General features: G+C 55.6%; 54 protein-coding genes and 2 pseudogenes (1 of these 56 only partly in view). 36 read left to right on the top strand and 20 right to left on the bottom strand.

The window, feature by feature from the left end:
* The 6 genes from yhdP to ACUTQ5_RS16290 form a co-directional block, all read left to right on the top strand.
* Positions 1-1,929 carry the 3' portion of an AsmA2 domain-containing protein YhdP gene (gene yhdP / locus ACUTQ5_RS16315; protein ID WP_445652107.1) on the top strand. 1,887 nt of this gene lie to the left of the window's left edge, so the window shows 1,929 of its 3,816 coding nt (coding positions 1,888-3,816); the start codon falls outside the window, past its left edge; the stop codon is at positions 1,927-1,929.
* On the top strand, positions 1,926-2,786 hold the full coding sequence (gene nit1 / locus ACUTQ5_RS16310) for a deaminated glutathione amidase (RefSeq protein ID WP_445652106.1): 861 nt from the start codon (positions 1,926-1,928) through the stop codon (positions 2,784-2,786). Before yhdP ends, nit1 begins: the two co-directional genes overlap by 4 nt.
* A 7-nt stretch (positions 2,787-2,793) precedes the next feature.
* Positions 2,794-4,239, top strand: a complete 1,446-nt coding sequence (gene tldD / locus ACUTQ5_RS16305; RefSeq protein ID WP_445652105.1) for a metalloprotease TldD — start codon at positions 2,794-2,796, stop codon at positions 4,237-4,239.
* A gap of 292 nt (positions 4,240-4,531) precedes the next feature.
* A complete protein-coding gene (locus tag ACUTQ5_RS16300; RefSeq protein ID WP_445652104.1) occupies positions 4,532-6,202 on the top strand; it encodes a ShlB/FhaC/HecB family hemolysin secretion/activation protein in 1,671 nt (556 codons plus the stop codon).
* Positions 6,203-6,228: 26 nt separating this feature from the next.
* Positions 6,229-15,672 carry a hemagglutinin repeat-containing protein gene (locus ACUTQ5_RS16295; RefSeq protein ID WP_445652103.1) on the top strand — a complete coding sequence of 3,148 codons (9,444 nt, stop codon included), beginning with the start codon at positions 6,229-6,231 and terminating at the stop codon, positions 15,670-15,672.
* Complete coding sequence (locus ACUTQ5_RS16290; protein ID WP_445652102.1) at positions 15,673-16,056, top strand: hypothetical protein; 384 nt, start codon at positions 15,673-15,675, stop codon at positions 16,054-16,056.
* 49 nt (positions 16,057-16,105) lie between these two features.
* Here ACUTQ5_RS16290 and ACUTQ5_RS16285 read toward each other — a convergent pair whose 3' ends face one another.
* Complete coding sequence (locus tag ACUTQ5_RS16285) at positions 16,106-16,459, bottom strand: hypothetical protein (protein ID WP_445652101.1); 354 nt, start codon at positions 16,457-16,459, stop codon at positions 16,106-16,108.
* Positions 16,456-16,602, bottom strand: a complete 147-nt coding sequence (locus ACUTQ5_RS16280; RefSeq protein ID WP_445652100.1) for a SymE family type I addiction module toxin — start codon at positions 16,600-16,602, stop codon at positions 16,456-16,458. The genes ACUTQ5_RS16285 and ACUTQ5_RS16280 overlap by 4 nt, the downstream gene beginning before the upstream one ends.
* Before the next feature lie 203 nt (positions 16,603-16,805).
* On the opposite strand from ACUTQ5_RS16280, the pseudogene ACUTQ5_RS16275 reads away from it, so the two are divergent.
* From ACUTQ5_RS16275 to ACUTQ5_RS16265, 3 genes and pseudogenes are all read left to right on the top strand, one after another.
* Positions 16,806-17,366 (top strand): annotated as a pseudogene (locus ACUTQ5_RS16275) (hemagglutinin repeat-containing protein); the annotation flags it as partial.
* A gap of 3 nt (positions 17,367-17,369) precedes the next feature.
* Positions 17,370-18,083 (top strand): annotated as a pseudogene (locus tag ACUTQ5_RS16270) (IS3 family transposase); the annotation flags it as partial.
* Between the two features lie 144 nt (positions 18,084-18,227).
* Positions 18,228-18,905, top strand: coding sequence for a hypothetical protein (locus ACUTQ5_RS16265; protein WP_445652099.1), 678 nt, complete (start codon positions 18,228-18,230; stop codon positions 18,903-18,905).
* A 90-nt stretch (positions 18,906-18,995) separates the two neighbouring features.
* Here ACUTQ5_RS16265 and uriH read toward each other — a convergent pair whose 3' ends face one another.
* Positions 18,996-19,940, bottom strand: a complete 945-nt coding sequence (gene uriH, locus ACUTQ5_RS16260) for a uridine-preferring nucleoside hydrolase UriH (RefSeq protein ID WP_445652098.1) — start codon at positions 19,938-19,940, stop codon at positions 18,996-18,998.
* Between the two features lie 211 nt (positions 19,941-20,151).
* Between uriH and ACUTQ5_RS16255 the strand changes: the two genes are divergently transcribed.
* Positions 20,152-20,445, top strand: coding sequence for a zinc ribbon domain-containing protein (locus tag ACUTQ5_RS16255; RefSeq protein WP_445652097.1), 294 nt, complete (start codon positions 20,152-20,154; stop codon positions 20,443-20,445).
* Complete coding sequence (locus ACUTQ5_RS16250; protein ID WP_445652096.1) at positions 20,442-20,819, top strand: hypothetical protein; 378 nt, start codon at positions 20,442-20,444, stop codon at positions 20,817-20,819. The genes ACUTQ5_RS16255 and ACUTQ5_RS16250 overlap by 4 nt, the downstream gene beginning before the upstream one ends.
* Here the strand turns inward: ACUTQ5_RS16250 and aaeR are convergent.
* Positions 20,782-21,693, bottom strand: coding sequence for an HTH-type transcriptional activator AaeR (gene aaeR, locus ACUTQ5_RS16245; RefSeq protein ID WP_445652095.1), 912 nt, complete (start codon positions 21,691-21,693; stop codon positions 20,782-20,784). The two genes, ACUTQ5_RS16250 and aaeR, sit on opposite strands and share 38 nt — an antisense overlap.
* A gap of 308 nt (positions 21,694-22,001) precedes the next feature.
* Here aaeR and aaeX point away from each other — a divergent pair, with 308 nt between their 5' ends.
* The 5 genes from aaeX (at position 22,002) to ACUTQ5_RS16220 (ending at position 26,113) form a co-directional block, all read left to right on the top strand.
* Positions 22,002-22,205, top strand: a complete 204-nt coding sequence (aaeX, locus tag ACUTQ5_RS16240; RefSeq protein WP_012147087.1) for a p-hydroxybenzoic acid efflux pump operon protein AaeX — start codon at positions 22,002-22,004, stop codon at positions 22,203-22,205.
* A gap of 7 nt (positions 22,206-22,212) precedes the next feature.
* Positions 22,213-23,148 (top strand): p-hydroxybenzoic acid efflux pump subunit AaeA, encoded by a 936-nt coding sequence (gene aaeA, locus ACUTQ5_RS16235; RefSeq protein ID WP_445652094.1) that lies wholly within the window; start codon positions 22,213-22,215, stop codon positions 23,146-23,148.
* Positions 23,148-25,115: a p-hydroxybenzoic acid efflux pump subunit AaeB gene (gene aaeB, locus ACUTQ5_RS16230; protein WP_445652093.1), complete on the top strand. Its 1,968-nt coding sequence runs from the start codon at positions 23,148-23,150 to the stop codon at positions 25,113-25,115. Before aaeA ends, aaeB begins: the two co-directional genes overlap by 1 nt.
* Positions 25,116-25,358: 243 nt before the next feature.
* Positions 25,359-25,808: a ribonuclease gene (locus ACUTQ5_RS16225; RefSeq protein ID WP_445652092.1), complete on the top strand. Its 450-nt coding sequence runs from the start codon at positions 25,359-25,361 to the stop codon at positions 25,806-25,808.
* A gap of 5 nt (positions 25,809-25,813) precedes the next feature.
* Positions 25,814-26,113, top strand: coding sequence for a barstar family protein (locus ACUTQ5_RS16220; RefSeq protein ID WP_445652091.1), 300 nt, complete (start codon positions 25,814-25,816; stop codon positions 26,111-26,113).
* Between the two features lie 30 nt (positions 26,114-26,143).
* Here ACUTQ5_RS16220 and yjgA read toward each other — a convergent pair whose 3' ends face one another.
* Entirely contained in the window at positions 26,144-26,692 is a 549-nt protein-coding gene (gene yjgA, locus ACUTQ5_RS16215) for a ribosome biogenesis factor YjgA (RefSeq protein ID WP_012147082.1), read from the bottom strand.
* Between the two features lie 177 nt (positions 26,693-26,869).
* Here yjgA and pmbA point away from each other — a divergent pair, with 177 nt between their 5' ends.
* Both pmbA and cybC read left to right on the top strand, forming a co-directional pair.
* Positions 26,870-28,210 carry a metalloprotease PmbA gene (gene pmbA / locus ACUTQ5_RS16210; protein WP_445652090.1) on the top strand — a complete coding sequence of 447 codons (1,341 nt, stop codon included), beginning with the start codon at positions 26,870-26,872 and terminating at the stop codon, positions 28,208-28,210.
* 146 nt (positions 28,211-28,356) lie between these two features.
* Entirely contained in the window at positions 28,357-28,743 is a 387-nt protein-coding gene (gene cybC / locus ACUTQ5_RS16205) for a cytochrome b562 (protein WP_445652089.1), read from the top strand.
* Positions 28,744-28,800: 57 nt separating this feature from the next.
* Here cybC and rnk read toward each other — a convergent pair whose 3' ends face one another.
* Entirely contained in the window at positions 28,801-29,211 is a 411-nt protein-coding gene (rnk, locus tag ACUTQ5_RS16200) for a nucleoside diphosphate kinase regulator (protein ID WP_261092743.1), read from the bottom strand.
* A gap of 422 nt (positions 29,212-29,633) precedes the next feature.
* Here rnk and ACUTQ5_RS16195 point away from each other — a divergent pair, with 422 nt between their 5' ends.
* From ACUTQ5_RS16195 to ACUTQ5_RS16150, 10 genes are all read left to right on the top strand, one after another.
* Positions 29,634-29,981 carry a glycine dehydrogenase gene (locus ACUTQ5_RS16195; RefSeq protein ID WP_261096135.1) on the top strand — a complete coding sequence of 116 codons (348 nt, stop codon included), beginning with the start codon at positions 29,634-29,636 and terminating at the stop codon, positions 29,979-29,981.
* A gap of 34 nt (positions 29,982-30,015) precedes the next feature.
* Positions 30,016-30,381 carry an SFCGS family glycine-rich protein gene (locus ACUTQ5_RS16190; RefSeq protein ID WP_445652088.1) on the top strand — a complete coding sequence of 122 codons (366 nt, stop codon included), beginning with the start codon at positions 30,016-30,018 and terminating at the stop codon, positions 30,379-30,381.
* Positions 30,381-30,677 carry a DUF4312 family protein gene (locus tag ACUTQ5_RS16185; RefSeq protein ID WP_445652087.1) on the top strand — a complete coding sequence of 99 codons (297 nt, stop codon included), beginning with the start codon at positions 30,381-30,383 and terminating at the stop codon, positions 30,675-30,677. The genes ACUTQ5_RS16190 and ACUTQ5_RS16185 overlap by 1 nt, the downstream gene beginning before the upstream one ends.
* 30 nt (positions 30,678-30,707) lie before the next feature.
* Entirely contained in the window at positions 30,708-31,484 is a 777-nt protein-coding gene (locus ACUTQ5_RS16180; RefSeq protein ID WP_234586484.1) for a DUF4311 domain-containing protein, read from the top strand.
* An 11-nt stretch (positions 31,485-31,495) separates the two neighbouring features.
* Positions 31,496-32,146 (top strand): DUF4310 family protein, encoded by a 651-nt coding sequence (locus ACUTQ5_RS16175; protein WP_445652152.1) that lies wholly within the window; start codon positions 31,496-31,498, stop codon positions 32,144-32,146.
* A gap of 62 nt (positions 32,147-32,208) precedes the next feature.
* Positions 32,209-33,348 (top strand): amidohydrolase/deacetylase family metallohydrolase, encoded by a 1,140-nt coding sequence (locus ACUTQ5_RS16170; protein ID WP_445652086.1) that lies wholly within the window; start codon positions 32,209-32,211, stop codon positions 33,346-33,348.
* Positions 33,332-34,450: a DgaE family pyridoxal phosphate-dependent ammonia lyase gene (locus tag ACUTQ5_RS16165; RefSeq protein ID WP_445652085.1), complete on the top strand. Its 1,119-nt coding sequence runs from the start codon at positions 33,332-33,334 to the stop codon at positions 34,448-34,450. Before ACUTQ5_RS16170 ends, ACUTQ5_RS16165 begins: the two co-directional genes overlap by 17 nt.
* The gene (dagF, locus tag ACUTQ5_RS16160) at positions 34,447-35,187 is read left to right on the top strand and encodes a 2-dehydro-3-deoxy-phosphogluconate aldolase (protein ID WP_130382137.1); all 741 of its coding nucleotides are present in this window, start codon (positions 34,447-34,449) and stop codon (positions 35,185-35,187) included. Before ACUTQ5_RS16165 ends, dagF begins: the two co-directional genes overlap by 4 nt.
* A gap of 92 nt (positions 35,188-35,279) precedes the next feature.
* On the top strand, positions 35,280-36,494 hold the full coding sequence (locus ACUTQ5_RS16155) for a lactonase family protein (protein WP_445652084.1): 1,215 nt from the start codon (positions 35,280-35,282) through the stop codon (positions 36,492-36,494).
* Positions 36,495-36,545: 51 nt separating this feature from the next.
* Positions 36,546-38,462 carry a BglG family transcription antiterminator gene (locus ACUTQ5_RS16150; RefSeq protein WP_445652083.1) on the top strand — a complete coding sequence of 639 codons (1,917 nt, stop codon included), beginning with the start codon at positions 36,546-36,548 and terminating at the stop codon, positions 38,460-38,462.
* 55 nt (positions 38,463-38,517) lie between these two features.
* On the opposite strand, the gene npr is transcribed toward ACUTQ5_RS16150, so the two are convergent.
* From npr to ACUTQ5_RS16095, 11 genes are all read right to left on the bottom strand, one after another.
* On the bottom strand, positions 38,518-38,790 hold the full coding sequence (gene npr, locus ACUTQ5_RS16145; RefSeq protein WP_012147066.1) for a PTS phosphocarrier protein NPr: 273 nt from the start codon (positions 38,788-38,790) through the stop codon (positions 38,518-38,520).
* The gene (rapZ, locus tag ACUTQ5_RS16140; RefSeq protein WP_012147065.1) at positions 38,787-39,641 is read right to left on the bottom strand and encodes an RNase adapter RapZ; all 855 of its coding nucleotides are present in this window, start codon (positions 39,639-39,641) and stop codon (positions 38,787-38,789) included. Before rapZ ends, npr begins: the two co-directional genes overlap by 4 nt.
* A 131-nt stretch (positions 39,642-39,772) precedes the next feature.
* A complete protein-coding gene (gene ptsN / locus ACUTQ5_RS16135) occupies positions 39,773-40,234 on the bottom strand; it encodes a PTS IIA-like nitrogen regulatory protein PtsN (protein ID WP_012147064.1) in 462 nt (153 codons plus the stop codon).
* A gap of 163 nt (positions 40,235-40,397) precedes the next feature.
* Positions 40,398-40,685, bottom strand: coding sequence for a ribosome hibernation promoting factor (gene hpf / locus ACUTQ5_RS16130; protein ID WP_445652082.1), 288 nt, complete (start codon positions 40,683-40,685; stop codon positions 40,398-40,400).
* A gap of 23 nt (positions 40,686-40,708) precedes the next feature.
* The gene (gene rpoN / locus ACUTQ5_RS16125; protein WP_445652081.1) at positions 40,709-42,142 is read right to left on the bottom strand and encodes an RNA polymerase factor sigma-54; all 1,434 of its coding nucleotides are present in this window, start codon (positions 42,140-42,142) and stop codon (positions 40,709-40,711) included.
* A 50-nt stretch (positions 42,143-42,192) separates the two neighbouring features.
* Entirely contained in the window at positions 42,193-42,918 is a 726-nt protein-coding gene (gene lptB, locus ACUTQ5_RS16120) for an LPS export ABC transporter ATP-binding protein (RefSeq protein ID WP_445652080.1), read from the bottom strand.
* Between the two features lie 6 nt (positions 42,919-42,924).
* Entirely contained in the window at positions 42,925-43,464 is a 540-nt protein-coding gene (gene lptA / locus ACUTQ5_RS16115) for a lipopolysaccharide ABC transporter substrate-binding protein LptA (protein WP_445652079.1), read from the bottom strand.
* Positions 43,433-44,011, bottom strand: a complete 579-nt coding sequence (lptC, locus tag ACUTQ5_RS16110) for an LPS export ABC transporter periplasmic protein LptC (protein WP_135318174.1) — start codon at positions 44,009-44,011, stop codon at positions 43,433-43,435. Before lptC ends, lptA begins: the two co-directional genes overlap by 32 nt.
* Positions 44,008-44,562 carry a 3-deoxy-manno-octulosonate-8-phosphatase KdsC gene (gene kdsC, locus ACUTQ5_RS16105; protein ID WP_017894144.1) on the bottom strand — a complete coding sequence of 185 codons (555 nt, stop codon included), beginning with the start codon at positions 44,560-44,562 and terminating at the stop codon, positions 44,008-44,010. Before kdsC ends, lptC begins: the two co-directional genes overlap by 4 nt.
* A 148-nt stretch (positions 44,563-44,710) precedes the next feature.
* Positions 44,711-45,697, bottom strand: coding sequence for an arabinose-5-phosphate isomerase KdsD (kdsD, locus tag ACUTQ5_RS16100; protein ID WP_445652078.1), 987 nt, complete (start codon positions 45,695-45,697; stop codon positions 44,711-44,713).
* A 20-nt stretch (positions 45,698-45,717) separates the two neighbouring features.
* Positions 45,718-46,695, bottom strand: a complete 978-nt coding sequence (locus ACUTQ5_RS16095) for a calcium/sodium antiporter (RefSeq protein WP_445652077.1) — start codon at positions 46,693-46,695, stop codon at positions 45,718-45,720.
* 567 nt (positions 46,696-47,262) lie between these two features.
* Between ACUTQ5_RS16095 and mlaF the strand changes: the two genes are divergently transcribed.
* The 7 genes from mlaF to murA all read left to right on the top strand — a co-directional run bounded on the left by mlaF (position 47,263) and on the right by murA (position 52,074).
* Positions 47,263-48,078 carry a phospholipid ABC transporter ATP-binding protein MlaF gene (mlaF, locus tag ACUTQ5_RS16090; RefSeq protein WP_135318170.1) on the top strand — a complete coding sequence of 272 codons (816 nt, stop codon included), beginning with the start codon at positions 47,263-47,265 and terminating at the stop codon, positions 48,076-48,078.
* 4 nt (positions 48,079-48,082) lie between these two features.
* Positions 48,083-48,865, top strand: coding sequence for a lipid asymmetry maintenance ABC transporter permease subunit MlaE (gene mlaE / locus ACUTQ5_RS16085; protein WP_445652076.1), 783 nt, complete (start codon positions 48,083-48,085; stop codon positions 48,863-48,865).
* Between the two features lie 4 nt (positions 48,866-48,869).
* Positions 48,870-49,421 (top strand): outer membrane lipid asymmetry maintenance protein MlaD, encoded by a 552-nt coding sequence (gene mlaD, locus ACUTQ5_RS16080; protein WP_012147054.1) that lies wholly within the window; start codon positions 48,870-48,872, stop codon positions 49,419-49,421.
* 14 nt (positions 49,422-49,435) lie between these two features.
* Entirely contained in the window at positions 49,436-50,065 is a 630-nt protein-coding gene (mlaC, locus tag ACUTQ5_RS16075) for a phospholipid-binding protein MlaC (RefSeq protein ID WP_445652075.1), read from the top strand.
* Positions 50,065-50,364, top strand: coding sequence for a lipid asymmetry maintenance protein MlaB (mlaB, locus tag ACUTQ5_RS16070; protein WP_445652074.1), 300 nt, complete (start codon positions 50,065-50,067; stop codon positions 50,362-50,364). The genes mlaC and mlaB overlap by 1 nt, the downstream gene beginning before the upstream one ends.
* Before the next feature lie 140 nt (positions 50,365-50,504).
* On the top strand, positions 50,505-50,759 hold the full coding sequence (gene ibaG / locus ACUTQ5_RS16065; protein WP_012147051.1) for a BolA family iron metabolism protein IbaG: 255 nt from the start codon (positions 50,505-50,507) through the stop codon (positions 50,757-50,759).
* A gap of 55 nt (positions 50,760-50,814) precedes the next feature.
* A complete protein-coding gene (murA, locus tag ACUTQ5_RS16060; RefSeq protein WP_012147050.1) occupies positions 50,815-52,074 on the top strand; it encodes a UDP-N-acetylglucosamine 1-carboxyvinyltransferase in 1,260 nt (419 codons plus the stop codon).
* 68 nt (positions 52,075-52,142) lie between these two features.
* Here murA and degS read toward each other — a convergent pair whose 3' ends face one another.
* From degS to zapG, 3 genes are all read right to left on the bottom strand, one after another.
* Positions 52,143-53,201: an outer membrane-stress sensor serine endopeptidase DegS gene (gene degS / locus ACUTQ5_RS16055; protein ID WP_445652073.1), complete on the bottom strand. Its 1,059-nt coding sequence runs from the start codon at positions 53,199-53,201 to the stop codon at positions 52,143-52,145.
* 96 nt (positions 53,202-53,297) lie between these two features.
* Positions 53,298-54,668 carry a serine endoprotease DegQ gene (gene degQ, locus ACUTQ5_RS16050; RefSeq protein ID WP_445652072.1) on the bottom strand — a complete coding sequence of 457 codons (1,371 nt, stop codon included), beginning with the start codon at positions 54,666-54,668 and terminating at the stop codon, positions 53,298-53,300.
* A gap of 196 nt (positions 54,669-54,864) precedes the next feature.
* Complete coding sequence (gene zapG / locus ACUTQ5_RS16045) at positions 54,865-55,266, bottom strand: Z-ring associated protein ZapG (protein WP_012147047.1); 402 nt, start codon at positions 55,264-55,266, stop codon at positions 54,865-54,867.
* A gap of 231 nt (positions 55,267-55,497) precedes the next feature.
* On the opposite strand from zapG, the gene zapE reads away from it, so the two are divergent.
* Positions 55,498-56,628 carry a cell division protein ZapE gene (zapE, locus tag ACUTQ5_RS16040; protein WP_445652071.1) on the top strand — a complete coding sequence of 377 codons (1,131 nt, stop codon included), beginning with the start codon at positions 55,498-55,500 and terminating at the stop codon, positions 56,626-56,628.
* The last annotated feature ends 245 nt before the right edge of the window (positions 56,629-56,873 follow it).

The raw sequence follows: 56,873 nt of genomic DNA, 5'->3' as shown, positions 1-56,873 counted from the left end.
CAGGGGGAGGAAATCCATGACTATTTCGAGCAGACACCGCTGCATGATTCGCTGGGTGCGGCACTGAATGAGCTGCAGATTGGTGGCAATATCAGTGGGCGCTTACATCTCGATATCCCCTTGAACGGCGAGCTGGTGCGCGCTACGGGCGAGGTGGCACTGAACAACAACTCATTGCTGGTTAAGCCGATCGAAAGTGAGCTGAAAAAGGTCAGCGGCAAGTTCCGCTTCGATAACGGCAACCTGACCAGCGATACGTTATCGGCCAACTGGTTCGGGCAGCCGGTTGCGGTGAATTTCAATACGCTGGAAGGTAAAAGCGACTACAAGGTCAATGTGGGTCTGAAGGCTGACTGGCAGCCGGGTAAATTCCCCGGTATTCCGCAGGAAGTCGCCGATGCCCTGAGTGGCAGCGCGCCCTGGCAGGGCCAGGTTGCCATTACCTTGCCGCATAAGGGCAACGCCAGCTATGACATCGGCATTGATGCAGACCTCAAAAAAGTAAGCAGTCACTTACCCTCTCCACTGGATAAACCCGAGGGTGAGCCACTGCCGTTGAGTGTAAAAGTGAAAGGCGGCCTGAATGGCTTCATGCTGACCGGCAGCGCCGGCAAGCAGAACCATTTCAACAGCGAATGGACCTTCGCCAAACAGCAGGTGACGCTGGCACGTGCGGCATGGCAAACCGAAGGCGGTGGAACGCCACCCTTACCGGCCGGTAAATCTTTGACGCTCAACCTGCCGCCACTGGACGGTGAAAAGTGGCTGGGATTAATGGCTCCGGCGTTAAAACAAGGCGGTGGCTCGGGACAGGTGGGCGGCTTCAATTTCCCGACCACCGTAGCGCTGAAAACACCGCAGCTGCTGTTGGGCGGCCAGGCCTGGCACAAGCTGACACTATCGGCTGAAAAACAGCTCGGCGGCCCCCTGGTCAGCGCCAAGGGGGATGAAGTCGACGGCAGTCTGCGGATGACGGATCGTGGGCCGTGGCGTGCCGATATCAATTATCTTTATTACAATCCGCAGTTTAGCGAGGGCAAGGGGACGGCGGCGACGGTGACCAACCCGCTGGCGGCGGCAGAAAAGGTTTCTTTCCGTGATTGGCCGTCGTTGATGCTGCGCTGCAAGTCGTGCTGGGTCATGGGGCAAAACCTCGGCAAAGTGGAGGCGGATCTGGCCAATCAGGGCGATACCCTGACCCTGGAGCATGGTTTAGTCGATACCGGCAAAGGGCGCATGACCGCCAGCGGCCTGTGGAAGCAGAACGCCCAGGAAGAACGCAGTTCGCTGAAAGGCAAACTGCTGGGTGGCAAAATTGATGAAACCGCCGCTTTCTTCGGTATCACCACGCCGCTGAAAGGCGCGCCTTATGACATTGATTTTGATCTGTACTGGCATGGCACACCGTGGAAACCGCAGATGAGCACCCTCAGCGGTGCGATGAAGGTCAATATGGGCAAGGGTGAGATCGACAGCATGGGCGGCGGGCGTGCTGGCCAGCTGTTGCGTTTGGTCAGCGTCGACTCCCTGTTACGTAAACTGCAGTTCGATTTCAGTGATACCTTCGGCAAAGGTTTCTACTTTGACTCCATCCTCAGCACTGCGTGGCTGAAAGATGGCATAATGCATACCGATAACCTGTTGGTTGACGGGCTGGCGGCGGATATTGTCATGAGCGGTCAGGTCGATTTGGCGCGCCGACGGATTGATATGGAAGCGGTGGTCGCACCGGCCATTTCAACCACTGTCGGCGTAGCCACGGCGTTCGTAATTAACCCTATCGTTGGCGCGGCGGTGTTTGCTGCCTCGCAGGTGCTGGGGCCGCTGTGGAATAAGATCTCGCTGATTCGCTACCATATCAGCGGCGATTTGGACCAGCCGAAGGTCAACGAGGTCCTGCGTAAGCCAAAGGAGAATAAGGCGTCATGAAAAGTGCTAACGTTGCGTTGTTACAGTTGTGCAGTGGCGATCGGGTGCGTGACAATCTGGCCCAGATTGAACAGCAAATTAAGCAGCTCAATGCCGGGGTAAAACTGGTGATGACGCCGGAAAACGCGCTGCTGTTCGCCAATTCTGCGGCTTATCGTGAACATGCGGAGCGCCAGGGGGATGGCCCGCTGCAGAATGCGGTGCGTGAGATGGCACGGCGTTATGGCGTCTGGTTGCTGGTGGGGTCGATGCCATTGGTCAGCCGTGAAAACCCTGCGCTGATCACCACCAGCAGCCTGCTGTTCGACGACCAGGGCGAGATCCGCGCGCGCTATGACAAACTGCACATGTTCGACGTGGACATTAACGACTCTCACGGCCATTATCGTGAGTCGGACACCTATCAGCATGGCCAGCAACTCACGGTGGTGGATACCCCGGTCGGGCGGCTTGGCATGACCATCTGCTACGATCTGCGCTTCCCGGCGCTGTTCCAGGCGTTACGGGCACAGGGCGCCGAACTGATTTCCGTACCGGCGGCTTTTACCCGTGTGACCGGCGAGGCGCACTGGGAAATTCTGCTGCGTGCCAGGGCGATTGAAAACCAGTGTGTGATCCTGGCGCCGGCGCAGGTTGGCAGTCATGGCCCGACTCGTCGTACCTGGGGCCATTCGCTGGCGGTGGATGCCTGGGGCAAGGTATTGGCTGAAAACCCGGATACGGTATCGGCGTTGAAAGTGCGGGTCGATATTACCGGCCTGAAAACCATTCGCGAGCAGATGCCGGTATTGCAACACAACCGATTCCAGACGTCGCTGACGGTGCCGTTTGACAACACATCCTCCATTAAAGAGTGAAAAAATTATGAGCCTGACGTTTGTCAGTGAGCAGTTACTTTCTGCTAATAAGCTGAGTCACCAGGACCTGTTTTCCGTCCTGGGGCAACTGGCCGAACGCCGCCTCGATTATGCCGATCTCTATTTCCAGTCGAGCTACCACGAAGCCTGGGTGATTGAAGACGGTATCATCAAGGATGGCTCTTACAATATCGATCAAGGGGTCGGGGTACGCGCCGTGAGCGGCGAGAAAACCGGCTTCGCCTATGCCGATCAAATCACCCTGAACGCTTTACAGCAAAGCGCCCAGGCCGCGCGCAGCATAGTGCGTGACAGCGGTAATGGTCAGGTGCATACCCTGGGTGAAATCAGCCATAAGGCGCTGTATCCCCTGCTTGACCCGCTGCAAAGCCTGCCGCGTGAAGAGAAAATCGCGCTGTTGCACCGCATTGACAAGGTCGCTCGTGCGGCCGACAAGCGGGTACAGGAAGTCAATGCCAGCATCACTGGCGTGTACGAGCAGATCCTGGTGGCGGCAACCGACGGCACTCTGGCAGCGGACGTTCGCCCGTTGGTACGTTTGTCAGTCAGTGTGCTGGTGGAACAAGACGGTAAGCGTGAACGCGGTTCCAGCGGTGGTGGCGGTCGTTTCGGCTATGACTATTTTCTGGAAATTGCCGATGGTGAAGTCCGTGCCGATGCTTACGCCAAAGAAGCGGTGCGCATGGCATTGATTAACCTTTCTGCGGTGGCGGCCCCAGCAGGCAATATGCCGGTGGTGTTGGGCGCAGGCTGGCCGGGCGTGCTGCTGCATGAAGCGGTGGGGCACGGGCTGGAAGGTGATTTCAACCGTCGCGGTACTTCGGTATTCAGCGGCCAGATGGGCCAGTTGGTGGCTTCCGAGCTTTGCACGGTTGTGGATGACGGCACTTTGCAGGGGTTACGGGGATCGTTGGCGATCGATGACGAAGGCGTACCGGGCCAGTACAACATGTTGATTGAGAACGGTATCCTGAAAGGTTATATGCAGGACAAACTCAATGCGCGCCTAATGGGGGTTGCGCCGACCGGTAATGGCCGCCGCGAGTCCTATGCGCACCTGCCGATGCCGCGCATGACCAATACCTACATGCTGGCGGGCAAGTCAACGCCGGAAGAGATCATCGCCAGCGTTGAATACGGCCTGTATGCGCCGAACTTTGGTGGCGGCCAGGTGGATATCACCTCCGGCAAGTTTGTGTTTTCCACCACCGAAGCCTACCTGATCGAAAAAGGCCGCATTACCAAACCGGTGAAAGGCGCTACGCTGATCGGCTCTGGTATTGAGGCGATGCAGCAGATTTCGATGGTGGGCAACGATCTGGCGCTGGATAAAGGTGTCGGCGTCTGCGGTAAAGAGGGGCAAAGCCTGCCGGTGGGGGTTGGTCAACCAACCCTGAAGCTGGACACCCTGACCGTCGGTGGTACTGCGTAATCCATACTCCCCAGGGGCCGATTCATGGCCCCTGTTAGCCTCTTTTTTGTGGCGCTTATCGCATTAGCGGCAATTTTTGAGTTTCGTTGAAATTAAAGAGCGATTCACTGTTTTTTCCCTTTTTGTGCAAATCAATAAGTTATATTTAACTGACTCAAATGATTTTATGCGGGCTGACTTGAGAATTCTCTCGTATTATCAGTCAGATCGAGTTGGTGGCTAATGATTTGCATCTTGTTACATTCTCCATTCTGACGTTAAAATGCTGAAAAACACACGGATGGTCTTCTGAATGGATTCAGTCACTCCACGACTTTCGGCAGCTTTGCTGTGCCTTTTATTTTCCTCCGCCACCGGCGCTAACCTGCTTAGCCCGGCGGACCGCGACAGTATCCAACAACAGCAGCGCGACTTGCTGGAACAAAACCAGCAGCAGCGGCAGGAACTGCAGCGCAGCCTGACGCCGACTCTGCCCGCAACCCCGGCACCCAGCGCCAATACGGGTGGCCCTTGTTTCACCATCAGCCATATTCGCCTGGAAGGCGCTGAGCATCTGCCTGTCAGTGCGCAACACAAACTCACTCAGGATTATCTGCAGCAATGCCTGGATCTGGGGCAAATCCAAACGCTGGTGCAGCAGATCTCCGACTGGTATATCGGCCGTGGTTATATCACCAGCCGCGCATTCCTGACCGAGCAGGATCTGTCGCGTGGCGAACTGCGGTTACTGGTGCTGGAAGGTCGGCTTGAGAAAATCCTGCTGGAACAGCACGAAGATCGCATGCTGAAAATGGCCTTTCCGGGTTTGCAAGGCAACATTCTTAACCTGCGCGACATCGAGCAGGGCATGGAGCAGATTAACCGCCTGCGCCAGCAGCCGGTGCAGATAGAAATCCTGCCTGGCAGCCAGCCGGGCTACTCGGTGGTCAATTTAAGTGCCAAACCTGAGTTTCCGCTGATGCCTGGGCTGGGGTTCGACAACAGCGGGCAAAAAAGCACCGGAACCGGGCAACTTAACGGATCGCTGACCGGCAACAACCTGCTGGGGTTGGCGGATCAATGGTTTGTCGCCGGGGCACGTAGCAGTGATTTTGCCAACGATCACAACGCACGCAGCGTGCAGACCGGCGTCAGCCTGCCCTATGGGTACTGGACGCTGGATTACAACTATTCCTACAGCGACTACCTGACCACCATTAACAATCGGGGATTCGACTGGCGTTCCAGCGGTGACAGCCAGGCTCATCGCCTGGGCGTTTCGCGGGTGCTGTTCCGTGACGGCGAAATGAAAACCGGCCTGTCGCTGGGGCTGACGCACCGTATCAATCGCAACTATCTCAATGATACCCGGCTCAGCAGCAGCCGCAAGCTGACCAGCGTGGCGCTGGGGGTCAGTCATAGCCAGAAACTGCTGGGTGGTTTCACCACCCTGAACCCGGCCTACAGTCGTGGTGTTCCCTGGTTGGGCGCAGAAAATGACAGTGGGAAAGTTAAAGAAGCACCCCGGGCCGAGTTTCACAAGCTTTCGCTTTCCGGCAGCTACTACCTGCCGCTGGCGCAGAATTGGACCTATCTCACCAGTTTATACGGTCAATGGAGCAACCACCGTTTATACGGCAGTGAACGCCTGACGATCGGTGGGGAAAGCTCGGTGCGCGGTTTCAAGGAACAATACCTCTCCGGTGACAAGGGCGGTTACTGGCGTAACGAGGTCAACCGCACGCTGGTGACATTGCCGTACCTCGGTAGCATTAGCGCCCTGGCGGCGCTCGACGGTGGCTATTTGCAGCGCGACAAGCTGGATGCTAACGCCTCCGGCACGCTGTGGGGTGGTGCAGTGGGGTTGGGCAGCCGCGGCAGTTATTTCAGCAGCCAACTGACCCTCGGCTGGCCGCTGGCGTATCCCGACTGGCTCAAACCGGATCGGGTCTCGGTTTATTACCGGGTGAATATCGTACTTTAATGCTAATGCACAGGAAAGTTTCAAGGATGAAACATCAACATAATCAACCGCTTAAAAAACATCAGCGCCTGCTGAGTTACACCCTGTGCATCTTGCTGGCCGGGCAGCCGCTGCTGCCTGCGCTAGCCCAAGGTGTTAACGTTGCCGAGGGCAATACCCGAGTCGCTCAGGCCGCCAACGGCGTGCCGGTGGTCAACATTGCCACACCGAATCAGGCTGGCATTTCTCATAATAAATACAACGATTTCAACATTGGCAAAGAGGGGATGATCCTCAATAACGCCACCGGGCAGCTCAACCAGACCCAGCTCGGCGGCCTGATCCAGAACAACCCCAACCTACAGGCCGGCAAGGAAGCACAGGGCATCATCAACGAAGTGGTGGCCCCAAATCCTTCACAGCTGCAGGGCTACCTCGAGGTGGCAGGCAAGCAGGCCAGCGTGATGGTCGCCAACCCCTATGGTATCACCTGTGACGGTTGCGGCTTTATCAACACCCCTAACGCGACGCTGACCACCGGCAAGCCGGTGCTGGGTGCCGACGGCAAGCTGCAGGCGCTGGAAGTGACCCAGGGAACCATCACTATTCAGGGCAAGGGGCTCAATGCCGACAGCAGCGACAAATTCGCCCTGATTGCCCGTGCGACCGAGATCAACGCGCAACTGCATGCCAAAGACCTCAACATCACGCTCGGTGCCAACCGGGTCGACGCCTCCGGCAAGGCCACGGCGATCGCCGGTCAGGGCGAAGTCCCCAAAGTCGCCATCGATACCGGTGCGCTGGGCGGTATGTACGCCAACCGTATTCATTTGGTGTCCAGTGACAAAGGGGTGGGGGTCAACCTCGGTAACCTCACCGCGCGTGAAGGCGATATTCAACTGGAAGCCAATGGCCAACTGCGGCTGAACAAAACCCTGGCGCAGGGCAGCCTGAATGCCACGGCGGCAGGGATGACGCTGAGCGGCAACCATAAGGCCGAACAGGCGTTTACCCTGAACAGTAGTGGCGACATTGCGATGGAACAGGCCACGCTGAGCGCCAAAGGGGATATGCAACTGACCGCCGCAGGCAAACTACAGGCTGGCAAGGCCGACACGGATGGCCGCTTGCAGTTGAATGCCGCCAGCCTGAGCAGCGATAAAAACAGCAGTCTGACGGCCGAAGGTGACATCAACCTGACGCTCAGTGGCGACGGCAATTGGCAGGGCACGCTGACCGCTGGACGCGATCTGCAGTTGCAGGCCAATCATCTGAACAACGCTGGCCAGCTGGCGGCCAATCGCGACAGCCGTCTTAACACACAGAACCTGACCAACAGCGGACTGATCCAGGCTCAGGGCACGCAGAACCTGACCAGTACCCAACTCGACAATTCGGGGCAGTTGAAAGTGGGCACTGTGCACACCATTACCGCCAACGGTGTCGACAATCAGGGGACGATCACCTCCCTGCAACAACTCGATCTGTGGGTACGCGACAAACTTAATGTCGGTGGCTCACTGTCTGCCGATGGTCTGCTAACGGTACAGGCAGGGGAGTTTTTGCTGGCCGGAAGCGCCAGCGGCAAGCAGGGGGTCACCCTTGCTCACACCGGCGTGCTGAAAACCGAGCTGGGCTCATTGCTGCTGAGCGACGGCAATATCACCCTCAACGCCGATGACATGCAGCTCGGCGGGCTGCTTTCCAGTGAGCAAGGCCTGACGCTGGTAACGCCAAACCTGCTGTCTACCGTTGGCGCCCGCACCCAGTCCAAACAGGACATGACCATCAAGGTTGCGCAAGACGCGCAGCTGGCCGGCGTGTTCAACACGCTGGGGGATTTGAAGTTTTCTGCCGCTACGGCGGATAACCGCGGTGACATTGAAGCCCGCTCGCTGGATCTGACATTCACCAAAACCTTCAACAACGCCGGTAAGTTTCAGGCGGAAAATACGTTACTCCTCACCACGCCATCGTTGTTCAATTCGGGGGTAATGGTCGCCAAAGGCGTCGAGCTCAATGCCGACAGCCTGGACAACAGCGGACGACTGCAGGCGTGGGAAAACGCGAATATCACCAGCAAAGATCTGCAAAACCGCTTGGCAGGCCAGCTGCTGGCCGGTGGCACATTGACGCTGCAGGGCACCGAGCTGAACAATGCCGGCAAGCTGCAGGGCCAGAGTGTGGATATTGACGTGCAGCGTTGGGACAACAGCGGCAGCGCGTTGGGCGACAAAGGCTTGACCGCCGCGGTTGGGCTGGGACTGGGAAACAGCGGGCAACTGCTGAGCGAAGGGCCGATGAAACTGACGGCCGCCACGCTGAATAATCCTGGAAAAATACTGAGTAAGGGAGCGTTACAGCTTTCCGCCGATAGCGTCAGCAATCAGGGGGAGGCGCAAGGTGCAACCACCAATATCACCGCCAAGTCGCTGAACAACAGCGGCAACCTGATTGGTATACAAAAGCTGGTGTTGCAGTTGGAAAAGGATCTGATCAACGCCACTGTCGGTAAACTGCTGAGTGACGGTGAACTCACGGCCAGCGCAGCGACGGTTAATAACAGCGGATTATGGCAGGGCGATCTTATTACGCTGACGGCTCAGAAACTGGATCATAAGGGTACGCTACAGGCGGGGAAAGGGATCTCGCTGGATCTGAGCGGCGATCTTAATGCTGATGCAGGTAGCAAGATCCTCTCCAATGGTGAAGCGGCAATCAAGGCACTGGCACTGAATAACCAGGGAAGTTGGCAGGCGGGGGCGTTACGTCTGACAGGTGACAGTCTGAGTAATAGTGGAACACTGATTGGTGTTAACCGGCTGAATGCCGAAATAGCAAAAACGACTACGCAGCAAGCTACAGGACAGATGCTAAGTAACGGTGTGCTGAAGCTGAATGCTAATAACATCAATAATCTGGGGCTAATGCAGGCGGGTGAATTGTTGTTGAAAGCCACCGACCTGACCAACAGCGGGAGGCTACAGGGGCAAACCCACTTCGAAGCCAAATTGAGCGGCGTATTCAACAACCTGGCAGGCGGCAATGTGCGCAGTTTAGCCGGGTTGCGGATGGAGGCGGACGAACTGGATAACGCCGGTGAGCTGCAGGGAGATGGCGGCAGCGTGCTGCAGTTGGATCGTCTGTTGAGCAACTCAGGTAAGCTGAAGGTTGGCGGTGCCTTGAGTCTGCAAGCCCCGACGCTGAACAACAGCGGTTGGCTACAGGCTAATAGCCTGACGTTTAACGGCACCAAATTGGATAACAGCGGCACATTGAGCACCACCGGTGATAACCAGCTCACGCTCGATAGTCTGAAGAATACGGGGACGTTGCAGGGCGGTAATTTAACCCTGCAGGCAGACAGCCTGGATAACGCCGGCACGCTGCTGGCCACCAGCCAGATGAGCCTCAAAGCGTGGCAGGTGGATAACCAGAAGAGTGGCAAGCTGCTCAGCGGTGGCGATGCCACACTGACCAGCACCTTGCTGAATCAATACGGCCAACTGGTGGCGCTGGGCAATATGGCTTTGAGTCTGAAAGACGCTTTTACCCAGAGCGGCACCCTGGCGGCGGGCAAAGCGCTGGCCCTGACCAGTGATGGCGATATTCTGCTAAAGGGGGCCACTCAGGGCCAGAGCCTGGATCTGCGCAGCGGTGGCCAGTTGACCAACGCAGGCACCTTGCGCGGCGGCAGCGGTGACATGCGCCTGGAAGCGGCCGGGATCACGCAAAACAGCGATGCCAGCCTGCAATCGGGCGGGTTGGTGCAATTGCTGAGCCGGGGCGATATCAGCAATAACGGCTTTATCGGTACCGCAGGCGATCTCCTACTGAGTGCCGCTAACCAACTGATCAACAGCGGTATGCTATACGCCGGTGGTGATATGAGGTTGCTGGCGGACCGTATCACCAACCAGCGTGGCGATATTCTGGCGGGCAAAAACCTGTGGATGCAGAAAGACGCCGACGGCAAGGCCAACAGCCAAATCGTCAATACCTCCGGCACTATCGAAACCGAAACCGGCGATATTCATATCAACACCGCGCATCTGCTTAATCAGCGTGATGGCTGGTCTGTGAGTACAGAAAAGCAGATGGCGGTGAAGGATCCACTGTGGAATGGCCAGACGCTGGTCAATATGAAACTGGGGGATCTGGCCGAAAGCGAGCTGGGTTATTACATCAAAACTGTGCGCACCGGCGGTAGCATGGGCCACGGCAACGGTTCAGTTGATGATTACTATTATTTAGCGCCTAAAGCGCCCGCGGTGGACAAAAAAATTCTGGTTGAATCGTCCAAAGTGATCGTAACGGCGAATGGCGGAACTGGGCGTATTGCAGCAGGAAAAGACATTGTTGGTACCGTTGAACGTTTTGACAATATCGCCAGCGATATGTTGGCCAATGGCGATATCTCGCTGACTGGCGGCACGCTGAATAATCAGAGTGTACAAGCAGGAGACCAGAGTAAATACCTGAATTATCACTATGATGGTGAAACCGCACAGTATGATTTCGGCAAGCGCCATTCGCTGGCTGACTTCAAAAAGAGCGGAAATTACATCCGTGATAACGTCAACACAGCGATTCAGTACCGCTTAACCGGGCAGCCAGAGTACCAGAACGAAAACACCGTTGTTTACCGCAGCGTGATGCAGGCCGGAGGCACGGTCAACGCCAACTTTAGCGACGATATCGGCAACACCACGCTGACCCCGAACGCGGGTAGCCTTAGCCACACTCTGGCGCGGCCAACGCTGGACAGCTTGCAGCAGCCGGATGACGTCAACGGTGTGGAACAACAAGCCCTGGCGAAGGATCAAAGCGTCGCTTTCGGCACGCCGGAGTGGAAAGACAACCTGCAGGAGGCGCTCGGCACGCTCGGCAATAACGCCGTAGACTTGTCAGATTACCCACTGCCAAGCGGTGGCAATGGCCGCTTTGTTGTCACTGAAGATCCAAGCAGCCCCTATCTGATCACCACCAACCCCAAGCTGGATGGCCTGGGGCAGTTGGACGGCAGCCTGTTCAACGATCTCTACGCCATGTTGGGCCAGCAGCCGGGTACTGCCCCGCGTGAAAACGACAGCCGTTTCACCGATGAAAAGCAGTTTATCGGTTCGGCCTATTTCCTCGACCGCCTGAAATTAAACCCGGATTACGACTACCGCTTCCTCGGGGACGCGGCGTTCGATACCCGTTACATCAGCAACGCGATGCTTAATCAAACCGGCCAGCGCTATCTTAACGGCGTCGGATCCGATCTGGCGCAGATGCAGCAGTTGATCGATAACGCGGCGTGGGCGCAGAGCGGCCTGAACCTGCAGTTCGGCATCAGCCTGACGCCGTTACAGGTTTCACAGCTGGAGCACAGCATCGTCTGGTGGGAGAAGGTAACGGTCAATGGCCAGACGGTGCTGGCACCCAAACTCTATTTGGCCAAAGGTGACGTCGTCCCACAGAGCGGCAGCGTGATTGCCGGCAACAAGGTTAACCTGAACGGTGGCAGCATCCGCAACGACGCCAGCACGCTGCAGGGCGGTGAGCGGCTGAACGTCAACAGCCAGGCAGGCATCAGCAATCTTAATCAGGGGATGATCAACGCTAACGACGGGCTGAGTTTGAGCGCTATTGGTGATATCAGCAATATCGGCTCGACCATCAGTGGGCAGCGGGTGCAGCTTGAAAGCCAGGACGGCAGCATTAGCAATAAAACTCAGGCCCGCCAGTGGGATGCCACCGGAACCCAAGGTGGCCAATCGCTGACGCTGTCGCGCACGGAAGTCGGTGATACTGCAGTGATCCGTGCCGGAGATACATTGAACATGCAGGCCGGTAACAATATTGATGTTACCGGGGCGCAGGTTACCTCTGGCGGTGCAATGGAGCTGCGGGCGGGCGGTGACGTCAACCTGCTTGCCAATCGTATTGAATCTATTGATAAAACCAACAATAGCGAGCACACCAGCAGTGGCGCGACGCGCAGCACCCTCACCAGCGGCGGTGATCTGCAGTTGCAGGCCGGACGTGACCTGAATTCACAGGCCGCGGCGCTGGTGGCAGACAACGACGTCGGCCTGCGCGCCGGGCGTGACGTTAACCTCAATACCCAACAAAGCCGGGAATATCAGGAAAGCCATGGTGGTCGCCAGCAGCGAGTGAACGAGTCCATACGCCAGCAGGGCACTGAGATTGCCAGCGGTGGCGACACGCGCATTCAGGCCGGGCGGGACGCGACCCTCAACGCCACCCAGGCCCAGGCCAGCGGTGACGTGGCGGTGAGCGCCGGGCGTGATATCGCGCTCAATAGCGCCACTGAAAGCGACTACAGCTTCTTCGAAGAGACCAAGGTCAAAAAAGGCTTGATGTCCAAAACCACCACCCATACGGTGGAAGAGGACTACGCCACCCACGAGAAAGGCGGCTTGCTGAGCGGGAACAACGTCTCGCTCAATGCCGGTAACGATCTCAAGGTGCAAGGTTCGACGGTAGTCGGCGACGGCAAGGTAAACCTGCAGGCAGGCAATAACGTCGACATTGTGGCAGCCACCGAGGAGCAATCCCGTTATCGGCTGAACGAGAAAAAAACCAGCGGCATGTTCAGCGGCGGTGGCATCGGCGTGACTTTCGGCAGCAAATCTTCCCGCCATCAGTTGAACGAAGACGGTACCACCCAAAGCCAGAGCGTCAGCACCATTGGCTCTACCGGCGGCGACGTGAATATCGTGGCCGGCGGCAAGGCGCATATCGGTGGCGCGGACGTGATCGCGGATAAGAACCTGTCGGTGACGGGAGATAGCGTACAGATCGACCCGGGCCAGGATATCCGTCGTCGTGATGAAACCTTCGAACAGAAACAAAGTGGTCTGAGCCTCGCCTTGTCCGGCACGGTAGGCAGCGCCATCAACACGGCGGTAACGACGGCCCAGCAGGCGAAGCAGGAAACCGATGGGCGACTGGCAGCATTGCAGGGCACCAAAGCGGCCTTATCCGGCGTGCAGGCGGTTCAGGCAGGGCAACTGGCCACAGTGGGCAATACCGATACCGAAGAAGGCAGCATGGTAGGTATCAGTGTCTCGCTGGGGGCACAGCAATCGTCGTCGAAGCAGCATCAGGAGCAAACTAGCGTTACCGGTTCAACGCTCAACGCCGGTAATAATTTGCAGGTGACGGCAACTGGCAAGGGTAATACGGCCGACAGTGGCGATATTGCCGTGGTGGGCAGTCAGCTCAAAGCAGGGGGCGATACCACCCTGAATGCCGAACGGGATGTATTGCTGTTGGGCGCGGCCAATACGCAGAAGACCGAGGGCAGCAACAAGAGCAGCGGCGGCAATATTGGCGTCAGTATTGGCGTGGGTAAACAGACCGGATTGAGCGTGTTCGCCAATGCCAATAAGAGTCAGGGTAGTGAGCATGGCGATGGCACGTTCTGGAGTGAAACAACGATAGACAGTGGCGGCAAACTGTCGCTGCACAGCGGCCGGGATACCCTGTTGTCGGGTGCGCAGGCCAGTGGTGTAACGGTGAAGGTGGATGCCGGGCGTAACCTGACGTTGCAAAGCCAGCAGGATAGCGATAACTACGACGCCAAACAGACCAGCGTCAGTGGTGGTGTCAGCGTAGCCATCATCGGTGCCGGTGGCTCTGCCAGCCTAAGCATGAGTCGTGACAAACTGCACAGTAATTATGACAGCGTGCAGGAGCAAACCGGTCTGTTTGCCGGCAAGGGCGGCTATGATGTTAAGGTTGGTGAGCATACGCAGTTGGACGGTGCAGTGATTGCCAGTACCGCCACAGCGGATAAAAACCGTCTCGATACCGGTACTCTGGGCTTCAGTGATATCCATAATCAGGCGGATTTCAAGGCCGAGCATCAGGGGGGCAGCATCAGCAGCGGTGGCCCAGTGGGGGCCGATTTGCTGACCAATCTGGCGGGCGCAGCCCTGTCCGGCGCGGGTAATAAAGGGTATGCAGAAGGCACCACGCAGGCGGCGGTGTCGGGCGGTAGCGTGGTTATTCGGGACCAGGCCAACCAGCAGCAGGATGTTAATCAACTGAGCCGGGATACCGATAACGCCAACGGCAGTATCGGGCCGATTTTCGACAAGGAGAAAGAGCAAAACCGGCTGAAGCAGGCACAACTGATTGGCGAGATAGCCGGGCAGACGATGGATGTTATCCGTACCCAGGGTGATATCAATGGTCTGAAGGCGGCGAAGGCGGCCAACCCGACTGAAAAAGACGTTAAGGTTCTGCGTAACAGCGACGCCTATAAAAAGACCATGGAAAGCTATGGTACCGGCAGCGATATGCAAAGAGCCGCGCAGGCGGTGACCGGGGCGTTGCAGGCGTTGGCGGGGAACAATCTGGCTGGAGCCTTGGCGAGTGGCGCGGCACCGTATCTGGCGAGAGAAATCAAAGCGCGTATCGGTGATGACAACGTGGCCGCCAACGCGATGGCGCATGCGGTGCTGGGAGCGATAGCCGCGCAGTTGAACAACCAGTCGGCGGTAGCCGGAGCGGTGGGTGCCGGTGGTGGCGAGCTGGTAGCGCGGGTAATACTGAGTGAGATGTTCCAGGGCCGTAAAATCTCGGACCTGACAGAAAGCGAGAAACAGCAGGTGAGCGCACTGAGCCAACTGGCCGCAGGGCTGGCAGGCGGTCTTGCTGCAGACAGCGGCGCAGGCGTGGTGACAGGTTCGCAAGCCGCTAAGAATGCGGTGGAGAATAACTTGCTGGGTGGAAATGAAGAAACCCAGACCAAGTTCGTGCAGGAGCACGGCAAGAATATCGCGTCTTGCAGCACTGACCCAAGCTCAGCGTCCTGCCAGAAAGGGCTGGCGATGAACGATGCGCTGATGGTGGCGCTTCCGGCGGGTCTTGGTGGTGGCTTACTGGCCGCGGCCACGCCTGAAATAGCAGCGGCAGCGAAAGCAGCGATACAGGCTTGTGCGGGTAATGTGGTGCTGTGTCTGAATAATGCCGGTATCCAGATGTCGGAAGCCATCGTGCCTGGCGGTGTTGGCGCTGGCGGCGCGGTAGGTATCGGTAAGACAGCGGCAGAGGCAACGGCGGCGAAAGCTGAGGCTGTTGCGGCTAATGCGGCGAAGAATAGCCAACTGCCAACAGGAACTGTCTTCGATTCGATCAAAGGTACTCAGCCTGTATATCCTGGTTCAGTGATTCCTAAATCTTTTGAAATGTCGTTACCGAATGGTCAAAAAGTATGGGTACACGGAAATGCTACTGAGCATATGGCAGAATATGCGGCATCAAAAGCTGTCACACAGACACCTGAAGCTGTAAGGCTTGCTAGTCAGGTAGAACTGAAAAGTTTCCAGTCTGCTGTAAATACAGCAACGAAAAATAAAATGCCGTATGGTGAGAGAATTACTGTTGATGGCTGGCAACTTGAAATCAAACCTCCTCGCGCAGTGGGTGAGTTGCCAACGATCATTCATGCTCGTTATGTAGGAGCACATTAAATGGATATAGAAATTAGCTGTCCTATAAGTATCACATTGGACGTAATAGAGCTTGATGAGCATATTCCATCAATGAAATTTAACGTTTCAATTCTAGTGAAAAAGTTTGGTTATAGTACTGAAGTGAACTCTCAGTTATGGGTGGAATGCCAATGTTTTGATGAGTTTATCAATAGCATACGTCAAGATAACACGGCCGTGCTTAAAGATATAAATGGCTTTTTCGAATTGTTATTAAACCCTGCTCAAGGGTGGCTTGAATGGTCATGTGCTAAAGAGGATCTGGATGGCTATATCACATTGGCTAAAGGTAGAGAGAAGCTAACTGATGAGTCAAAATACGCATTATATAGGGCATTTAATGATTATCCGAAATGGTGGTGATCAATAAATTTATCAATAAATCCCGGCCAACTGGCCGGGATTTTTACATCTATGCCCTAAAAACCTCCACTTCCCGCCGCTCCCGCCGCTGCAACCGGATCACACCGGGCACGGCGGTGATCTCCAGCTGTTCCGCGTCGGTAATCCCGGACGCGGTAAGCCAGTCACCGCCGATAATCAGCTCGCCGTTATCTCTCACCCAGTCCGCCCCTAAATCTTGCCGGTCTTGGCTGGCCTCGCACAGCGCTTCCCAGGAGGCTTCGTCGGTGACGGTGGTGATCCAGAGCCGGTGATGCTGGAGCGTCAGTTGTAGCGGCGTCCCTGCACTAAATCCCAGTGCTGCCAGTGAAGCACCAGCGATGATCAGCTCCGGGATCGGTTCAGGGGTAAAGGTGATGTTCATGCGGCGCCCTCCGTGGCCGGTGCGATGCGGATGATTAACTGCCCCGGCTCGGTGATCACCTCGATCCGCTGGTCGGTGGTAAAGCCGATTTGCCTATGCCGCCGCCACCGAAGCGCAATCGCACTACTGGCTGAACGAGACAAAAACCAGCGGCGTGTTCAGCGGCGGCGGCAAGGCGCATATCGGTGGCGCGGACGTGATCGCGGATAAGAACCTTAACGTGGTGGCGGGTGAGCTCAGTGTCGATCCGGGCAATGATCTGCTGCGGCGTAAAGAGCGTTACGAGCAGAAGCAAAGCGGATTGACGCTGTCGGTCTCCAGCCCTATCACCGATACGCTGTTGGCGATGAATGACTCGCTAAAGCGTGCGGACGATACCGGCGATGGCAGGCTAAAAGCGCTGTATGCGGTACAGGCTGCCCGTGCAGGGTGGGTTAACTCACAGGCCAGTGCCGATCAGGAGCAGGGGCTGGCGAAAGGTGAGCTTTCCAACAGTGTGAAGGTGCAGCTGAGTGTTGGAGCGAGCAAGAGCACCTCCGAGTCTGAGCAGGCACAAAATCAGGTACGTGGGAGCAACCTGACGGCAGGCGGCGATGCTACTTTGGTCGCGACCGGGTCGAAAGGCACCAGCGGTGATCTGCACGTCAGCGGTAACGGTATCACCGGCAACAAGGTGACGCTGGCGGCGCAAAACGATTTATTGCTGGAGGTGGCTGGCAACAACCGAGAACAGACCAGCAAAAACAACAGCAGCGGCTGGAATGCCGGGGTGCATATTTCACTGGGGCAGGAAACGGGGATTGGCGTCTCGGCCAGTGGTGATCAATCGAAAGGCGCGACAGACGGCAAAAGTACCGATTACGTTAACTCTCGGGTGAATGCAAGGGACGAACTGAGCCTCTGCAGTGGACGCGATTGCCGCGATGACCGGGCCCTCACGCAGCGGATACGGGAGATTGCAGAAACCCGCATTCGTTATGGTGTGCAGCGGATCCATATCCTGCTGCGGCGCGAGGGCTGCCTGGTTAACCACAAGAAAACCCATCGGATTTACTGTCTGGAAGGGTTGAACCTGCGGTCAAAACGCCCGCGGCGGCACGTGACGGCTAGGCAGAGGCGTATCCGCCCGGCCGTGACCGCTGTAGATAGATCAGTGCTGGAGCATGGATTTCGTTGCTGATAATCTGTTCAACGGACGCCGGATCTGTGCGCTGACTGTAGTCGATAATTTTAGTCGTGAATGCGTGGCGGTCGAGGTAGGCCCGGGACTTCGCGGTGACGATGTGGTCGCCGTGATGGAACGGAGCAGGCAGACACAGCAGCGTGTACCACAGCGGCTACAGACGGACAACGGCAGCGAATTGATCGTTGGGCGTATGAAAACCGGGTAACGATGGACTTCTCACGCCCTGGGAAGCCCACAGATAACGCCCTGGTTGAGTCATTTAACGGCAGCCTGCGTGATGAATGTTTGAACGTGCACTGGTTCCTGTCACTGGAAGATGCTCAGGAGAAGATCGAGCACTGGCGGCAGGAATATAACCAGTACCGGCCACATTCCTCGTTAAATAACCAGACTCCGGAGGAATTTGTCCGAAGCCTGCAAAAAAGCCCGGATCTCTGATTTATCCTGGCACCGATATTGGGAAGGGATCAAGAGAGTAATTTAAAATCATTGGCTTCAGATTTGGAGGCCATAAATGATTTTAAATCATAAAGATAAATAAAACCCAACATGATGTTGGAATATTACTAACAAGGAGCAGTAATGAAAAAAGTTCTGTGTGTTTCCATGGCGAGCAGCATGCTGTTATTAACCGCCTGTTCATCCACAAATAATGTAGAAAAAGTCACCGCCGCTAATGGCAGTAGTGTTGGTGTGAAGACTTTCTTTGCTCTGCCTGAAAATAATAATCATCAATATGCCGATACTAAGTTGCGTATTGTCACTCAGGCCAATACTGGCGTCGGTGTGGGGTTGTCGGTTTTAACCTCAGTGCTTGCTGGTGGCCTTTCTGCCAGTACCTTCAGCAAGGATACGTTGAAAGGCAGCAGCGTAGATACGTTGCCAGAGCCGACCAAAAGCTATTTGGTGCCTAAGGCCAAGGTTGTTATCGCCGACTGGTTGCAAAAGAACGGTGCCGGCTACAGCTACAAGAATAATTTGAATATCACCCCCGCCAGATGGCTGCTGGTGTATCAGGAGCTGGCGAAAAGTGATACTCCATTCGAACTGCGCTACGCCGTTACCTTTTATAAGCGACCTGAGGGGGGAAGCATGTTCTCAGCCTTCGACCAATTCAAATGCACCCCAACCCCGCGTTTGGCATCACTGGCACAGTGGCAAGCCAGTGATTATGCGATGGTGAAGCAGGTCACCGCGGAATATATGGATGACTGCCTTAGCCAGTTGGATGGGCAATTAACCGCATTATTAAAGCGCTAGTTTCCTTCTCCGCGATAAACCCAGGCCGGGCGGCAATCCAAAAGCTACCCGGCCTGCCGCCTTACTATTACCTGCCTTATACGCCGCAGCTTAAACCCTCACTTCCCCAATCCTCTCCAGTGCATTCACCACCAAATCCCAAAACTTATCCTGATCCAGTTTTACCGCCACCTGGGTGTGGCAGTCCGGCGGCGGCGCGGCGCGGAAGTCGGCCACCGTCATACCCAGCGTCAGGGTGCCGGTCAGTTCGATATCTACCGGGACTTTACGTACAGTCATCACTTCGGGGTCAATCACATAGGCCACCGCGCAAGGATCGTGTACTGGCGGGGCGCTAAAGCCCTGCGCCTGTTGATACATCTTGCCAAAGAAATCAAGCAGTTCGCCGACAAATCTGGCCGGTCCGGTTTGGATATCGGCAATGCGGGCACAGACTTCTGGCGTGGCGAGTGCCTGATGGGTCAGATCTAGCCCGACCATGGTCAGCGGCCACTTTTCATTGAATACGATGTGTGCTGCTTCCGGATCGATCTTGATATTAAATTCGGCCACCGCGCTCCAGTTGCCCACGTGGTAACCGCCGCCCATCAGCACCACTTCCTTCACCCGGTCAGCAATGCGTGGTTCTTTGCGTACTGCCATGGCAATGTTGGTGAGGCCGCCGGTCGGTACCAGCGTCACGCTGCCCGGCGGGTGAGCCATGATGGTATCGATGATCAGATCTACCGCGTGGCAGGGTTCCAGCGTCAGCGTTGGCTCCGGTAACACCGGGCCATCTAGGCCGGATTCGCCATGGATATCGGGTGCGACTTCTATCTGGCGTACCAGCGGGCGTGGGCAGCCGGCAGCAAAGGGCACACCGGTAATATTGGCGATGCGCGCGACGGCCAGCGCATTGCGAGTGACCTTATCCAGCGTTTGGTTGCCCACCACGGTGGTCACGGCCAACAGATCGATCTGTGGGTTACCCCAGGCCAGCAGCATGGCGATCGCATCGTCATGTCCCGGATCGCAGTCCAGTATGATTTTTTTCATTGTTATTTGTTCCTGATGCAGGGAGAGGTCACCGCAGCATAGCGCAACGCTAGCCGGCGGGGTAATGACCGATAATGCTTTTTGTTAACCACATCAAAGCGTTGCTGGTATGGCGGTGTAATTAAACGTAAATATCTCTCGCTGTGCTTTACCCTGGAGTTTACTCCAGGGTTTATTCTGTCACCCGGCGTAAAGCAAAGAGGAGAAGGCGATGAGCCTGTTGAAAAAGCTCTTGGGGCAAGGCGGTATTGGCGGCGGACATCAACGCTCAGGGCATCGCAGTGGCCACCATGGCAACCGTTATAATCAGCACGGCGATCAGGGGCCGCAATGCCTGCAATGTCAGGCACCTAACAAGCCAGGTGCCCGTTATTGCCATCGTTGTGGTCAGCCTTTTGAGACGGCGGTGGCACAATGCAGCGGATGTTCCGCTCCCTTGCCGCCAGGTAGCCGTTTTTGCCAGCAATGCGGCAAGGCAGTTAATACTACTGGAGGGCAACCATGACAAAACGTGGATGGAGTGTGGCCGTGCTGTTGGCGGCAATGGCGTTATGGACGCTGCTGGCCTGGGGGGTTTCTGGCGTATTGGGCTGGTTGCCCGCACTAATGGGGCTGGCGCAGAATGGTTCGGCGCAGTTGGCACCGCAGCTTACCGGGGTGCTCAGCCTGGTGCCACAGGCGCTATTGGACACTTGGCTGCCGCAGTTGCAGCAACTGGGGAACTGGCTGGTCGGGTCTTTCCCACTGCTGCTCACCTGGGTGAAGTATGCCGTCTGGTTAATCTGGGGACTGGGCATGCTGGCATTACTGGTGCTTGGCGCCTTGGCGGGTCGTGTGCTGCTCAGCGATAGCCCTGATAGACTTCCCCCACGCGCTTAAAGTACTCGGTCAGATAATTGATGCACACCTGCACCTTGAGCGGCAGCTTATCTTTCTCGGTGTACACCGCGTACACCGGGCGAGGATCCGAATGATAGTTTTTGAACAGGATCTCGATCTCTCCGCGTTTGATCTCATCGATCACCCACATTAGCGGGGCATAGGCGATACCCGCTCCGGCTTTCAGCCAGCGGATCATGGTTTGTGAATCGTTGGTGACGAAACGCCCCTGCGGTGAGATGCGCGTGCTGATGCCTTCTGGCGCGATCAGCTCGAACTCGCTATCTGGTCGCACGCTGTATTCCAGCCAGGAAAAATTGACCATATCGCTGGGTTTTAGTGGCGTGCCGTGTTGGCTGAGATAGCTTTTGGCGGCGCACACCACCATCGGCATTGAACCCAGGCGTTTGGAGAACAGGCTGGAATCCTGCAGCGCACCGGTGCGGATCACCACATCCAACCCGTCGGCGATCAGATCCGGTGCCGGGATGCCGGTTACCAGGTTCACCGTCAGGCCGGGGTACTCTTTCAGCATATCGGCAGTCATGGTTGCCAGCACGTTTTGCGCCATGGTGGACGAGCTACCAATACGCAGCGTGCCGGTCGGCGTATTGTTAAACGCGTACAGCTGCTCATGCACTTCGCTGGCTTCCAGCAGCATGCGGCGACAGCCCTGATAATAGATTTTTCCGGCCTCCGTCAGGCCAATGCTGCGCGTACTGCGGTTGAGCAGCTTGACCTGCAGCTCATTCTCCAGTTTGGAGACGGTCTGGCTGATAGATGAAACGCTCATATCCAACTGGCGCGCTGCCGCAGTAAATGACCCGCATTCAACCACTTTGGCGAATACCGACATCCGTTTTAGTCTTTCCATTATTCACTCTGGCTTAAAAGTGATTTAGATCACAGATTGTTGATGACTTGATAGTAAGCACGCTAATATAAACAGGTCGGGTGAAAAGACCTTACTAACGCGCGAGTGCGATCGGCAGCGCCATGGTGGCCGATCCCTCCGATATCCTCGCAGTCCCTATCGCGGATGTACGCTCCAGAGTTTACTCTTATTTCAGGTTCCTGACCTGTCTGGGCCAGAATTTGTGGTGCGTGTCCGCTAAAATGTAAAGAGAATGTGAATGGATAGAGTTCTTAACGCCCGGCGCAGTGAGTGATAAGGAAAAATTAATGAGTTTGCTTCCGGTTATGGTCATTTTCGGACTGTCTTTTCCCCCAATATTTTTTGAGTTGCTGCTCTCGCTGGCGCTGTTTTTTTTGCTGCGCCGCCTGCTGCAACCCACCGGGATTTACGATTTTGTCTGGCATCCAGCGCTGTTTAATACCGCGCTGTACTGCTGTTTGTTCTATCTGATTACCTGTCTTTTCGTTTGAGGTCGCTGTGAAAAATTTTTCAATAAAAATAGCCCGGATCGCGATCACTCTGATTCTGGTCCTGCTGGGGATCGTTGCCATATTCAAGGCCTGGGTGTTTTACACCGAATCCCCCTGGACGCGTGACGCCAAGTTTACCGCTGACGTGGTGGCAATTGCTCCGGACGTCACTGGTCTGTTGACCGATGTTCCTCTGGTGGATAACCAACTGGTGAAGAAAGGGCAGGTGCTGTTGGTTATCGACCAGCCGCGCTACCAACAGGCACTGGCGCAAGCCAATGCCGATGTCGCCTACTACCAGACGCTGGCGGCAGAAAAAAGACGTGAAGCCGGCCGCCGTGTGCGCCTCGGTGTGCAGGCGATGTCGCAGGAAGAGATCGACCAGGCGAATAACGTTTTGCAAACCGTAGAACATCAGTTGGCGAAGGCCGTAGCGACCCGTGAACTGGCTAAATTGGATCTGGAACGGACCACGGTGCGCGCACCGGCCGACGGGTGGATCACCAACCTGAACGTGCATGCCGGTGAATACATCACCCGGGGTTCAGTCGCCGTGGCGCTGGTGAAGAAAAACAGCTTCTACATTCTGGCCTATCTGGAAGAAACCAAGCTCAATGGCCTGAACAAAGGCGACCGTGCGGAAATCACCCCGCTGGGTAGCAACCGTATTATGCATGGCACCGTCGATAGCTTGGCTGCCGCCGTCAACAACAGCAGCAGCACCGTGAACAGCAAAGGGCTGGCGTCGATCGACAGTAACCTGGAGTGGGTGCGTCTGGCGCAGCGCGTGCCGGTGAAAATCCTGCTGGATGACAAAGACCAATTGCACCCGTACCCGGCGGGCACCACCGCCACCGTGGTGATCACCGGTAAGAATGACCGTGCTACCGACAGCGGCTCGCCTTTTGTTCGCTTGATGCATCGGCTGCGTGAGTTCGGTTAATGAATAACCCAACTTTTATCCGGCTGAGATTTGCCTTCAAACTTAGTTTTGCGGTGGTGTTTGCGTTGTTCGTCGGCTTCCATCTCAATCTGGAAACCCCACGCTGGTCGGCGATGACCGCCGCCATCGTGGCCGCCGGCACGGCCTTTGCCGCGGGCGGCGAGCCTTTTTCCGGTGCTATTCGCCATCGCGGTTGGCTGCGTATTATCGGCACATTTATCGGCTGCTTTGTCGGCATAGCGATTATCGTTACTACGGCGCGTGCACCGGTGGTGATGTTGTTGCTGTGCTGCATCTGGGCCGGCTTTTGTACCTGGATCTCCTCCCTGGTTAAAGTTGAAAACTCCTATGCCTGGGGCCTGGCGGGTTATACCGCGCTGATCATTATTGTCACCGTTGCCAGCAGTGAAGCGCATCTGCTGGAAGCGCCGCAGTTCGCTATTGAGCGCTGCAGCGAGATCGTGCTGGGGATCGTCAGCGCCGTGCTGGCGGACTTGCTGTTCTCGCCGCGCTCAATCAAACAGGATATCGATCGGGTGGTGGATAAACTGCTGGTGGATCAGTACCTGTTGATGCAGATGTGCATCAGCAATGCTGAGAAAGAAGATATCGACCGCGCCTGGAGCAATTTGGTGAAGAGTACCACTGCGCTGAACGGCATGCGCAGTAACCTGATGATGGAGTCATCACGCTGGCAAAAGGCGAATCGCCGTATTCTGGCGCTGCATACGCTTTCGCTAACCTTGATTACCCAGGCCTGCGAGACCTATTTAATCCTGTTGAATCACCCGGATGCGCTGAAAGAAAATGTTCGTGAGTTGCTGATGGTACCGGCCCAAACGCCGCAGGAAATCCATAAACGCATGAAGTTGTTGCGGCAGGTGCTGACGACCAACCGTACCGACGAGACATTAGTAACCATCACCAGTTGGGTAGGGGCGGCCACTCGCTACCTGCTGCTGGCCAAAGGTGTACATACCAACAGCAGCATCAGTTCGGTAGAAGAAGGGGTGTTGAGCAGTGAGGTGGTGGTTAAACCGACCTCGGCGGAAGGCCACCACGCGATGATTAACGGCCTGCGTACCTTTGTGGCGACGGCTTTTGGCAGCCTGCTGTGGCTGTGGACCGGCTGGACCTCCGGCAGCGGCTTTATGGTGATCATTGCGGTGATCACCTCCTTGGCGATGCGCACCCCGGCACCGCGCATGGTGGCGATGGACTTTATACTGGGCATGCTGGCGGCGATCCCGGTCGGCTCACTGTACTTTATGGTGATCCTGCCGGCGACGCAGCAAAGTATTTTACTGCTGTGCCTCAGCCTGGGCCTGCTGGCGTTTTTCATCGGTATCGAAGTACAAAAACGGCGGTTGGGTTCGCTCGGCCTGCTGGCGGGGACCATCAATATTCTGGTATTGAGCAACCCGATGGAGTTCAACGTCACGCAGTTCCTCGATGGTGCACTCGGCCAGTTCCTCGGCAGCTGTGTGGGCCTGATGGTGCTGCTGCTGATTCGCGATAACTCGCGTGAACGCACTGGTCGCACGCTGCTGAACCAGTTTGTCGGCAGTGCGGTATCTGCGCTGACCACCAAGGCCTCACGCCGTCAGCAAAACCACCTGCCTGCGCTGTATCAGCAGTTGAATCAGTTGCTGATGATGTTCCCGAACGATATTGCCAAGTACCGATTGGCGCTGAACCTGATTATTGCTCACCAGCGTATGCAGCGAGCTGAGATCCCAGTTAGCGAGGAGCTTTCGGCTTTCCATAAGCAGATCCGCAATACCGCCGACCACATGGTCTCGGCGAAAAACGACGTAAAACGTGCTTATTATTACGATCGGTTGTTGAGCGAAATGAACGATTATCAGCAGAAACTGGTGGATTATCAGGCTCCGCTCAGCGTCACCGGGCCGGTAAAACGTCTGGCCGACATGCTGTATCGCTACCGCCACGCCCTGATTGACTAATACCTCAAATATTCTTGCCGGGGCTATACTTGCCTGAGATAGCCCCGTTTCAGAGTTGCACTGAGTGCCTGACCGGCTGCAAAATGGCATAATTAGCTTGAACGGGTGATGCAGGTTGTTCGGCGCGCTTTCCCTGAAGTGAAAACGTTACAAGCCAGTCATCTCTGCTTCATCCTTTTCATCTATAAATCCAACCAGCATGGGTGCTGATGCACCCCTGTCGGCCATAAATCAGGGACAGCAATGAACAAGCGGATCCTCGTGGCGATTGTTATCGCCGTTGTGATAGCCGGTTTTAATGCACTGCGCAGTAGCGATCGGGTGATTGCCAACGTACCGGCGGTGGCCGAAGGTCAGAGTATTGACCAACTGACGCAGCAGCAAAGGGTGGTGAGCTATCTGCAGCAGCACCAGCGGCTGCCGGACTATTACATCACCAAGAAGCAGGCGCGTGAACAGGGGTGGGATGCACGTAACGGTAATCTGTGTTCGGTGTTGCCGGGCAAAGCGATTGGCGGCGATCGTTTCTCAAACCGTGAAGGGCAACTGCCCACGGCCCGCAGTCGGGTATGGCGTGAGGCGGATATCAATTATCAATGCGGCCGGCGCGGCGCCGATCGTTTGCTGTATTCCAGCGACGGCCTGATTTTTGTCACGCGTGACCATTATAAAAACTTCATTCGGGTGGAGTGAGCTTGATGGTAAAAGTAGAGTTCGATTTTAATCAGATTAACGATTTGCCGGCTTTTTACCGCGACTTCGCGCAAAAGTTTGCGCTGGATGAGCCGTTTGGTGCCAATCTGGATGCACTTTGGGATGTGGTGACGGCGGACATCGGTTTGCCGGTGGAGATAGAATTTACCCATCTCAATGCCCGCAGCAAACGTCGCTTTGGCGCGATAATCCTGTTGTTTGAAGAGGCGGAGGAAGAGCTGGAAGGCAGCCTGCGTTTCAATATCCGTGAAAGTAGCGGTGAACCTGCACATCACCGGGGATGAACTGGGTTCATCCCGTGGTGACGGCGGCGATCATTCTGCAGTCTCGGCCAGATCGCGCAGGTACTGGAAGATTTGACGGTAGGCTTTCGGCGGCTTGTTAGCGGCTTTCTCTTTCTGTGCGTTACGCACCAGTGAGCGCAGCTGCTGGCGATCGGCTTCCGGATACAACGCCAAAATCGGCGGGATCGCGTCATCACCTTCTTCGACCAGGCGGTCACGTAATGCTTCCAGCTTGTGGAACAGCGAAACCTGTTGGTTATGGCGGTTCTTCAGTTTGTCGAGCGCGGTCTGAATCGGCTCTACGTCGCGGGCGCGCAACATCTTGCCAATCAGCTGCAGCTGACGGCGGCGACCTTCTTTTTTGATTTTCTGTGCCAGATCAATCGCAGCGCGCAAATCTTCATCCAGCGGGATGCGTTCCAGCGCGTTCTTGCCCAGCTCGACCAGTTCAACGCCCAGGTCTTTCAGCGCTTCGGCATCACGTTTAATTTCACTTTTACTGACCCAGATAATCTCGTCATCTTCCTCGTCAATGTTCTCCGGGACATCGTCGAGCCAGTCTTCAGGCTGTTTATTCATGGTAGGCTCCGTTAAAAAGAGGCTAATCCTAACAGGTTGCCGGCTTTATGCGAAATTCCACGCGGTTCCTGTTAGACTCAAAAGCATAAATCTCATGTTTTTTGCGCGTGACTCCGCGCGCAACCACGCCGCCACGGCACTTTTCTCAACGATTTTCTGATTAAGTATGGCAGATTGATGAAAGTAGTCACTCAAGTTGCACAGCAGCGCAAGGCGCTGGAACAGGCCGTTTCACAGGCTTTGGAACTGGCGCGCGCCAGTTCTGATGCGGCAGAAGTTGCCGTGACCAAATCTACCGGTATCAGCGTCAGCACTCGCTTTGGCGAAGTGGAGAACGTTGAGTTCAACAGCGATGGCGCGTTGGGCATTACCGTCTATCACCAGCAACGCAAAGGCAGCGCTTCTTCCACCGATCTCAGCCCGGATGCCATTGCCCGCACCGTGCAGGCGGCGCTGGATATTGCGCGTTACACCTCGGTAGATCCGAACGCCGGCCCGGCGGAAAAGGACCTGTTGGCGTTTGAAGCACCGGACTTGGATCTGTTCCATCCGGCAGAACTGGACGCCGAACGCGGTATCGAATTGGCTGCTCGCGCAGAGCAGGCTTCGCTGGCGGCTGACAAGCGCATCACCAATACTGAAGGCGGCAGTTTTAACAGCCACTACGGCATCAAGGTGTTCGGCAACAGTCATGGCATGCTGCAAAGCTACTGTTCCAGCCGGCACTCGCTGTCGAGCTGCGTGATTGCTGAGCAGGATGGTGATATGGAGCGCGACTACGCCTATACCATCGGTCGTGCGATGGGCGATCTGGAAAGCCCTGAATGGGTGGGGCAGGAATGTGCCCGTCGCACGCTGTCGCGCCTGGCGCCGCGCAAGCTGTCTACCATGACCGCCCCGGTGCTGTTTGCTTCCGAGGTGGCGACCGGCCTGTTCGGGCATTTGGTTGGCGCCATCAGTGGCAGCAGCGTTTACCGTAAATCCACTTTCCTGCTGGATTCTTTGGGCAAGCAGATCCTGCCGGAATGGCTGACCATTGAAGAACACCCGCACCTACTGAAAGGTCTGGCTTCCACGCCGTTCGACAGCGAAGGCGTACGCACCCAACGGCGCGACATCGTTAAAGATGGCGTACTGCAAACCTGGCTGCTGACCAGCTATGCGGCCCGCAAGCTCGGTATGCACAGCACCGGGCACGCAGGCGGTATTCACAACTGGCGCATTGCCGGGCAGGGTAATGACTTTGCCGGCATGCTGAAGCAACTGGGCAGGGGCCTGGTGGTGACCGAACTGATGGGCCAGGGCGTTAGCGGTATCACCGGTGACTACTCGCGTGGCGCCGCCGGTTTTTGGGTGGAAAACGGCGAGATCCAGTATCCGGTCAGCGAGATCACCATCGCCGGCAACCTCAAGGATATGCTGCGCAACATTGTCAGCGTGGGCAGCGACATCGAAACCCGCAGCAACATCCAGTGTGGTTCCGTGTTGTTGCCGGACATGAAAATTGCCGGTCAGTAAACCTGGCTTACGGCTGGCCGCTCCGATTGCCAGCCGCATCACTTCCCCGTTTTAACCTTGCTTACAAATCTCTGGTTTTGATTTTCCGCTCCTTTGCCTATGTTTAGGCTGGGTCAAATAAAACAATAACTGGAAGGTGAGCAAGCATGTCGAACAAATTGAAAGCGCTTATGGCATTGACGCTGCTGGGTGCCAGTTCACTGGCGGTCGCGGCCGATCTGGCCGACGATATGGATACCATCGCAGGCAATTACAAAAAGGTGCTGAGCACCGACTCCACCGATACCCTCAAACAAAGCTTGCAGAATATGCGTGCTGCGGCAGTGGATGCCAAGCAAAGCAAGCCGCCAAAAATGGAAGACAAGGCCAACGATAGCCCAGAGATAAAAGATTTCCACCACGGGCTGGATACGCTGATCGGCCAGATCGATCAGTCGCTGGCGCTGGCTAATCAGGGCAAGCTGGCCGAAGCCAAACAGGTTGCGCAGGGCTTCAAGCAAACCCGCGACGCCAACCACAAGAAGTTCCGTTAAGGTTTTCGGACAAGGCAGGGCACAGAAAGGGCGGCAGGATACCGCCCTGATAACCGCTTAGCGGTGGTATTCACCTGCCGCTTCCGGCTGGTACAACAGTTCCAGCACTTCGATATGAGCTTCCTCACCGTTCGGCAACTGCCAGGTAATCTGGTTACCTATGTGCATCCCCAACAGGGCTGCGCCCAAAGGTGCCATTACCGAAAGCTGTTCGTGGCTGTCCTTCAGCGAAGCCGGGTAAACCAGCGTCCGCACGTGTTCTTCTGCAGTATGCAGATCGCGGAAACGCACGCGGCTGTTCATGGTCACCACGTTGGCTGGGATCTGGGATGGCGGCAGAATTTCGGCGCGATCCAGCTCGATGTTCAGCGCGGTGGCGACATCGGTGTTGGCAAAGGCCGGTTGTGCCAATAGTGCATCCAGGCGCTCCGCATCCAGCTCATTAATAGTAATGGTTGGTTTGGTCATTCCACTCTCCAGTCAAATCAAAGGGCGCAGGTTACGCGCCCATAAATTCGGAAAAACAGCACAAAAGCAACACCCCCGCGCCAGAGGAACGGGGGTGTTGTTGATGTCAAATTGTCTTACCGATAGTAGGCGGTTAGGCGGGGAAAAGAAAGAGATCCCGATCACGAAGCTTTTCACCACCGCTGGGCGAACTGGAAACAGTTTGTGGTGTTATCTTTTTGTAATTTAATTGAATGATCTGGCAAATGCTTATTTTGCGAAATGGATCCCTGATGGTCACTGAATTTCCACTTCCAACTGGAAAAAAACAGGCTACACAGGAAATCCTCCCGGGGTTAGGGTAAAGGCATCAGAGAAGGCGGGTTATTCAGGTGATGCTGTGCAATTGACCGAATCATGTTTGGATCTAGGGGTACTGAAAAGTGAATGATGGATCTGTTGCGATAGAAAATAGTGAGCAACCCGATGTCAGCCTGGCCGGGACAATCACCGAACAGGTGCTGGCAGGTATTACCGAGATGCTAAACACCGAGGGCATTTATACCAACGCGGTACAGCAACAGATGCTGGAGTCGCATATTCGTGCCATGGTGCTACGTTCAATAACCGGCGAGCCATTACCGGAAGTCGATAAATCACTGTTTGATGAAATTTCGGCGGAATCAATGCAAATGGCCGAGCGGGTAGTGGGGCAGTTTGCCACTTTACCGATCGAAGAGGCTTATTTGTTGTCCGTCCATTTTGAAGTGGCAAAAGATAATAACCAATAGCAGTTAACGAATTAATTTAATCAGGAGAAATACCATGGGTCAGATTATCGTAGTGATTGGCGATCGTTTGGGTAAAGGTCAGAAAGTGGGTCAGGGCATTGAAAATGCAGGTGGAAAAGCCATTGTTATCCCTGGCGTAGCGGCAGATATGAAGCTGGGCGACGTGATGAAAGCGGAAGGCGCGCAGTTGGGTATTTCTTTCTGCGGCAGCGGCGGTGCAGGGGCAATTACCGCTCAGACCAAATACGGCTACAAAGCCAAATACGGCATGCGCTCGATTGATGAAGGCGTGACGGCAATTAACGAAGGTTGCACCGTGTTGGGTTTCGGTTTTATGGATAAAGAAGAGCTGGGGCAAAGGCTGGTTGAGGCCTACGTTAAAAAACACGGCAATCCGTAATGAAAGAACAATATACAACGTCGGTAAAGGTAGAGGGCAAGGGCGACAGCAAAGCGAAAGCTTTTGCTTCTGCCTTGGCCAATGTGCAGGCCGCGGTATTAAAATCCACCAGTAATATTCTGCTGCGAATTGAACCGCAGGATGTCAGCGTATTAAGAGCGGAAGAGAAAATAACAAAAGAAAAGTTTCTATTCTTCTTTCTGCCGCGCGAAAGAAAGAATTATTCCGTATCTCTGGAAATAACCGTGAACGTGACAATCATCAATACAGAAAAAGTTGTCTTCGTCACGAAATAAAAACGTTAGCATAAATCAAAGGGTATACTGATGTTTTTAATCATCTTGTTTAAGTCGCTTATTATCGGCGGACTGGTGGGGGTTGGCGTAGGGGCCGGCGCCGCGCGCATGTTCCATGCCCCAACCACTCAGGGCATGGGCGCTTTCCGTACCTTGGGCGAGCTGAACTCCTGCGAGGGCGATCCGGCTTCCCATTTCTCATTCGGTCTGGGCTTCTTCTTCAACGCTTGGGCGTCTTCCGTGGCGGCGGGGGCCTTCACGCAGGACGTTGACCACCGCATCATCCCACACTGGGGGGCGGCAGCGTTGATGGTCAAGAACCGCAACCTGGCGCAAACGCTGCACGACCCGAAAAAAATGGCTATCGCCTGCGGCATTATCGGCATGTTGGTGGTGGCTTTCCTCAATACCACCGCTTCTGCAGTGCCTGCTGCGCTGCAGGTGACGGCGATTAAAGTGTTGGTGCCGGCAGCTAACCTGCTGGTGAACACCGTGATGCCGGTGATCTTCTGGCTGGCGGCTATCGACGCCGGGCGTCGCTCCGGTTTCTGGGGCACAATCTTCGGCGGCCTGGCGCAGCTGATTATGGGCAACGCGGTACCGGGTCTGGTGCTGGGTATCCTGATTGGTAAAGGCGTGGAAGAAAGCGGCTGGAACAAAATCACCAAGATCATGATGGCCGTGATCGTGCTGTTGTTCGTGCTGAGCGGTTTCTTCCGTGGCTTCGACATGAAAGTCCTCGAGTCCTTCAGCCTCGGTGTGCCGGGCTGGCTGGATGTCATTCACAATACTCTGAGCGGTAAATAAGGAGCTGGATGATGGAAGAACAAACCCAAAAAGGCTTCTGGTATGCCGACTGGTCATTCCCGATTTTTGTTGGCCTGCTCTCGTCCGGCGTGTTCGCCGGGACGCACATGTACTACCTGTACGGTATCGGTGCCTTTAACGAAGTGGCCTTCGTTTCCATGCTGCGGGCCGGAATGGATACCGGCATTTATGGCGCGGTGGCGGCATTTGGTGCCAGCTTCCTATTTGCGCGCATCATCGAAGGCTCGCTGGTAGGGATCCTGGACATTGGTGGTGCAATCCAGACCGGTGTAGGCCTGGGAGTGCCAGCACTGTTGCTCGGGGCAGGCATTATCTTCCCGGTTGCCAACTTTGCCGCCTCGCTAATTACCGGCCTGGTGATCGGCCTGGCGATTGGCTACCTGATCATTCTGGCGCGTAAATTTACCATCAACCAGAGCAACTCCACCTACGGGGCGGACGTGATGATGGGCGCAGGTAACTCTTCCGGTCGTTTCCTGGGGCCGTTGATCATCCTGTCGGCGATGACCGCCTCGATTCCGATTGGCATTGGTTCATTGCTCGGGGCACTGCTGTTCTATATCTGGAATAAGCCAATCACCGGCGGGGCGATCCTCGGGGCGATGCTGTTAGGGGCTATTTTCCCGGTAGCCATCGCTTAAATGCGACTGTGATTGTTGGGGAGCGGCATGCCGCTCCCCTGCTTGAAAAGGAGTAATGCAGTATGTATGACTTAGTAATCAGACGCGCCAGACTGGCGGATGGCCGACTGGTCGATTTGGCGGTTCAGGACGGCAAGATTGCCGAGATCGGGCAACTGGCCGAAGACGTTCGCGCGCATCGGCTATGGGATCTGGCGGGCAATCACCACCTGAGTGCCGGCTGGATCGACTCTCACGTGCATTGCTACCCTTCCTCGCCGATTTACCATGACGAACCGGATTTGGTCGGCACTGCCTGTGGCGTCACTACGGTAGTTGACGCTGGTAGCACCGGCACTGACGATGTAGATACGTTTTATGCACTGACGCGCCGTGCTAAAACCAACGTTTTTGCCTTCCTGAATATTTCGCGCATCGGTCTGTTGAGACAGAACGAATTGGCAGACCTGGCTGATATCGATAAGCAGAAAGTCAGCCAGGCGATCGGTGAACACCCGGGTTTTATCATTGGTATCAAGGCGCGTATGAGCAGCAGCGTGGTCGGCCAGAATGGTACCCGGCCGTTGGTGCTTGCCAAAGAGATCCAACGGGAAAATAACCAATTGCCGCTGATGGTGCATATCGGTAATAACCCTCCGGATCTCGATGAGATCGCCGATCTGCTGACCCGTGGCGACATTATTACCCACTGCTACAACGGCAAGCCAAATCGTATCCTGACCCCGGCGGGCACGCTGCGTGATTCTATCCAGCGTGCGCTACAGCGCGGTGTGTTGCTCGACGTTGGCCACGGCAGTGCCAGCTTCAGTTTTGAGGTCGCCCGGCAGGCGATATCACTGGGCATTTTGCCGCATACCATCAGTTCCGATATTTACTGCCGCAACCGCATGGCCGGGCCGGTACACAGCCTGGCGACGGTGATGTCCAAATTCTTCAGCGTCGGGTTGTCGCTGCCGCAGGTGATCGCCTGCGTGACTGAGAATGCTGCGTCGGCGCTACGCCTGGTCAATAAGGGCCAGCTCGAAGTGGGTTGTGACGCCGATTTCACCCTGTTTGATCTCCGCCAGGGGCCGCAGGTGTTTGCCGATTCAGAAGGGCAATCGGCAGCCGGCCAACAGTTGCTGGTTCCGCTGGCCGCGGTGGTGGCCGGGGAAATCCTATTAACCGATGAAGGGAAAGCCGCTCATGTCTTCGATTTATGAAAAATATAATTTAAAACAAGTCATTAATACTTCAGGCCGTATGACCATGCTTGGCGTGTCCACACCGCGTCAGGACGTTATTGACGCGGTTGACTATGGCCTGAATCACTATTTTGAAATCAAGGATCTGGTCGACAAGACCGGGGCCTATATCGCCAATCTGTTGAATGTCGAAAATGCGGTGATCGTTTCCTGCGCCTCGGCAGGCATCGCCCAGTCGGTGGCGGCACTGATCGTCAAAGATGACGCCAACCTGTTGGTGAATTTGCACTTTGCGCCGATTACCGTACCGCGCGAAATCGTGTTGCCGCGTGGCCATAACGTCAACTTCGGCGCACCGGTCGACACCATGGTGGCACTGGGTGGCGGCAAAGTGGTCGAGGCGGGTTATGCCAACGAGTGTTCTGCTGAGCAGCTCGAAGCCTGCATCACGCCGCAGACCGCCGCTATTCTCTATATCAAGTCGCACCACTGCGTGCAGAAAAGCATTCTTTCCGTTGAACAGGCGGTGGTGGTGGCGCGTAAGCATAACCTGCCACTGATCGTCGACGCTGCGGCGGAAGAAGATTTGCTGTGTTACTACCAGATGGGGGCCGACCTGGTGATTTACAGCGGTGCCAAAGCCATCGAAGGCCCCACCAGCGGGTTGGTTATTGGCAAGAAGCAATACGTCGAGTGGGTGAAGCTGCAATCCGGCGGCATCGGTCGGGCGATGAAAGTGGGCAAAGAGGGGATCCTCGGCCTGACGCAGGCGATCGAAAGCTATCTGACGTTGGAGAAAACCACCGGTCAGCAAATGGTGGAAAGAATGACGCCGTTTATCGACAGCCTGAACACCCTGACCGGCATCAGCGCCAAAACCGTCTGGGACAGTGCCGGCCGCGATATTGCGCGGGCAGAGATCACTTTTGACGAAGCGGTGCTTGGGCGTTCGACCTACGACATCGTGCAGGCGCTGAAAACCGGCGATATCGCTATCTACTTCCGTGGCTATAAGGCCAACGAAGGCAAGATTGAAGTGGATGTGCGCAGCGTTGATCAGCAACAGCTGATGACCGTCTTCACCTGTATTAAAAATCTGTTCACGGAGAAACAAGCATGAAGCTGCAACCTAACTACTATCGCGATCGCGTGTGCCTCAACGTATTGGCCGGCTCGAAAGACAATGCGCAGGACATTTATGCGGCGGCGGAAGGGCACGTGCTGGTGGGCGTTCTGTCCAAGAATTACCCGGACGTCGACAGCGCGGTGGCAGACATGCAGCGCTATGCGCGGCTGATTGAAAATGCGCTGTCGGTGGGGCTGGGCGCGGGAGATCCGAAACAATCGGCGATGGTCAGCCTGATTTCTCAGCAGGTGCAGCCACAACATGTAAACCAGGTGTTTACCGGTGTCGGTGCCAGCCGCGCGCTGCTGGGCCAAAATGACAGCGTGGTCAATGGCCTGGTGTCACCTACCGGCCGAGTCGGCTGGGTGAAAATCTCGACCGGCCCGCTGAGTGCTGCGGCACCGGACGGCATTGTGCCGGTGGAAACCGCCATTGCCCTGTTAAAGGATATGGGTGGCAGCTCAATCAAATATTTCCCGATGGGCGGGCTGGCGTGCAAAGAAGAATACCAGTATGTGGCCCAGGCCTGCGCCGAACATGACTTTATGCTGGAGCCGACCGGTGGCATTGATCTGGAAAATTTTGAGCCGATCGTCGAGATCGCACTGGCTGCGGGTGTGAAACGGGTGATCCCACATATCTACAGCTCCATCATCGACTCTGCTACTGGCAACACTCGCCCACAGGACGTTAAAACCCTGCTGGCAATCACCAAAAAACTGGTCGGGTAAACGCATTATCGGATGACGTAAGGCAGGGAGGCGACAGGCTTTGTATCCACCGGCGCGGGCATTCCGCGCCGCTATCTATCATAAGGATAACTATGCGAAACTGGCAGTCTCCAACCCTACGCACCGCGTTAACCCTGGCGTTACTGGCGATGACCAGCCCGGTGCTGCATGCTGAGGATGCAATGAAATCTACGTCATCTCATTTTGCTTATATCGGTACCTACAATCCTAACGGTGAAGGCGTTTACCGGGTGCAGGTTGACTCGGCCAGCGGTGCGTTGAGCGCCAGAACGCTGGTCAGCAAGCAGGCCAACCCGGCACAGCTCACCGTGGATGCCAAAGGCCAGACGTTGTATGTTGCCAGCGAAGTGGCAGATTTTAACGGTACTAAACACGGCGGCATCATCGCTTACCGCATCAATCCATCCGATGGTAATCTGACTCAGCTTAATCAGGTCGATTCCCAAGGCGCAGGGCCGGTATATCTTTCTCCGACGCCTAACGGCCGTTATCTGCTGGTAGCGAACTACGTCAGCGGTACCGTGGCGGCCTTCCCGCTGGAGAGCGATGGTAGGCTGGGTAACGCTAGCTCGGTACAGCAACAGCAAGGGCCCGCAGGTGCCGGCAAGCCGGAGAGCGCGGTGGAAGGCAGTTTTGCCATCAGCGATCACAATGGGCCGCATGCGCATATGATCGCCAGCGATCCGAGTGGCAAGTTTGTGTTTTCTACCGATCTGGGGCTGGATCGGATCTACCAGTGGCGCTTTGACGATGCCAGTGGCCAACTGGCACCGAACGATCCGCCGTGGATCGCCGCATCTTCTGCTGGTGCCGGCCCGCGTCACTTTGTCTTCCATCCGGACGGCAAAACTGTACTGCTGGTGAATGAAGAGGCTTCAACGCTGGCCAGTTACCGTTTCGACAGCCAGAAAGGAACTTTGAAACAGTTACATGTCGTTTCTTCGCTGCCTGCCGATTATAAGGGGAGCAACTTTGCTGCCGGGTTGGTTCTGAGCGAAGACGGGAAAAATCTGTATGTCGCCAACCGGCTACATAACAGCATTGCGCAGTTCAGCATCGATAACGATGGAGAGTTGCACGCGGTGGCGGAAACCTGGACGCGCGGCGATTATCCACGATCCCTGACGCTAAGCCCGGACGGTCGTTATCTGTATGCCATGAACCAACGCAGCGATAATGTCACCCGTTTTGGCGTGGATAAGGCCAGCGGCAAACTCAGCTTTGTTGAAGGCTATACGCCGGTGGGCAGCCCTTCGCAAATGGTGTTCTTGCCGGTGGCGAAGTAACCCGTTGCCCGCCTGATTCCCCTGGCGGGCACCTTAATTGACGGAATGAGAATGGTGCGATTTCCCTACCCGCGTTTAGCCTATCTGTTTGATGCTTTGCAGTCTGAGACTTTGCCACAGGAAGAGCTGGCGAAGCGCTTCGCCGTGTCCACCCGAACCGTGCGCGCCGACATTACCGCGCTGAATGATATTCTGGGAAACTACGGCGCTCACTTTGTGCATAGCCGTGGGGCGGGTTATCGCCTGCAGGTCGATGACGCCGCGTTGTTTAGCGCACTGCAACATCAGGAACGTAAAAAACACGCTACGCCACGCAGCGCCCAGGAACGGGTGCACTATCTGCTGATTCGTTTTTTGACCTCAGCCTTTTCTCTGAAGCTTGAAGATTTAGCCGATGAATGGTTTGTCAGCCGCGGCACGCTGCAAAACGACATGGCTGAGGTGAGAGAGCGTCTGGCGCACTACCAGTTGACAATTGAAACCAAACCGCGCTACGGCATGAAGCTGTTTGGTTCGGAGATGGCGATCCGCGCCTGTCTGACCGATCTGTTATTCCAATTGCATCTGGCCGATGCCGAAAATCCACTGCTCAACAATGAGATCCTGCGGCAACCGCAGGTGGTGACCTTTGCCGGTTTGCTGCATCCGTTGTTGTCGCAATATGCCATTCGTCTGACGGACGAAGGTGAGCAGTATCTGATTTTCTACTGTGCAGTGGCGCTGCGACGCATTACCGATGGCTATCCGTTGCCGGACTTTGACGTTGAGGACGGGGATGACGCCGTGCGCAAGGTTTCGACCTGGCTGGCCGGGGAACTGCGCAAAGCCAGTGGCAAAGAGATATCAATAGCGGAAGAGGCCTACCTGCGGGTGAACATCGCCGCGCGGCGGGTACAGGAGGTGCAACCTACCGAGATCAACGCCGACGATGAAGAAGCGCTGGTGGATTACATTCTGTCGTACATCAACGCGCACTATAACTACAATCTGCAGGGTGACAAGCAGCTGCGAGCCGATCTGCTGACCCATATCAAGACCATGATCACCCGGGTGAAATATCAGATTAATATCCCCAACCCATTGCTGGCGAACATTAAGCAACACTACCCGATGGCCTATGACGTGACGCTGGCCGCGGTCTCCAGCTGGGGAAAATATACGCCTTACACCTTGAGTGAAAACGAGATTGGTTATCTGGTACTGCACATTGGCGTTGGGCTGGAGCGGCATTACAACATTGGCTATGAGCGACATCCGCAGGTGATGCTGGTGTGCGATACCGGTAACTCGACGGTGCGGATGATCCAGGCGCAGATCGCGCGCAAATACCCACAGCTGGTGATGACGCGCATCGTTTCGCTGCGTGATTACGAGGTACTCAAGCATATCGACGAAGACTTCGTTATTTCCAATGCGCGGATCAGCGAAAAGAACAAGCCGGTGGTGGTGATGTCGCCGTTCCCGACCGAATACCAGCTCGAACAGCTTGGCAAACTGGTGCTGGTGGATCGCACCAAGCCCTATATGCTGGAGAAGTTTTTCGACGCCGAGCATTTTATGCTGGTCAATGAACCGCTGACCCAGGCGGAATTATTCCAGAAGGTGTGTAGCCAGCTTGAATGCGAAGGCTATGTTGGCGAAGATTTCTATCCGTCGGTGGTGGAGCGCGAGGCGATTGTTTCTACACTGCTGGGTGAAGGGATAGCATTGCCGCACTCGCTGGGGTTGCTGGCGAAGAAAACCGTAGTGGTGACGCTGCTGGCACCGCAGGGGGTGGTCTGGGGTGAAGGTGAAATTGCTCACGTGATTTTCTTACTGGCAATCAGCAAAAGCGATTATGAAGAGGCGATGGCAATCTACGATCTGTTCGTTACCTTTGTGCGCGAACGTTCGATGAGTCGCCTGTTGGGCAGTGACAATTTCGACAGCTTCAAGGCGGTAGCGCTGGACTGTTTAAGCCGGATTTAGTGGGGAATTACAGGGAGTCAGCGAGAGGGGGCCCCGTATGCGACACCCCAAGCTACTAGTCTTCGTCAAAACCGGAATTGATCAACTCAATTACCGCCGCCAGTGCTTTCGCTTCATCCGGGCCGGTGGCTTCCACTTCGATATGACGCCCCTGCGCGGAGTCCAGCATCAGCAGCGCAATCACGCTGCTGGCCTCGGCCTCGGTGCCGCTGTCGTTGCGTAGCATCACCTCGGCATCAAAGCTCTGTACCAGCTCAAACAGCTTCATCGCCGGGCGCGCGTGCATGCCCAGCTTGTTTTTGATTTCAACCGTTTGTTTGACCGTCATTGTTTGCGTTTTTCCAGCGTGCGGTGGCGTGACTGCACGTTTTTACCGCGTGAGCGGAAGTAGTCGGCCAACTGTTCTGCCACGTAGACTGAACGGTGCTTACCGCCGGTACAACCAATGGCGACCGTCAGGTAGCTGCGGTTGTTGGTTTCCAGCATCGGCAACCACTGTTCGAGATAGCTGCGGGTCTGGTAGATAAAGTTGTGCACTTCAGTGTGGCGATCGAGGAACGAGGCGACAGGTTTATCCAGGCCTGTCATTGGGCGCAGTTTCGGATCCCAGTGCGGGTTAGGCAGAAAGCGTACGTCGAACACATAATCGGCGTCGATTGGAATACCGTGCTTAAAGCCGAAGGATTCGAACACCATGGTCAGTTCGCGCTCGCGTTTGCCCAACAGGCGGGTACGCAGCATTTCGGCCAGTTCATGCACTGACATTTCCGAGGTATCGATGATCAGATCGGCCCTGGAGCGCAGTGGCTCAAGCAGGTCGCTCTCTTCATCGATGGCGCTTTCCAGCGACAGGTTCTTGCTCGATAGCGGGTGCAGACGGCGAGTATCACTGTAGCGGCGGATCAGCGTATTACGGTCGGCATCGAGGAACAGCAATTGCGGCGAAAAGCTGTCCGGCAGTTGGGTCATCGCATATTCAAACACTTCCGGCGATTCCGGCATGTTACGTACGTCGATGCTTACCGCAGCAGAGCTATTGCGTTCCGCCAGCGTATTGGCAAGCTGCGGCAGCAGTACCACGGGCAGGTTATCAACGCAGTAAAAACCCATGTCTTCCAGCGCCCGCAAAGCGACGGATTTCCCTGAACCGGAACGGCCGCTGACAATCATCAGCACCATGTGGCAACTCCCCCTGGCATCTCAGTGGCGTTTATCGCCACCGTTAGAAACTTTAGGATCCCTGTCCGAACCGGGACCCATCGTGGCTAAACAGTATCGTTATCCGGGCTGGAAGTCACGCCAGCCGGGCGTTACTCGGTGATGATTTGGTAAAGCTCTTCGTCACTTTGCGCCGCACGCAGGCGACGACATACGGTTTTGTCGGCCAGGCGTTTGGCGACCAGCGACAGAGTATGCAAATGGGTTTTACATTGGTCGGCAGGGACCAGTAAGGCAAACAGCAGATCGACCGGCTGGTTATCAATGGCGTCAAAGGCGATAGGTTGGTCGAGACGGATAAACACGCCAACGGCCCGCAGTGTGTCCTCTTCCAGTTTGCCGTGGGGAATAGCGATACCATTGCCGATACCGGTACTGCCCATACGCTCGCGGGTGAGAACCGCGTCAAACACTACCTGTGATGACAGGTTGAGCTGCTTTGCGGCCAGTTCGCTGATAATTTCCAAAGCCCGTTTCTTGCTGGTGCAGTGGACGGAGCTTCTGGTGCACTCGATATTTAACACCGAGCTTAATTGCATTGTTTCGTTGTTCATCTCATCTTCACTTAAAATCACACCAGCAAGCAGGAGGCTTGTGAGGTGATTTTTCGCCTTGTTTAACCCTTGATGGCTTATCGGCGCGATACCCTTACAGGCAACGCGCCGATGGCCGAGGCTACGTTTGAGCCGTACCCGCTGACGGAAACGGCCCAGAATGTCAGTGTTGCTTCAGTTTGTCTTTATGTTTGTTCAATTGACGCGCCAGTTTGTCGATCAGGGAGTCAATTGCGGCATACATGTTCTCGTCTTCCGAGGTGGCGTGCAACTCGCCTCCATTCACGTGCACCGTCGCTTCCGCAATCTGCTGCACTTTTTCCACACTAAGCACGACATACACCTGATTTATGCGGTCAAAATACTGTTCGAGTTTGGCGAACTTGGTGTTCACGAACTCGCGCATAGGTTCGGTGATCTCGATGTGGTGTCCGGTAATGTTGAGCTGCATAATGTCTTCCTTCTCAATAGAGGTCAAACCAACTGTTTACGTTGGTTGGACGGCGGGATGGACAAAGACTCTCGGTACTTGGCGACGGTGCGCCGCGCCACGATGATCCCCTGGTCGGAGAGCAGGGTGGCCAGCTTGCTGTCGCTGAGCGGTTTGGCGGGGTTTTCCGCCGCGATCATTTTCTTCACCACTGCCCGGATCGCCGTAGAGGAGGCTTCGCCCCCGCTGTCGGTATTCACATGGCTGGAGAAGAAATATTTCAATTCGAAAATGCCGCGCGGACTGTGCAAAAACTTCTGCGTGGTCACACGTGAAATTGTCGATTCATGCATCTCCACGGCTTGGGCTATATCTGCCAGCACCATGGGCTTCATAAATTCTGCACCCTGTTCAAAGAACGCCTGTTGCTGCTCGACGATGCAGCGCGAAACCTTCAGCAGAGTGTCGTTTCGGCTTTCCAGACTTTTGATCAGCCACTTCGCTTCCTGCAAATTGCTACGGATGTACTGGCCGTCACTGTCGTTACGGGCGCTATTGCCCATCGCGGCGTACTGCTGGTTGATCTTCAAGCGTGGAATGCTGTCGCTGTTGAGCTCAACCGTCCAGACATTTTGCACTTTTCGCACCAGCACGTCCGGGATCACATACTCGGATTCGCCGGTGTTGATTGACTGACCCGGACGGGGATCCAATGACTGGATCAGCAACATCGCTTCTTTCAGTGTATCTTCTTTTGAGCGCGTTGTTCGCATCAGGCTGCGAAAGTCGTGGTTAGCCAGCAGGTCCAGATGCTCGCTGATGATCAGGCGTGCTTCAGCCAGATAGGGCGTGTCTTTAACGTACTGGGAAAGCTGAACCAGCAGACAATCGCGCAGGTCGCGCGCGGCGACGCCAACCGGATCAAAACGCTGTACGCGCTTCAATACCGCTTCGACTTCGTCCATTGTCACATTCTCGTCACCCAGGCTCTCCAGAATGTCTTCCAGCGGCACGGTGAGATAGCCGGTGTCATCAACGGCGTCGACAATTGAGGTGGCAATAGCGGCATCGGTATCAGAAAACGGCGTCAGATCCACTTGCCACATCAGGTAATCCTGCAGGGTCTGGGTAGTCTCGCCCTGATAAACCGGGAGCTCATCGTCACTGTAATCGGTGCGGGTACCGGACGGCGTGCCGGCGGTGTAGATTTCGTCCCAGGTGGCGTCGAGCGGCAGCTCTTCGGGCATGTCCTTTTGTTCCAACGCCTCGCGGGTATCCAAACCTTCGGTTTCGACAGTTTCTTTGGTGTCGACTTCTTCGTGCAGGTCGCTCTGTTCAAGCAATGGGTTGCTCTCTAACGCCAGCTGTATCTCCTGCTGGAGCTCAAGCGTGGACAACTGCAGCAGGCGGATAGCCTGCTGGAGCTGGGGGGTCATGGCCAGTTGTTGGCTAAACCTGAGTTGCAAACCTTGCTTCATAATCTTCAGTCTACTTCCGTTAACAGTCGTCCATCAGGACGCGCTGGTACTCAGAGGCGGAATTCTTCGCCCAGATAAACGCGTTTCACCTGCTCATCGACCAGAATAGCATCCGGCGTGCCGTGGGCAATCAGTTTGCCTTGGCTGACGATATAGGCGCGTTCACACACGTCCAGCGTTTCGCGCACGTTATGGTCGGTGATCAGCACGCCCAGGCCGCTGTCACGCAAGTGCTCGATAATTTTTTTAATGTCGATAACGGAAATCGGGTCAACCCCGGCGAACGGCTCATCCAGCAGGATGAATTTCGGGTTGGCCGCCAGCGCACGGGCGATCTCGACGCGGCGGCGTTCACCACCGGACAGTGCCTGGCCCAGGTTGTCGCGAAGGTGGGTGATATGGAATTCTTCCATCAGCTCTAGCGCACGGTCTGCTCGCTGCTCGCTGCTGAGATCTTCACGGATCTCCAGCACGGCCATCAGGTTGTCATACACGCTGAGGCGGCGGAAGATGGATGCTTCCTGCGGCAAATAGCCGATGCCACGGCGCGCACGGGCGTGCAGCGGCAGCAGGCTGATGTCTTCTTCGTCAATCACGATACGCCCGGCATCACGCTGAACGATACCCACCACCATGTAGAAGGTGGTGGTCTTGCCGGCGCCGTTTGGCCCCAGCAGGCCGACGATCTCGCCGGATTTCACTTTCAGGCTGACGTCTTCAACAACTTTTCGGCCCTTGTAGGCTTTCGCCAGGTTTTCTGCGATGAGTGTAGCCATAAGTGATTAGTTACTCTTCTTTTGCCCGTTTTTGTCTTGCAACTGCGACGGTACCAGAACCGTAGTCACGCGTTTGCCTTTGTCGCTAAACGCCTGCATTTGCTGCTGTTGCACCAGATAGGTGATGCGATCGCCTTTTACGTTGCTGTCGAGCTGCTCCAGATAGGCATTCCCGGTCAGGGTCACCAACTGCGACGCGACATCGTAACGGACCTTCTGCGCGTGGCCTTTCACCGGCTTGCCGCTGTCTTGCATCTGATAGAAGGTCACCGGGTTGCCAAAGGCTTCGATATAAGTTTTGTTCTGATCGCCGCCTGGTCGTGTTACCACCACCTTGTCGGCCTTGATATCGATAGTGCCTTGCTTGATCACCACATTATCGGTAAAGGTGCTGACGTTGCTCTGCATATCCAGAGACTGTTTCAGCGAGTCGATGCTTACCGGTTGGCTGGAGTCGGACTTCAGCGCCCAGGCGGGTGCGCTGGCGGCCAAAATCAAGCTACCGATCAAAAGATTACGGCTTTGTTTGTTGGTTCTGAATTTCATAGTTGGTCTTAACCTTATCAATCAGCTCAGCGGTTTTGGCCCGCAGGTTCCCACGCATTTTCATGCCGTTAGAGGTGAAGTTCGTCCCATAGAGCGTCACTTCGTCATCCGAAGCCACATCCTGGGTCACCAGGTTCACCTGAGCATTGTCTGTTTTAATTTTTTCCAGCTGTGAGGTGGTGGTCAGGCTGTTCACCTCGACATGGCCGTAAAGATACAGCATCCGGTCTTTAGTCAGTTTGGCGCGATCTGCGCGAACTGACCAGGTGGCCACCGCGTTTTCATCAAACAGCGTCATCACTGGCTGGGTAAACCAGCTTAATTCGTCGGCCTCATAGTACTTTACGTCTTCCGCCACCAGCTTATAGCTCAGCTTGCCGGTCGGATTGTACACTATGGTGACCGTGTGCTGGCTCTGATAAGTCGGGTCCTGGCTGTTAACCGGCCCCGGCGTGGCATCATCATTGACATCCGTCATGTTCCAGCCAATCAGTGCCAATGCGATCACCGCCAGCAGGATGGTGATCCAAAGTTTGGTTTTACTCATATCGACAGCCCTTTGGCGTCCTCCAGCTTGTTCTGAGCCAAAAGAATAATGTCACACAGCTCGCGTACCGCACCGCGGCCGCCGGCGATGCGGGTAATATAGTGGGCTCGTGGCAGTAGCAGAGGATGCGCATCGGCTACCGCGACTGCCAGGCCAACCTGAGCCATCACCGGCCAGTCGATCAGGTCGTCGCCGATATAGGCTACCTGATCTGCCGTTAGCGACAGTGTATCCAACAGTTCGCGGAAGGCCAAAAGCTTATCGGATTGCCCCTGATAAAGATGGGTAATACCGAGGGTATTCGCGCGGTCTTCCAGGAGTTTGGCGGAGCGGCCGGTGATAATTGCCACTTCAATATCCGAGGTTTTCAGGCAGCGAATGCCGTAACCGTCGCGCACGTTAAACGCTTTTAGTTCTTCACCGTTGTTGCCCATGAAAATCAGGCCGTCTGACAGCACGCCATCGACATCACAAATCAGCAGACGGATTTTACCGGCGCGCGCCATGACGTCTTGTTCTACAGGTCCGTAGCAGGTTTCAACCAGACTCATTGAGTTCCCTCAGGTTTTTTATAAATCAGGCACCATTGGCGTAGCCAGTTTGGTGGCGGACAGCGCGGAGAAACCGCAGCGTACACGTAGTACGTGAGGATTTCGAGCACTGCCCAACGCCAAAATGGCAAGTAAAATGGCCTGAAAATCAAACGACGCCGGCGCGCAGCATGTCATGCATATGTACCACACCCAGCAACTGGTCGCCATCGGCAACCAGCACCGAGGTGATATGACGTTGCTGCATCAGGTTCAGCGCGTCGACCGCCAGCAGGTTCGGACGTACTCGCACGCCACCGAGGGTCATAACATCAACGATCCTGGCCTCGTTGAGATTGATACCCATATCAAAAATCCGGCGCAGGTCACCATCGGTAAAGATACCGGCGATCCTCATCAGATCGTCACAGATGACCGTCATGCCCAGATTTTTTCGGGTGATTTCCAGCAGCGCGTCGCGCAGCGATGCATCAGCGCTGACGTGGGGAATTTCATCGCCGCTGTGCATGATATCACTCACGCGCAGCAGCAGTCGGCGGCCCAGAGCGCCACCAGGGTGTGACAACGCAAAATCTTCCGGCGTGAAACCGCGGGCTTTTAGCAGGGCGACGGCTAACGCATCGCCCATCACCAGGGTGGCGGTGGTGCTGGTGGTCGGTGCCAGGCCGAGCGGACAGGCTTCCTGTGGCACCTTGATGCACAGGTGAATATCCGCCGCCTTGCCCATCGAGCTTTCCGGATTGTTGGTCATGCAGATCAGCGGGATTTGCTGGCGCTTCAATACCGGGATCAGCGCCTGGATTTCGTTGGACTCGCCGGAGTTGGAGATGGCGAGCACAATATCCTGCGCAGACACCATGCCCAGGTCACCGTGGCTGGCTTCCGCAGGGTGAACAAAGAACGAAGGCGTACCGGTGCTGGCGAAGGTAGCGGCAATCTTGCAGCCGATATGGCCGGATTTACCCATGCCCATCACCACCACTTTACCGGTGCATTCGGCGATCAACTCGCAGGCGCGGGTAAAGTCCGCATTGATGTATTGGCTGAGCTGGGCCAGCCCGTCACGCTCAATCTGCAGCACTTCTTTGCCCGCCTGCTGAAAATCAAAGCCTGGTTGCAACTGAATGTTCGACATACTCATTCCCGCCCGTCGGTTTAGCCGAAAGTACTGAAAGGGTTAAAAAACAGCACAGCAAGATATGCAATAAAACCACATAATAACAGAGCCCCTGCCAGATGACCGATGCGATGTTTACGCCCTGCGCACAAGGCGGTGAGCACAATGCTGACCGCCAGCATCACCCAGTAATCGCGGTGGAAGGCGGCGCCATCGACACTGCCAGGGGACAGCAGTGCGGGGACACCCAGCACTATCACCGTATTGAAAATGTTGGAGCCGATGATATTGCCAATCGCCATATCATCCTCACCCTTTAGTGCTCCGGCGATGGAGGTGGCCAGTTCCGGCAGGCTGGTGCCGACAGCGATAAGGGTTAGGCCGACCACCAGTTCACTCATACCGAAAAAGTGCGCGATCACCGTGGCGTTATCGACCACCATTTTGGAAGACAGCGGCAGAATGATAAACGCCAGCACCAGCCACAGCACCGCCACGGTGTTGCTGCTGTCCTGCGGTAGTTCGGCCATTTGTTCCACGGTCAGGCTGTCGTTGCCTTCACGCTGTGCCAGCCGGGCAATTTTCAACATCAACAGAATGAAGACGGCGGCGGCGGCCAACAGCACCACGCCATCCAGCCGACTTAACGTGCCGTCCATCAGCACGAAACCGCACAATACTGTGACCGCCAACATCAGCGGCAGTTCGCGACGCAATACTTCAGAACGCGCAGCCAGCGGGTGGATCAGCGCGGCAACACCAAGGATCAATAATATATTGGTGATGTTGGAACCTATTACGTTTCCCACCGCCATATCTATCTGCCCGTTCAGTGCGGCGGTGGTCGAAACAAACAGTTCCGGCAGCGAAGTGCCGATGCCGACGATGGTCATGCCGATAATCAGCGGTGGTACACCAAGTGAACGAGAAATCACCGCAGCACCGTAAACTAAGCGGTCTGCGCCATACACCAGTAAAAATAAACCAACGATTAATAAAACTATCGCGAGAAACATGCAGGGTCCTTTGTTGGGTATTATCCCGGTTCGTTGGTTAAAAGCCGTAATTCGGCTATCTTGCTTTGCCCTCCGTTGCGCAGGCTAAAGCCGCAGCAACGGGATTTCCCGGCTAATATATGAACGCTTTCGTTTTTTTCGTTATGATGCCAATTTTGACCGTCTGCAGCCTAAAAGTAAAATTAGGCTGTGCTTCTCCTTGTGCGTGAGCACCGCTGGTGGCAATTTGAGTGCGCAGCAAGGCGCGAGTCGTGAGATTTGGTGTGCCAAATAAGCGGCTCGTAACACAGGGGCGCGCTCAAATGGCCCCAGCCCTTAAGGTCGCGCCCCAAAAGCCCGTACTCTGCGTTGTCGGGCTTGAACGTAGGTCCACTATGCCCATCACCTTCCGCCTTGATTACGGACTTTTGGGTCTGCGACGGTGCCACGCACAAGGAGAAGCACAGCCTTAGCGCACCATTGGTAACGAAATGCCGGTAAGTTTTTGTAAAGATGAGACGCATTGCGCCCGTTGCTTTAACATCGCGGGTAGATTTGGCAAAAATAAGCCGCAAAGGATCCATTAACATGCACCAGAAGGCAGAGAATCTGGTCGAAGTTCGCGATATGACTTTTTCGCGTGGCGATCGACTAATATTCGAAGACATCAACCTGACGGTTCCCCGTGGCAAGGTGACGGCGATCATGGGGCCGTCCGGTATTGGTAAAACAACGCTCCTGCGTCTGATTGGCGGCCAGTTGACACCGGACAGCGGTGAGATCTGGTTTGATGGCGACGACATTCCCGCCTTGTCCCGCCATCAGCTATATGAAGCACGTAAGAAAATGAGCATGCTGTTCCAGTCAGGCGCGCTGTTCACCGATCTGACGGTGTTTGAAAACGTGGCTTATCCGCTGCGTGAACACAGTCGCTTACCGGAGCCTATTTTGCGCAGTACGGTAATGATGAAGCTGGAGGCGGTCGGACTGCGTGGCGCGGCCGAGCTGATGCCCAATGAGTTGTCCGGCGGTATGGCGCGGCGTGCGGCACTGGCGCGGGCGATTGCGCTCGACCCGGAGATGATCATGTTCGACGAACCTTTCGTCGGCCAGGATCCGATCACCATGGGTGTGTTGGTTAAGTTGATCGATGAGCTCAATCACGCGCTGGGCATCACCTGCATTGTGGTTTCGCATGATGTACCGGAGGTGCTGAGTATCGCCGACTACGCGTACATTGTTGCCGATCATCGGGTGATTGCCGAAGGCACGGCGCAAGAATTACAGAACAATCCTGATGCACGCGTGCGCCAGTTCCTGGATGGTATTGCCGATGGGCCGGTGCCTTTCCGTTATCCGGCCGGCGATTACCAGGCCGAGTTGTTAGGTTTAGGGAGTAAATAAGCTGATGTTATTACAGGCGTTAGCGTCGTTAGGACGCCGTGGCATCAACACCAGCGCCAGCTTTGGGCGCGCCGGATTGATGCTGTGGGGCGCGCTGGTCGGGCGGCCCGAGCCGCGCAAACAGTGGCCGTTGCTGCTCAAGCAAATGCACAGTGTGGGCGTGCAATCACTGCTGATTATCATGGTTTCCGGATTGTTTATCGGCATGGTACTGGGGCTACAGGGCTATTTGGTGCTTACCACCTACAGTGCCGAAGCCAGCCTGGGCATGATGGTGGCGCTGTCGCTGCTGCGTGAACTGGGGCCGGTGGTGACGGCACTGCTGTTTGCCGGCCGCGCCGGTTCCGCGCTGACGGCCGAAATTGGCCTGATGAAGGCGACCGAACAAATCTCCAGCCTGGAAATGATGGCGGTCGACCCGCTGCGGCGTATTGTCGCGCCACGCTTCTGGGCCGGTTTGCTCAGCATGCCTCTGCTGACGATTATCTTCGTCGCGGTGGGCATCTGGGGCGGAGCGATAGTCGGCGTGGATTGGAAGGGCATCGACAGCGGCTTCTTCTGGTCGGCGATGCAGGGCGCGGTGGAGTGGAGAAAAGACTTGCTCAACTGCCTGATCAAGAGCGTGGTATTCGCCATCACCGTGACCTGGATTGCCATTTTCAATGGGTATGATGCGGTGCCGACCTCTGAAGGGATTAGCCGGGCAACGACCCGTACCGTGGTACATTCGTCACTGGCGGTGTTGGGATTGGATTTCGTGCTGACAGCACTGATGTTTGGGAATTGATTCGATGCAAACTAAGAAGAGTGAAATCTGGGTTGGGGCATTTATGCTGATTGCGCTGTGCGCCGTCGTGTTTTTGTGCCTGCAAGTGGCGAACATTAAGTCGATCGGTAACGAGCCGACCTACCGTATTTACGCGACCTTCGATAATATCGGTGGTCTGAAAGCACGTTCACCAGTGAAAATCGGCGGCGTGGTGATTGGCCGAGTGGCCAATATCTCGCTCGATCCTAAAACTTATACCCCGCGCGTTGCCCTGGATATCCAGGATAAATTCAACCAGATACCGGATACCAGCTCGCTGGCGATCCGCACCTCCGGCCTGCTGGGGGAGCAATATCTGGCACTGAACGTCGGTTTTGAAGACCCGGATATGGGGACTACCATCCTGAAAGATGGCGGTACTATTCAGGACACCAAATCAGCCATGGTTCTGGAAGATCTGATCGGCCAGTTCTTGTATAAGAGCGGCGGCCAGGATAACGCAGATAAAGCGGGAGACGCGGCTGCCAGCCCGGCTGCCGGTACTGCGCCGCAACCTGCTGCCCCTATTCATTAAAAGAGGAAGCCTGCATGTTTAAACGTTTACTTATGGTCGCCCTGCTGGTGGTTGCGCCGCTGGCGAATGCGGTCGATCAAACCAATCCTTACAGCCTGATGCAGGACGCGGCTCAAAAGACCTTTAACCGTCTGAAAACCGAGCAGCCGAAAATCAAGCAGGATCCCAACTACCTGCGTTCCGTGGTGCATCAGGAGTTGATGCCTTTTGTACAGGTTAAATACGCCGGTGCGCTGGTGCTGGGCCGTTATTACAAAGAAGCGACTCCGGCGCAGCGTGAAGCTTACTTCACCGCATTCCAGGCCTACCTGGAACAGGCCTACGGCCAGGCGTTGGCGATGTACCACGGCCAGACTTACCAGATCGAACCTGAAAAGCCGCTGGATAATGCCGATATCGTTGCCATCCGCGTGGCCATCATTGACCAAGGCGGTCGTCCGCCGGTGCGTCTGGACTTCCAGTGGCGCAAAAACAGCAAGACCGGTTACTGGCAGGCGTATGACATGATCGCCGAAGGCGTCAGCATGATCACCACCAAGCAAAACGAGTGGGCATCTACTCTGCGTACCCAAGGGATTGACGGCCTGACCAAACAACTGCAGGTGGCGGCGCAGCGTCCAATCACGCTGGATCAGAAAAACTGATGACCGCGCTCAGCTTTGAATCGCAGCAGCAGACTCTGATCCTGCGCGGTGAACTGGATCGGGAAACTCTGTTGTCGCTGTGGGAACAGCGGGAAACGTTGCTGGCGGATAAAACTGTCATCGACGTTACGCAATTGCAGCGTGTGGACTCTTCCGGGCTGGCATTGCTGGTACATCTGCGTGAACAGCAGCATCAGCGCGGCGTGGAATTAAAAATTTCTGGTGCCAGCGATCGCCTGAAAACCTTGATCACGCTGTACAACCTGCAAGCAATAATGCCTGTTGATACCGCTGGTTAGCCCGACTTTCGACTGGCTAAAGACGGTTTCTCCTCAGAAAGCCCCTGTTACACAGGGGCTTTTTCTTTAGTTTAAGAAAACGTCTGATTCCACTAAGATGTCAGGCTGATTATGATCCTTTTGATGCAGAACTGGATACTATGGAAAATAACGAGATTAAAGATGTGCTGATGCGAGCATTGGCACTGGATGAAGCACATGTTACCGGTGACGGTAGCCATTTTCAGGTGATCGTGGTCGGCGAGCTGTTTGCCGCCATGAGCCGCGTCAAGAAACAACAGACGGTGTATGCACCGCTGATGGAATACATTGCGGACAACCGGATCCATGCCTTGTCGATCAAGGCGTACACCCCAGAAGAGTGGCAGAGAGACCGCAAACTCAACGGATTTTAAGGCTGTTTGCCCAGCGTGGCGGGCAGCATCAGTTCAGATAATAGAGAGTAGTCAAATGGATAAATTTCGTGTGCAGGGCCGGACCCGCCTAAGCGGTGAAGTTGCTATTTCCGGGGCCAAAAATGCTGCCCTGCCGATCCTGTTCGCCGCATTATTAGCGGAAGAGCCGGTCGAGCTGCAGAATGTCCCGAAGCTGAAGGACATCGATACCACCATTAAGCTACTCAACCAGTTAGGCACCAAAATTGAGCGTAACGGTTCCGTCTTCGTTGATGCAAGCGGCGTGAACGAATTCTGCGCGCCGTATGATCTGGTGAAGACCATGCGTGCTTCTATCTGGGCTTTGGGGCCGTTGGTCGCTCGTTTTGGTCGTGGTCAGGTTTCCCTGCCGGGGGGGTGTGCGATCGGCGCTCGTCCGGTTGATCTGCATATTACGGGTCTGGAACAGCTGGGGGCAGAGATCAAACTGGAAGAAGGTTACGTAAAAGCTTCCGTTGACGGCCGCCTGAAGGGTGCACACATCGTGATGGACAAGGTGAGCGTTGGTGCCACCGTTACCATCATGAGCGCCGCCACCCTGGCGACCGGTACTACCGTGATTGAGAACGCCGCACGTGAGCCGGAAATTGTCGATACCGCCAACTTCCTTAACACGCTGGGTGCGAAAATTACCGGAGCCGGCAGTGACCGCATCACCATCGAGGGGGTTGAGCGCCTGGGAGGCGGTGTTTATCGCGTTTTGCCTGACCGTATCGAAACCGGTACCTTCCTGATCGCTGCCGCGGTTTCCGGTGGTAAAGTGATGTGCCGTGATACCCGTCCAGATACGCTGGATGCCGTACTGGCCAAACTGCGTGAAGCCGGTGCGGATATCGAAGTAGGCGAAGACTGGATCAGTCTGGACATGCATGGCAAACGTCCGAAAGCAGTGACCATTCGCACCGCGCCACACCCGGGATTCCCGACCGATATGCAGGCCCAGTTCAGCTTGCTGAATCTGGTTGCGGAAGGCACCGGTGTGATCACCGAGACCATCTTTGAAAACCGCTTTATGCACGTGCCAGAATTGATCCGTATGGGCGCACACGCCGAGATCGAGAGCAATACCGTGATTTGTCACGGCGTTGAGCAGTTGTCCGGTGCTCAGGTGATGGCGACCGATTTACGCGCTTCAGCCAGCCTGGTGATTGCCGGTTGCATCGCCGATGGCGTGACCGTTGTCGATCGTATCTATCATATTGACCGTGGGTATGAGCGCATCGAAGACAAGCTGCGTGCGCTGGGTGCGAATATCGAGCGTGTGAAAGGCGAATAATCTGTTGGATGCCGGGGGAGCCCCCGGCGCAATGCAGTATTGGAGGGCTCGGCGTTGCCGGGCCCTTTTTAATTACTGTCTTCCGGGAATTCACCCACGGTCATCTTCAAGGTTGTGCGTTTGCCTTCGCGCAACACAATCACCGGAATCTCAGTACCTGGGCGGATCTCCGCCACCTGGTCCATGGTTTCCAGCACCGATACTGCCGGTTTATTGTCGACATTGATGATCACGTCGTTGATATGGAAGCCGGCGTTGCCTGCCGGCCCATTCGGCGTAATTTCGGTCACTATAATGCCCTGCAGGCGATCGATGCCGGAGTTGGATGAGCGCAGGGGAATAATCTCTTTGCCCTGAATACCGAAATAACCGCGGATGACGCGGCCATCACGGATCAGTTTATCCATAATTTTGGTGGCCAGTTCGATGGGAATGGCGAAGCCCAAGCCTTCCGGCGTTTCACCGTCGGTGATTTTATCGTAGGTCAGGGTATTGATACCGATTAATTCGCCCAGGGAGTTGACCAAAGCACCGCCGGAGTTGCCGCGGTTAATCGAGGCATCAGTCTGCAGGAAGGTCTGACGCCCGGTGGTGCTCATACTGATACGGCCGGTGGCGCTGAGGATCCCCTGAGTCACGGTCTGGCCGAGGTTGTAAGGGTTGCCAATCGCCAGCACGACGTCACCCACATGCGCGGTGCGTGCGGTATTAATTGGGATCACCGGCAGGTTGCCCTGATCTATTTTCAGCACCGCCAGATCGGTCAGGCTGTCAGAGCCCACCAGCAGTGCCTCATAGCGGCGGCCGTCCTGGACGACCACGGTAATTTGTTGCGCATTCTTGATCACGTGTCGATTGGTCAGGATATAGCCACGTTCATTCATGATCACGCCTGACCCCAGCAACAGCACGTTGGCGGTGCCGTTCATGTTGCGGTTGTAGATATTGACTACTGCAGGCGCGGCACGTCGTACCGCCTTGTTGTAACTGACGGGCGTTTCATCAAGGGTACTATCATGTTTTTCTGCGAACAAGGCATTGGAAGAACGTAGCACGGGTAAAGCAACCAGCAGCAGGCCGGCAACGATTAGACCAATAACGACGGAACGCAAGAGCTTAGCAAACATGGAGTTTTAGTACGTGAGATGAAAGATACACGGAGGATAACATGAGAATACCGAGCGCAGTATGTCACTGCGCCCGGTTTTTAAACAAATATACGATCAGCGCAACAGCAGATAAATGGTTTCGCCGCCGCGCACGATGTTCAGCGCCATGACCGGTGGTTTGGCTTCAAGCACCTTGCGCAACGCCGTGATGTTCTCAATTCGCTGGCGGTTGACGCCAATGATAACATCGTCTTTCTGCATCCCGATTTGTGCCGCCGCAGAGCCTTGATCCACTTTATCGATCTTCACGCCTTTTTCACCGCTTGGGATCGCCCCGTTGCTGAGTGAAACCCCCTGCAGAGCTGGGGAAAGCGTTTCGGCATTGGTTGAGGCGCTTTCGCTGTTATCCAGCGTAACGGAAACTTCCTGCGGTTTGCCGTCGCGCAGCAGACCGACCTTGATGGTTTTGCCCGGCGCAGTGGTGCCGACCTTGGCGCGCAGCTCGGCGAAACTGCTGACAGGCTTGCCGTCCACCGAAACCAGGATATCGCCGGCCTTGATGCCCGCCTTGGCAGCAGCGGATTTCGGCAGCACTTCACCGACGAATGCCCCGCGTTGCGCGTCAGTATTAAAGGCTTTGGCCATATCAGCCGTCATTTCACTGCCTTTAATGCCCAGTAGCCCGCGTTTCACTTCGCCAAACTCGATCAACTGCTGGCTGAGGTTCTGCGCCATGTTGCTCGGAATGGCAAAACCGATACCGACGTTGCCGCCGCTTGGCGCCAAAATGGCGGTGTTGATACCGATCAGCTCACCGTTAAGGTTGACCAGTGCGCCACCGGAGTTACCGCGGTTGATGGACGCATCGGTCTGAATAAAGTTTTCCAACCCTTCCAGGTTCAGGCCGCTGCGGCCCAACGCGGAAATAATGCCGGAAGTAGCGGTTTGGCCCAGGCCAAACGGGTTGCCGACGGCCACGGCGAAATCGCCGACCCGCAGTTTATCGGAGTCCGCCATTTTTATAGCAGTCAGGTTTTTCACGTCATTGAGCTGCAGCAGGGCGATATCGGACTGTTCGTCACGGCCTACCAGCTTGGCGTCCACTTCACGGCCATCGTTCAACTGTACGCTGATTTTATCGGCGTTGTTAATCACATGGTTGTTGGTCAGCACATAGCCCTTGGCGGCGTCGATGATGACGCCGGAACCTAAGCCTTCAAACGGGCGTGAGCTTTGCTGTTGCCCAGGGCCGCCAGGGCCAAAGAAGCGTCTGAACTCCTCCGGAACTTGCTGGCGCTGTACCCGGGTGCCTTCCACATGCACGCTGACCACTGCGGGCAAGACCTTCTCCAGCATCGGTGCCAGGCTTGGCAGCGGCTGCCCTTGAACGGCGACGGGCATCGCGGCGGTGGCAGCCGGTACGGAGGCCAGTGTGAGGCCAATACTCATTGCCAATGCACTAAGAATTAACGACTTTTTATTCATTGATTATAACTCTCTCAATACCTGCCGGTGAAAGGGTGATGATAATGCAGCAGCAATACCATAGTGAAGGGTAAGACCGTGAATTTGCGTGAAAAGTTCACTCAGGCGCCAGTTTTTAAGGAGAGCTCGGCATGGGGAAGAAAAAGCATGGGGGAGCAAAAGCCCGTGGAACTGGCCCACGGGCGAAGAACGGCGTTTAGTCGCGGCGTGGACGTTCGCCACGTAGCAGGCCTGATGCGCCTTCAGAATAGTCGCGCGGCATTTCAACCGGCGTCTGATCGTTATCCGCTTCGGCTTCGGTCAGGCGATAGCGGAACGGGTTTTCCTGCATTGGCAGGTCCGGCAGCAGGTTGTTGGAGCTTTTCGCCATGTGTTGATACAGCTGGCGATAGTCGCGTGCCATATTGTCCAGCAGCTCGGCGCTGCGGGCAAAGTGGCCGACCAGCTCCTGACGATACTCTTCCAGATCGGTTTTGCTCTTGTCCAACTCGTTTTGCAAAACTTGTTGTTGACGTAATTTGCGGTTACCAAAACGCATCGCTACCGCACCAATGACGATACCGACCACCAAACCAATCAGCGCATACTCCCAGGTCATGATGACTCCTATTTTGACTTCGTTGTTCCGCAGGGATTTTTCACTTAATAATATCCACTATAACCGTTAACCTTGTCCGAGTGGAATCCTGATGAAGCATGACCTGATTTCTTCAGGGTTTTCAGCGCCGTCCTGAGCGGGTATTTGTAGCGATAAGGGCGCGAAGCCACCCAAAGTTGCCGCGAAAATGGGCTAAATAATTTCTAAGCGTTGTGAAGGAACATCGAGCAGATGCAGGCACAATCACCGTTATCATGCTACCAGCGGCTGCTTGCTGCGGGAGAATACCAGGCCGATGAAGTCCAAATGGGGGCCGTGACTCAACTGGATCATATCTACCAGGCATTATTGCAGCAGACGCCCGCTGTCGGTGCGCCGGCCACGGGCCTGCGCGGCAAACTGAATCGTTGGCTGGGCAAGAGCAGTGAAACGACTCGGCAGCGTCCGGTCCAGGGCTTATATATGTGGGGCGGCGTTGGGCGCGGCAAGACCTGGCTGATGGACATGTTCTTCCATAGCCTGCCGGGGGATCGCAAGCTGCGGCTGCATTTCCACCGTTTTATGCTGCGGGTGCACGAAGAGCTGACCGAACTGCAGGGACAGGAAAATCCACTTGAAATCATTGCTGATGGTTTCAAGGCGCAGACCGACGTACTGTGTTTCGACGAGTTTTTTGTTTCTGATATTACCGACGCGATGCTGTTGGCTACGCTGTTGCAGGCGCTGTTTGCCCGAGGTATTACGCTGGTGGCGACCTCCAATATTCCGCCGAACGATTTGTACCGTAACGGCCTGCAGCGGGCGCGCTTCCTGCCGGCGATCGATCTGATTAACGAATTCTGTGACGTGATGAATGTCGACGCTGGTATTGATTATCGCCTGCGCACTTTGACCCAGGCGCATTTGTATCTGACGCCGCTTGATGAGCAGACCCGGCTGACCATGGACCGGATGTTTGTGAAGCTGGCCGGCAAGCAAGGAGAGGCGGCACCGGTATTGCAGATTAATCATCGGCCGTTGCAGGCGATCAACGCGGTAGACGGCGTGCTGGCAGTCGATTTTCACACGTTGTGCGAAGAGGCGCGTAGCCAGTTGGACTATATTGCCCTGTCGCGCCTGTACCACAGCGTGATCCTGTATAATGTGCAGGTGATGGGGCCGCTGAAGGAAAATACTGCGCGTCGTTTCCTGGCATTGGTCGATGAATTTTACGAACGTCACGTCAAACTGGTGATCGCTGCCGAAGTGTCGATGTTCGATATCTACCAGGGCGAGCGGCTGAAGTTCGAGTACCAGCGCTGCCTGTCGCGGCTGCAGGAAATGCAGAGCGAAGAGTATCTGAAGTTGCCGCATCTGCCGTGACGTCCAGGGGACCCAGACCGCTGGCGTCCCCGCTTTTCCGCCATTGGCGTTTAATTGCGTTTCTATTCAAAAAGCGTTCGATCTTTGTGAGCGACTTCTCTATAATCTTGCGACCCCACGTTACAACAAAGTTTTTTTCCCAAAAACTTTTTAGTGCCGGCAATGGCTATTCGAAGGGGTAGGTTTGCTGGACTTGTATGGTCGTGTGAGCCTCAACTGTTTTCGAGCGTTTGGGTGTTCACCAA

Source organism: Serratia sp. NA_112.1, from assembly GCF_052691715.1.
Note: the sequence above shows the minus strand (reverse complement) of the source record. Positions and strands in the feature narration are given on the sequence as shown.

Excerpts from the sequence above, each read along its gene's own strand:
- ACUTQ5_RS16095 (WP_445652077.1), bottom strand. The coding sequence starts at position 46,695 with ATGTTTCTCGCGATAGTTTTATTAATCGTTGGTTTATTTTTACTGGTG.
- ACUTQ5_RS16155 (WP_445652084.1), top strand. The coding sequence starts at position 35,280 with ATGCGAAACTGGCAGTCTCCAACCCTACGCACCGCGTTAACCCTGGCG.
- mlaD (WP_012147054.1), top strand. The coding sequence starts at position 48,870 with ATGCAAACTAAGAAGAGTGAAATCTGGGTTGGGGCATTTATGCTGATT.
- ACUTQ5_RS16180 (WP_234586484.1), top strand. The coding sequence starts at position 30,708 with ATGTTTTTAATCATCTTGTTTAAGTCGCTTATTATCGGCGGACTGGTG.
- mlaE (WP_445652076.1), top strand. The coding sequence starts at position 48,083 with ATGTTATTACAGGCGTTAGCGTCGTTAGGACGCCGTGGCATCAACACC.
- ACUTQ5_RS16225 (WP_445652092.1), top strand. The coding sequence starts at position 25,359 with ATGAACAAGCGGATCCTCGTGGCGATTGTTATCGCCGTTGTGATAGCC.
- ibaG (WP_012147051.1), top strand. The coding sequence starts at position 50,505 with ATGGAAAATAACGAGATTAAAGATGTGCTGATGCGAGCATTGGCACTG.
- ACUTQ5_RS16285 (WP_445652101.1), bottom strand. The coding sequence starts at position 16,459 with ATGAACATCACCTTTACCCCTGAACCGATCCCGGAGCTGATCATCGCT.
- ACUTQ5_RS16150 (WP_445652083.1), top strand. The coding sequence starts at position 36,546 with ATGGTGCGATTTCCCTACCCGCGTTTAGCCTATCTGTTTGATGCTTTG.
- dagF (WP_130382137.1), top strand. The coding sequence starts at position 34,447 with ATGAAGCTGCAACCTAACTACTATCGCGATCGCGTGTGCCTCAACGTA.
- ACUTQ5_RS16250 (WP_445652096.1), top strand. The coding sequence starts at position 20,442 with ATGACAAAACGTGGATGGAGTGTGGCCGTGCTGTTGGCGGCAATGGCG.
- degQ (WP_445652072.1), bottom strand. The coding sequence starts at position 54,668 with ATGAATAAAAAGTCGTTAATTCTTAGTGCATTGGCAATGAGTATTGGC.
- ACUTQ5_RS16175 (WP_445652152.1), top strand. The coding sequence starts at position 31,496 with ATGGAAGAACAAACCCAAAAAGGCTTCTGGTATGCCGACTGGTCATTC.
- tldD (WP_445652105.1), top strand. The coding sequence starts at position 2,794 with ATGAGCCTGACGTTTGTCAGTGAGCAGTTACTTTCTGCTAATAAGCTG.
- murA (WP_012147050.1), top strand. The coding sequence starts at position 50,815 with ATGGATAAATTTCGTGTGCAGGGCCGGACCCGCCTAAGCGGTGAAGTT.
- aaeB (WP_445652093.1), top strand. The coding sequence starts at position 23,148 with ATGAATAACCCAACTTTTATCCGGCTGAGATTTGCCTTCAAACTTAGT.
- rapZ (WP_012147065.1), bottom strand. The coding sequence starts at position 39,641 with ATGGTGCTGATGATTGTCAGCGGCCGTTCCGGTTCAGGGAAATCCGTC.
- ACUTQ5_RS16220 (WP_445652091.1), top strand. The coding sequence starts at position 25,814 with ATGGTAAAAGTAGAGTTCGATTTTAATCAGATTAACGATTTGCCGGCT.
- kdsC (WP_017894144.1), bottom strand. The coding sequence starts at position 44,562 with ATGAGTCTGGTTGAAACCTGCTACGGACCTGTAGAACAAGACGTCATG.
- mlaF (WP_135318170.1), top strand. The coding sequence starts at position 47,263 with ATGCACCAGAAGGCAGAGAATCTGGTCGAAGTTCGCGATATGACTTTT.
- pmbA (WP_445652090.1), top strand. The coding sequence starts at position 26,870 with ATGAAAGTAGTCACTCAAGTTGCACAGCAGCGCAAGGCGCTGGAACAG.
- npr (WP_012147066.1), bottom strand. The coding sequence starts at position 38,790 with ATGACGGTCAAACAAACGGTTGAAATCAAAAACAAGCTGGGCATGCAC.
- lptA (WP_445652079.1), bottom strand. The coding sequence starts at position 43,464 with ATGAAATTCAGAACCAACAAACAAAGCCGTAATCTTTTGATCGGTAGC.
- mlaC (WP_445652075.1), top strand. The coding sequence starts at position 49,436 with ATGTTTAAACGTTTACTTATGGTCGCCCTGCTGGTGGTTGCGCCGCTG.
- uriH (WP_445652098.1), bottom strand. The coding sequence starts at position 19,940 with ATGAAAAAAATCATACTGGACTGCGATCCGGGACATGACGATGCGATC.
- ACUTQ5_RS16185 (WP_445652087.1), top strand. The coding sequence starts at position 30,381 with ATGAAAGAACAATATACAACGTCGGTAAAGGTAGAGGGCAAGGGCGAC.
- zapE (WP_445652071.1), top strand. The coding sequence starts at position 55,498 with ATGCAGGCACAATCACCGTTATCATGCTACCAGCGGCTGCTTGCTGCG.
- ACUTQ5_RS16165 (WP_445652085.1), top strand. The coding sequence starts at position 33,332 with ATGTCTTCGATTTATGAAAAATATAATTTAAAACAAGTCATTAATACT.
- lptB (WP_445652080.1), bottom strand. The coding sequence starts at position 42,918 with ATGGCTACACTCATCGCAGAAAACCTGGCGAAAGCCTACAAGGGCCGA.
- aaeR (WP_445652095.1), bottom strand. The coding sequence starts at position 21,693 with ATGGAAAGACTAAAACGGATGTCGGTATTCGCCAAAGTGGTTGAATGC.
- ACUTQ5_RS16255 (WP_445652097.1), top strand. The coding sequence starts at position 20,152 with ATGAGCCTGTTGAAAAAGCTCTTGGGGCAAGGCGGTATTGGCGGCGGA.
- ptsN (WP_012147064.1), bottom strand. The coding sequence starts at position 40,234 with ATGAACAACGAAACAATGCAATTAAGCTCGGTGTTAAATATCGAGTGC.
- degS (WP_445652073.1), bottom strand. The coding sequence starts at position 53,201 with ATGTTTGCTAAGCTCTTGCGTTCCGTCGTTATTGGTCTAATCGTTGCC.
- zapG (WP_012147047.1), bottom strand. The coding sequence starts at position 55,266 with ATGACCTGGGAGTATGCGCTGATTGGTTTGGTGGTCGGTATCGTCATT.
- aaeX (WP_012147087.1), top strand. The coding sequence starts at position 22,002 with ATGAGTTTGCTTCCGGTTATGGTCATTTTCGGACTGTCTTTTCCCCCA.
- ACUTQ5_RS16290 (WP_445652102.1), top strand. The coding sequence starts at position 15,673 with ATGGATATAGAAATTAGCTGTCCTATAAGTATCACATTGGACGTAATA.
- lptC (WP_135318174.1), bottom strand. The coding sequence starts at position 44,011 with ATGAGTAAAACCAAACTTTGGATCACCATCCTGCTGGCGGTGATCGCA.
- nit1 (WP_445652106.1), top strand. The coding sequence starts at position 1,926 with ATGAAAAGTGCTAACGTTGCGTTGTTACAGTTGTGCAGTGGCGATCGG.
- rpoN (WP_445652081.1), bottom strand. The coding sequence starts at position 42,142 with ATGAAGCAAGGTTTGCAACTCAGGTTTAGCCAACAACTGGCCATGACC.
- ACUTQ5_RS16190 (WP_445652088.1), top strand. The coding sequence starts at position 30,016 with ATGGGTCAGATTATCGTAGTGATTGGCGATCGTTTGGGTAAAGGTCAG.
- ACUTQ5_RS16300 (WP_445652104.1), top strand. The coding sequence starts at position 4,532 with ATGGATTCAGTCACTCCACGACTTTCGGCAGCTTTGCTGTGCCTTTTA.
- mlaB (WP_445652074.1), top strand. The coding sequence starts at position 50,065 with ATGACCGCGCTCAGCTTTGAATCGCAGCAGCAGACTCTGATCCTGCGC.
- ACUTQ5_RS16265 (WP_445652099.1), top strand. The coding sequence starts at position 18,228 with ATGAAAAAAGTTCTGTGTGTTTCCATGGCGAGCAGCATGCTGTTATTA.
- yjgA (WP_012147082.1), bottom strand. The coding sequence starts at position 26,692 with ATGAATAAACAGCCTGAAGACTGGCTCGACGATGTCCCGGAGAACATT.
- ACUTQ5_RS16295 (WP_445652103.1), top strand. The coding sequence starts at position 6,229 with ATGAAACATCAACATAATCAACCGCTTAAAAAACATCAGCGCCTGCTG.
- ACUTQ5_RS16170 (WP_445652086.1), top strand. The coding sequence starts at position 32,209 with ATGTATGACTTAGTAATCAGACGCGCCAGACTGGCGGATGGCCGACTG.
- kdsD (WP_445652078.1), bottom strand. The coding sequence starts at position 45,697 with ATGTCGAACATTCAGTTGCAACCAGGCTTTGATTTTCAGCAGGCGGGC.
- rnk (WP_261092743.1), bottom strand. The coding sequence starts at position 29,211 with ATGACCAAACCAACCATTACTATTAATGAGCTGGATGCGGAGCGCCTG.
- hpf (WP_445652082.1), bottom strand. The coding sequence starts at position 40,685 with ATGCAGCTCAACATTACCGGACACCACATCGAGATCACCGAACCTATG.
- cybC (WP_445652089.1), top strand. The coding sequence starts at position 28,357 with ATGTCGAACAAATTGAAAGCGCTTATGGCATTGACGCTGCTGGGTGCC.